Below are 53,808 nucleotides of genomic sequence, written 5' to 3' on the forward strand. Positions count from 1 at the left end.
CCTTCTTTACCGACCTTCTCCATTGCCTGAGCAATGAGCTTGCCGATTTCTTTGTCACCGGCTGAAATTGATGCGGTTGCAGCGATTTCTTCTTCAGTTTCAACTTCTTTAGCTGACTCAAGCAACTCAGCGGTTACAGCTTCAACAGCCTTTTCGATACCGCGCTTGAGGCTCAGCGGGTCAGCGCCAGCAGCAACGTTGCGCAAGCCTTCGCGGACGAGTGCCTGAGCCAAAACGGTTGCGGTGGTGGTGCCGTCACCTGCGATGTCGTCGGTCTTCTTCGCGACTTCTTTAACGAGTTCCGCGCCGATCTTCTCGTAAGGATCCTCAAGCTCGATTTCCTTAGCGATTGAAACGCCGTCATTGGTGATGGTGGGTGCGCCCCAAGCCTTTTCCAATACAACGTTACGACCGCGCGGGCCAAGGGTTACCTTGACAGCGTCTGCAAGGGTATTCAAACCCTTTTCAAGACCGCGGCGTGCTTCTTCATCAAAAGCAATCAACTTTGCCATTGGTGTTTCGCCCTCCTGGACGTAGTGTCGGTGTTCGCGTGTTCGGTGCCCGCGACGGACGGAACGTCTAACACCCTGACTTTTCTGTATCGTCAGGACGCGCGCCCCTCACCGTTCACACAAAAGTTTACTTTTGCGCGTGGTAGCTGCTATCACCTAGCACAGCGGTTAGCAGTCACACACTTCAAGTGCTAATTCCAATCTTGGCACCTGAGCCACCTCTAGCGCAAACATAGCAAGGGGTTTAGGTTCCTTTAATCGCCCACAGCGCACGAAGACCGCAGCCACTAGGGCAGTTTTTACCAAGCGCGTCGTGAAAGTTTGATGGTTTTATTCGCCAGACATCTGATCGCTATCAACGCGCAACGAAGAAAGAACGTAATCTGGTCCGAGCACCGCAATGACCGGCACCGCCTGAGTCGGGTCCTCCTGAATGTAAGGGATTTCCAGGGTGTCAGCGGCTTCGTTTGCTTCGTCCTCGTAGCCCGCAGCGTAGTAGACGATAGAACCGTTAACCGGGGTGCCCTGCCAGTTACCGACCTGGGTGATGGTGACGTTTTGAGTCGATGCCATAATCAGATTCATTGCATCTGAGGCGGCGCCGGTAATTCCACCAGAGTTATAGATTTCAAGGATAACGGGCTCCCCTGTGTCTTCGGGGGTAGGTTCGGCGGTGGGGATTTCGCTTTCTGATGCGGACGCGCTCGCCTCGGTAGTTTTGGCTGCCCCCGGTGCCGATGTCTGTGGAGAGTAAATGTACATGAATCCGCCCAAAAGCAAAGAAGCTAGACCCGCGCCAATAAGAGGTAGCAGGGTTTTTGAAGCACCGGCGAGAGGGTCCTGCGCACGGTACGCTCCGCGGCGTTTTGAACTCTCATCAACATCATCGAATTCGTCGCGGGGAAACTGCTGCATTGAGGCTACTCCTGAGGTGCAAAGGGTTCCAAAAAGAAAAGGTGTGGTTCTAGGCTACACGTTCGCAGCGGCAACATTCCTCAAGGGGGGGGGGACCGTTCCCCCAATTCATCCGTTATCGCGGTGCTCTCGCAGGCGACGAGTCAGGGCAGGCTCAACAGCGATCACACGCGGGGTGTCAATCATGGTGTTAAGTAGCTGGTAGTAGGCGATAGGGCCCAAGCTCAACTGCTGGCGGATAGCCTGCTCTTTAGCGCCGGGGTACTTCCAGCGTCTTTTCTCTAACCCAATAATGGCAGCTTCAATATCAGTCAGCGCTGAGGTTGGAATGTCAGATTCAGGTTCCCGCGTTTCATCGGTTTTTTCTTCAAGACCGTCCTCATCGGATAACGGTTGCTCCATTGCATCTATCACTTCACCGGTAGGTTCTCGTTCAGATTCCATAGAGACCGCCACACCTTCTATCTAGTAACGTATGTACCCTACCGCGAAATTTTCAACCGTGAAAGGTGGGGTGCCTATGCCCGCGCGTCCGCTCAACGAAATTATGGCTGCCGACTGGGCTCACGCATTAGCGCCCGTCGAAGAGAATATTCGTGCAATGGGCAACTTTCTACGCGAAGAGCATGCCGCCGGACGCGCCACCTTACCACCGGCGTCCGTCATTTTCAGAGCTTTTGAGCGGCCCATGAGTGAGGTGAAAGTGCTCGTTATTGGGCAAGACCCCTACCCCACCCCCGGTCACGCAATGGGGCTTTCGTTCTCGGTGCAACCCGATGTTCGCCCCGTGCCACGCTCTTTGCAGAATATCTATAAAGAACTGCACACAGATTTAGGAATCACCCCGCCTGCCCACGGTGACCTCAGCGCCTGGAGTAATCAGGGTGTCATGCTGTTAAACAGAGTGCTCTCGGTAGGTGCCGGGGACGCCGGTTCGCACCGCAATAAGGGCTGGGAAACCATCACTACCTGCGCCATCACCGCCCTCGCACAGCGCGGAACGCCGCTGGTGGGTATTCTCTGGGGCGCGGACGCGCGCAAGTGCAAGCCCTTGCTGGGCGGCTACCCCTGTGTTGAGTCGGCTCACCCTTCACCTTTGAGTGCTTCCAGGGGCTTCTTTGGCTCACGTCCTTTTTCACACACGAACGACCTGCTAATACAGCAGGGTGCCCAATCCGTGAACTGGCAGTTACCCGCCTCTGCCTAAAAAGATTCTTAGCGGTTGAAGTTCTTACGCTGGGCGCGGGCGCTGCTACCCCAGCGGGCAATGGCGTTTTCCATCAGGTAACCCCCCAGTACCACCCCACCAGCGAGGGCAAGAACTGTTGAGCCTGCGTTGATCATGCCATCTGCCCCGTAGGATTCGTTGTTATGCACACTAAAGGCATATAACCCCCTAAAGAAAGTCAAACCCGGCAGCAAAAACATAATGCCGCAGACCGAGAAAATCACTTGGGGTGCGTGAAGTTTATACGCCAAATAAGTGCTCAAACCGCCGACCGTACACGCCGCCAAAACAGCATTGACGCGGGTTACCTCTAACCCCGTCACCGTGCTAAAACCGTAGTACACAGCCTGCCCCACCAAAGACACCACAATAATCAGGGCAAGATTAGTTTTTCGTGCCTGAGTGACCCCGGCGCACGCCATGCTACCCACCGCCATGCCAACGATGCTCACCCACAGTGGCGGTGGCGTAAACACCGCTTTTTGTAGATCAATTCCGCTAGCGCCTGCATAGGTCAAAATCTCTACCGCCGTTGCGATGCCAATTGCCAGACCCAAGAAAGAAATAGCGGTGCTTACAAGTTTTCCCGCAGCGGTCAGCGGAAAGCCGTGGAGAGCGTCCTGCACACACGACACCAAAAAGAAAGTGGGCATAAAGAGCATAAGACCAGCACCCACAATGTGCGGGGCAGAAACCTCGAAGCCCAGCTGATAGAAAATCGAGGTATCATCACTGATGTAAAGAGCAATGGTGGCAAGAACAGCGGCGTTGAAAATCATCATGAAGAATCCGGGAAGACCAAACTTAGCCAACCACTGCCCCAAAAAATGAATCACAGTAAATGACACGATTGAAACCACCGCACCGCGCCAGCTACCGCCCACTCCCAGAGTGAAGCTACCGGCAATGAGCAGGTTAAAGAGCAGCACCCACAGCGGCGAGTACAGTTTAGGGGTTTCGTTGATAGAGGTCAGTCTGGCAGCTGCCTGCTTCATGGGCAGGTTAGATTCAGTGATCTCATGAATCAGCCGGTAAATATCGTTGAGCGCCGCATAATTTTCTGAGAGGGTTCGTACCACCCGCACCACCGTGTGGCTGAACCGTAAGTCCTCCTCAGTGCCACCCACGGGTGAATATACCCCTCGGTCAATATCAGAAACGTAGTTGATGATAATTGACTGGTTGGTGATACTGATTTCGACCTGGTTGAGCCCGTAGGTCGAGCAGACAGACACAATTGCCGAGTCCACGTCAATAGCGTCTGCACCGTAGTGAAACATCGTCTCAGCTAAGCGCACCGTAAAATTCAGGACTTCGCGTGCCTGTTCTTTTTCGCGCACGAAGCTTTCTTCGCGACGCTGGGCGCGCAGAGTGAACTGTTTTTGTGCCACGCGGGCAACCCCTCGCAAGGGAGCAGTGAGAGCCTGATCAGCTCGCATAAACTGCGAAATGCTCCTACGCACCGCCTTGCCTGGCGCACGACGCTTGGTCTGCTGAGGGATAACAACCGGTAGCACCGCCGTGGCTGTCGATACCGGTTCAGCCGAGGGGTAGGACGCAGGTAGCAGCTGACCGTCATCGTTTGCGGTAGGCAAGATGGCGGCTTGTCTGGTTATCTCCGCCTGACCTGTATATATAGCCGCATCAGCATTAATGAGAGGGTCAGCCGAGGGGTAGGTAGCATTAATGGTTATAGGCACCTCAGAAGCCACCTCGGCGGATTCACTGAGGGAAGGCGCGAACGGATCCCAGTTGTTCTGCGTGCTCACTATCGCACGCTACCTATCGATCCATGACCTGCGGGATAGCCTGAGTAAGGTTGTCGGTCGTCGCACTTTGTTGGGGCGCAAACCGCTGAATCAGGTACTGCATGATATAGCCGCCCAAGACCACACCTGATGCCATCGACAGAATAATCGCCAGTGCTGTCACCATGCCGGGCACACCCATCACGGAGTCTGCCTCAACCGTGAACGAATACAAGCCACGGAAGATTGAAAGACCGGGTAATAAGAAGGTCAGCGAGGGAATAGAAAATATAGCCTGCGGAGCATGAAAGCGGTGCGCCAACAAAGTACTGAGCAAGCCAATCACCAGAGCAGCAATCGCTGTGTTGCCGCGTCCGCTGCCCGCACCAAATACAGCGGTAAAGCCGTGATAGATCAGCATGGACGTGACCGTTACAAGGGCAATCCACCCCAGAGTACGTTTACGGGTCTGGGTTGTCACCGCAATAGAAAGCGAAGCCAAGGTCATAAACACAATGTTGGTGACCATCTCAGGGGTATCAAACTTACTCTGACTAATATCCAAAGGCGTGGCACCCATAAACGACAGAGCCGCAACACCGCTGGCAAGACCCACCACCAAGCCCAAAAACGACATAGCAGTAGACACAAAACGCCCCGCCGCCGTCAGGGGGAAGCCGTTGATCGCGTCCTGAACCGCAGAGACCAGCTTGAAGGTTGGCAACAGCATAATTAGACCGGCAGCAACAATGTGCGGTGCAGAGACGGGAATGCCTAACTGCGTTAAGAACGAATCGCTATCACCGAGGTAAATCGCCGCGAAGGTAATAAGACCTGCGCTTGCCGCCATGTGAAAGAAGCTGGGCATGTTAAGTTTACTGAGCATCTGATCCATAAAGTAGACGCACAAAAACAGCAAAGATGACACAAGACCGGCACGCCAGCTACCGCCAATGCCGATGGTCAGCGTACCCGCTGCCGCAATGTTGGCAATCATCACCGTCATCGGCGAATACAGTTTCTTCGCATTGTTAATGCGGTTGAGTTTGCGGTCGGCGTCCTCGCGACTCAGCCCTTTTTCGGTGATGTCGTGGATCAGCTTGTACACATCTGCCAAGGCCGCATAGTTCTCAGACCAGGAACGCACCACGCGCACCACCGTGTGGCTAAAACGCTCAAATGAGTCGCCGCGGGCGTGCCCGTTAGAATCTACCAAACCGTCAATATCAGAAACGTAGTTGATGATAACCGACTGGTTGGTAATATCAACTTCAACCTCGTCGAGCCCGTAGGCGGCGCACACCGCAACAATCGCGGAATCGACATCCATCGCGTCCGCGCCGTAATGGAACATGGTCTCAGACAAGCGCAGGGTGAAGTTCAGAACCTCGCGTGCCTCTTCTTTTTCGCGAACGTAACGTTCACGGTGCTTGCGCGAAGACATCGCAAACTGACGCTGAGAAATACGCTCTAGACCGCGCACCGGCTTAGTCAGCGACTTATCGGGCTGAACAAAAGATTTGAGAGTAGAGCGAACCTTCGAGGGCGATTTGGGCGCAGATTTTACCTGCGGAATACCCGCCGTAGCAGGTGCCACTGAGGGGTAGGACGCCTGCTGCATACCTGTGCCTGATACCAGCAAGGTGGTGGTGGCAAGGGGTATCGCTGTGGTAAGCGGGGTAGGTTCTGACTGCTGAGTGGCAGCAGGACCAAACGGGCTTATATCTTCGGTAGCAGCCGCCACCGGCATATCGTGGGCAGCACCGAAAGCATCCGGTGTATTTTCACCGGTAGAATCAGGCTTGTGGTTCAGTAAGTAATCGCGTAGACCGGGGTCTTTGACCCGCGATAGGTCAATGGCCGGCAAAGAACTGCCAAAAGCATCTAAGGACGCAGAGGGCAACTCGGCTGCCCCACCAGCAGTCTCACCGAGGTTCTCAGCACCGTGGATCTTCGCAGATCCCTCAGCCACCGAGGTTCCCGAAGAATGAGCAACGTACTCAGAATTGCTATCTACAACCGCAGCAGACTTCGCCGCAACATCACGGGCACGGGGTAGCCCAGCAGAGCTACCAAAAGCACCCTCAGAACTCAGTGAAAGAGAAACCTGCTCGAAAGCAGAAGGGTACGCTTTTTGCTGTAGCTGAGTCTTATCGGTAGATGCCATAGGTTTTTCCCTCCCTCACCAATACTGATGATTACCCCGTACAAAGAGTAAGCGGCTACGTTCTTACCCTTATTACTCTATGGAGAACGCAACCGCTTTAATGAGCTCACCACAGAGGTGAACGGGCGCATTTTAGTAGAAAGGCTGACCAGTTTTACGAACCCACAACTGACGCATAACCTTCTCAGCAAATGAGTTCCACAGCTTGTACTTAGCAGGTGAAATGGCTTGATCGTAAACGCCCACAAAATCGACTACGGTTTTAGTAAAGGAAGTCTTAAACAGACCCAAACCGTAGTAGTTGTGCTCTTTATTCTTGAGCTGGTCGCTCGGCGGGGTACCGCAGAAATCGTACTCCACGATGCCGTGGTCTTTCATCAGGTCCGTCAGAGCCGTCCACTGTACCTGGTGCGAATCGCCGTACTGCTTGCGACGTGGCTTAGAACCGCCGTCCTTGTAGGTGCCCTTGTTACCGTAATTAATGACGTAGGCGCCCACCGAAGGCTCGCCGTCTTCATAGGTGAAGTACAGGCGACCCTGACCGGCCTTTTCAAAGGTGGTCCAGAAATCCTTGTAGTACTCAAAAGAACGCAGGTTAACGTTCGCGCTACCCTGACCCACGGTATCCATCAAAGCGTACATTTTACGCATATTCTCTTCGGTCAGCTCAACACGCTCAACCTCGCAACCCTCACGCAATGAACGACGCACCGCGTTGCGTCCACGCGAACTCAGCGACTTCAGCACGTCTTCTTCAGACATGTCAGTGTTCAAGATAGCGGTGGAATCGTTGGGCTGAATATTGAAAGACTTCACCAAGCCAGTACGCGCTAAGAAAGCATTAGTCTCTTCAGACGCCACGATATCAGGCTCAATCTTAACCGCAAAGACACCCAGCTTATTCTTTGAGATGAACTCTTTGTTAGCATCCAAAACAGCGGGGATATCCTCAACGCTGTACACGTCTGGGCCCTTAATCATGTACCAGAGCTTGCCCACGCTGGGAACGCTCTTTTCTAGAACCAAGTTGTAGCTAGCAAAAGGCGCAGTTTCGCCCTCGCGAACAGTAGTGCCTTCGTACACCAAGTACAGGGGCTTCCAGCCGTGCTTAGCTTTGACGGATGCAAAAGACGCCGACTGCAATAAGTTACCGCCGTTAGGGTTAGCGGTGACATGAGCATCCCAGTTAGCAATCTCTTCAGTGGTTGCAAAGCGTGCGGTAAATTCTCGCAAGGAGCCTCAACTCTTATCTCTCAAGGCGCGAAATGCGCACAGTACGATTATCTTTCACAAGTCTAGCGATGTTGGGCGCGTCTTTACAGCTTACCCAACGTGACCTTACCCGGAAGGTCATCGGCTTATGCCATCAAACCATTGTTTCAGAGTAAAACCAACCCGCAGATTGCATATTCTGAGCAGTAAAAAGCTCCCCGCCGTTTTTCAACAGCGGGGAGCCAAAACCATGAAGGGTCAACTATTTACTCAGCGTCGTGGTCGGTTTCGAGGATCTTAACCAGGGTTTCGAGTGCTTCATCAGCACCTTCGCCCTCGGCACGCAGAACAACCTTGTCGCCGTGCTTAGCGCCGAGTGACATGAGTGAGAGGATTGACGCTGCGTCCATTGCCTCGTCTGCGGGTTCACCTTCAGCTGCGATGGTAACCTCAACGGGCAAGTCGCCTGCTGCTTCTGCGAAGATAGCTGCGGGGCGTGCGTGCAGACCAACGCGGCTTGCAATGGTGGCAATACGTTCTGCCATGATGATTCTCCTTAGGAAAATGTGCGGAAATGTTCTTCCACTTTGAGTCTAAAGCAGGTCGCACAGCTTTTCGGCGTAAAAACCGGCTTTTTGACTCAGATTACATTTGATTTTTGACCTTACAGGCCCAGCTCGTCAAGAACGGGGAGCATCTTACGCGCTGCTGCCTTAGCTTCAGCTGATGAGATCTGCGCGAGCGCTTCAACAGCGATCTGCTGAGCTTTCTCTTTAGTGACGCTCTTGAGTACCGCTGAAACAGCTGCGATGGCACCTGCGTTCATGGAGAGGGTGTCAACGCCCAGACCGACCAGAACTACAGCGAGTGCCGGATCAGCTGCTGCTTCGCCGCAGACAGATACGTACTTCTTAGTGCCAGCGGTGGTGGACGCGCGACGTGCGCCTTCAACGGTCAGCTTAATCATCTTCAGCACAGCGGGCTGCCAGGGGTTGTTCAGGTGCGCCAAATCGCCGAGCAGACGGTCAGCTGCCATGGTGTACTGGGTCAGGTCGTTGGTACCAATCGAAACGAAGTCAACTTCGCCCAAGATAGCTTCTGCGTTAACAGCTGCTGCGGGGGTTTCGACCATAACACCGCGGGTTTCAAGACCAACTTCTTTGAGCATATTCGCGAAGTTGCGGGCCTCTGAGGTGGTTGAAATCATCGGTGCCATAACCCAGATGTCAGTGTCTGAGCCCTCTGATGCCTTCTTGATCGCTTCGAGCTGGCGTGCCAGAACACCGGGTACGGTCCAGTCGGTGCGGAAGCCTCGAACTCCCAGTGCGGGGTTCTCTTCTTCTTTGGTGTTCAAGAAGGGCAGGGGCTTATCTGCACCTGCATCTAGGGTGCGAACAACAATATGCTTGCCGGGGAAAGCGTCAAAAACTGACTTGTAGGTTTCTGCCTGAGTATCTACTGAAGGCTCAGCATCGTACCCCAAGAAACCAAACTCGGTGCGCAGCAGACCAACGCCTTCTGCCTTGAGACCGGCAGCCTTCTCTGCGCTCTTGCCGTCACCGACGTTAGCATAGAGGGGAATCCGGGTGCCATCTGCCATCACGCCGGTACCGTCGAAGTCAGCCAGAGGCTTGCGGTTAGCGTACTTTTCAGCCGCTACACGGTGCTCTTCGGAAGGCTCGGTATTGACGGTGCCTTCGTTGGAGTCAACGTACACTACAGTGCCGTTAGCGATTTCAGTAACGCCCTTGGCTGCCACAATAGCCGGCAGACCAAGCCCACGAGCCAAAATAGCAGTGTGTGCCTGGGGGCCACCGTCTGAGGTAATCAGAGCGATAACCTGTTCAGGGTTCAAGGTTGCGGTATCTGCAGGTGCAAGGTCAATTGCCGCCAGGATGAAAGGCTCATCTGAGGTGGGAATGCCAGGTGCCTGCTGACCGGTCAGCTGAGCCACGATGCGAGCGCGAACGTCGTAAATATCGGTTACGCGCTCTGCCATATAACCGCCGAGAGCTGCCATCTGATCAGCAAATGAGGTTGCCGATTCCCAGATTGCGCGCTCGGGTGCTACCCCCTGATTCTCAACCAGCTTGATAGCGCCCTTGAGTAGTGCTCGGTCGGTTGCCATCTGAGAGGTTGATTTGAGAACTGCTTTACCGTCGCGAGATGCGTTTTCAGCGCGTTCCAACAAATCTGCCTTGACCGCGTCCGCAGCTGCTTTAATGCGCTCTGCCGCCTGCTCGGGGGTTTCATCCGCTGCGAGCTTGAGGTTAGCGGCGGGCTCAGCAATGGGTTCAGGCATCTGAAGGACGGGACCGATTACTCGACCTGCGTAGACGCCAACACCGTTGTACATAGTCATTCGATATTCCTTAGAAATGTTTCGGTTGTGCTAAATCCTACTAGAGAATTATGCATCTACCTTGTTCTTTGTACCAACGCTCTTGAGAGCTACATAAACCAAGCCGGTAACGAGAGTACCCGCTACAACTGCAAGGAGGAACATGGGGATGTTGGTTGCCAGACCGATAATCCACAGACCACCGTGGGGTGCCGGGGATGCAACGCCTGCACCCATGGCGATAGCACCAGCTACTGCTGAGCCTGCCATCGATGAGGGAATCACGCGTGCGGGGTCAGCAGTCGCAAAAGGAATGGCGCCCTCAGAGATGAAGGACGCGCCCAGCAGCCAGGCTGCTTTGCCGTTTTCGCGTTCGGGTGCTGAGAAGAGCTTGCCGCGCAGGGTGGTAGCCAGTGCCATACCCAGAGGAGGGGTCATACCAGCGATGATAACCGCTGCCATGATTTCGCGGGAAGCATCGGTGTTCGCTGCAAGACCTGCGGTAGCAAAGAGGTAGGCTGCCTTGTTGACAGGTCCGCCCAAGTCGAAGCCCATCATGAGGCCAAGGATAATGCCGAGCAGGATCGCTGAGCTACCGCTCATGGAGGTCAGCCACTCATTCAGTGAGGTGGTAATCCACGCGATGGGGCCGCCCAGAATCAGGAGCATGAGACCGCCCGCTACGAGGGAGGCGACCAGAGGAATAATTACAACGGGCATCATTGCGCCCAACCAGCGAGGCAGCTTGAGCTGCTGCAGGGTGTACGCGGTGAGACCAGCCAGCAGACCAGCGACGATACCGCCGATAAAGCCACCACCCACGGTGACAGCAATTGAACCGGCGATGAAGCCGGGTGCAATACCGGGACGCTGTGCCAGACCGTAGGCAATGTAAGCAGCGAGGGCAGGAACCATCAGACCCAGACCGGCACCACCAATGGTGTGCAGGGCAGCACCCAAGTAGAGGCTCAGGGGAACACCCTGAAGGTTGAAGAGGGTACGACCGCTTTCGCCGTTGATATCGAGAATCGCCGCGGGATCGACATCGCCCAGGTTGGGCATGGTAATCGCTTCAAGCATGAAGCCAATGGCGAGAATAATACCGCCAGCAGCCACGAAGGGAATCATGTACGAAACACCGGACATCATCGCCTTGTAAATGCGCTTGCCCCATGAACTTGCTTCTTCGCCGTTTTCGGACGCGTCCGCGGCACCAGTAGCTGTCACACGGCGACCATTGGGGTTATCAGCTTCAGACAAAGCAGTCTCAATGAGCTTAGTAGGCTCATCGATGCCGCGCTTGACAGGAACCTCAACGTAAGGCTTGCCCGCGAAACGTTCGCGTCCGCGCACAGGCACGTCCACTGCGAAGATCACAGCATCAGCCGCATCAATCTCAGCCTGAGTCAGCTTCTCGCCACCCGATGACCCCTGAGGCTCAACCTTGAAATCAACACCCATGTCTTCAGCAGCATAGGTCAGACCGTCCGCTGCCATGTAGGTGTGTGCAATGCCAGTGGGGCAAGCGGTGATAGCAACAATCTTGCGACGGGCAGCAGGAGCCTCTGAGGCGTTAGCAGCCGAGCCAGTAGCCACCGATGCTACACCGGTAGTAGCGGGGGCTGCTATCTGAGTAGCGGCAGCTTTCTGCTCTGCAGTGCGGTCAGTGCCGTCAGGGTTTACGTCCAAAGCGTCGTTGACCAAATCAACGATTTCCTGCTCAGTCTTCGCTTCACGCAGTGCAGACGTAAAAGACTTCTTCATCAGTGAACGAGCCATCTTCGAGAGGATCTTTAGGTGAGCTTGATCGCCATCGGCGGGTGCTGCAATGAAGAAAATCAGGTCTGCTGCACCGTCCTTCGCGCCGAAGTCAACACCGGGACGAGGACGCGCCATCGCTAGGGTCGGTTCGGTAACGGCTTCGCTGCGGCAGTGGGGAATCGCGATACCACCGGGAATACCGGTGTCAGTCTTCGATTCACGAGCTTTGGCGTCCGCGTACAGCGTATCGAAGCTGCTAGCGCGTCCGGCGTTCACAACGGATTTCACCAAGTGCTCAATCACGTCGAAACGCGTTGCACCCAGGTTCTCGTCAAGAGTGACGAGTTCCGTAGTGATAAGTGCAGACATGTGTTCCTCCTTGTAGAAGATGTCTCTTACTACTTTTGATAGTGGTGTCTTCATACAAGGCGCAGAAGACATGATAGGTGGCTTAGAGCCGGGAAAACTTTTAAAACTGAATCTCTCGCAGGGTGACAGCTTCGGGAGTGGTTGATTCTAGGGTGGGCATCTGCGTACCAGGCAAGGACGCTGCGGCGGAGCCGTGAGCCACTGCCTGCACCAAGCGTTCGCTGGCGGTTTTGCCCAGTTCGCTAGCTATCAGGAAGCCCGAGAGAGAAGAATCTCCGGCACCCACAGTTGAGCGCACTTTCACCGGAGCGTGCTGAGCGTGCCAAGCGCCTTCAGCATTTACCAGCACAGCACCTTTGCCTCCGAGGGTTGCCAAAACGTTCTCAACACCGCGTTCTACGAGTTCGCGGGCGGTGCGAGCGGTCAGTTCAGGGTTTTCTTCAAGCTCCTCAGCAGCTTCAGGGCGACCTACCAACTCTGCCAGTTCCTCGGCATTGGGCTTAATGAGGTTGGGCAGGGCAGTTGCATCTGCAAGCGTTTCGCGCAGGGCATCCCCCGAGGTATCAACAGCAATACGCGGAGCTTTGTCGCCCAACTCATCGCGCAGTGTCTGAATGACCGAGCGGTAGTAGCCGCCATCAACGCCGGGAGGCAGAGAACCTGCCAGCACCAGCCATGATGCGCCTATACCCTCTTCTACCAGGACGCGGGTCAGATGCTGCTGCTGAGCATCATCAAGGGCAGCACCGGGAGCGTTAATCTTGGTGGTTGTACCATCGGGTTCAACAATCGTGATGTTGGAACGGATCGGCTCACCAAGGGGCAGGTTGTGGCACCGCACCGACGCCTCCGCCAGCTGGTGCAGTACGGGGTCTGCATCATCGCCGGGCAGCACAGCTACGGTATCGAACCCCGATGACTGTAACGCACGAGAAATATTCACGCCTTTTCCACCGGGATCTTCAACAGCACGCTCAGCGCGAATAACAGCATCGCGCTCAAGCACACCTGAAAGCTCAACGGTGCGATCCATACTCGGGTTAGCGGTTAGTGTAACGATCATGCGATAAGTACCTCCACGTTGGATTCTTCGAGAGCACTCGCAAGCTCACCCTCGGGTTCTTTGTCTGTAATAAGAGTGTCAATATCGTCAAAAGCCGCAAAGCGCACTAGCGATTCCTGCCCAAACTTGGCAGAATCGCACAAAAGCACGACGCGGCGCGCCGATTTAACAATGGCGGTTTTGACGATTGCCTCATTAAGACCGGGGGTGCTCAACCCAAACTCGGCATCCAAACCGTTCACGCCAATGACCGCGATATCGGGGCGAATCGTTGAAAAGTGCTCGGCAGCGCGCGCGCCCACAGCAGCCCACGTCATTCTGCGCAACTGACCGCCCACCAAATCAAGCACAATGCCATCTGCCTCAGCCAGTTTCACGGCGATGTGAAGAGCATGAGTAATGATCAGACGATCAGAGCCAGATTTGAGACTGAAGTTTTCAGTGGCAATACGATCTGCCAAAATTTCAATAGTGGTACCGGCGTCCAAAACAACAGCCCCCACGTCCGAATCGCGCAAAAGATCATAAGCCTTTTGGGCAATACGCTGTTTCTCGGGGGTGTTCATGCTCTGGCGCAGGGCAATGGAGGATTCGACGGAGGTGGACTGTTCAACGGTGACCGCACCACCGTGGACGCGACGTAGCTTACCCTCAGCTTCGAGGGCGGCAAGGTCACGGCGAACCGTTTCCATGGTGACTTCGTAACGTCGTGCTAGGTCAGCACCGTTAACTCGCCGCGCCGATGATACCAACTTAGCTATTTCGGCACGGCGTTCTTCTGCAAACATTTATGTGCAACCTCTGCTCATGAGATTTAACCGATTGGTTCTTGTAGGTTGATTTTATGTGGGTTTTTGTGGTGCCGTCAATGCGATAGTGTCATATTAAGCGGGTTTTCCGTGTGCGTTTTTTGCTTTTCATGTGGTTTTTACGGACGCTTTGCGCAGCGTTTGATAAAAACCGCTAGCAAAAGGCCGAGGGCGACACCCAGCGTATTCGCTAGAATATCTAGCCATGAGCTGGTGCGATCGGGCATAAAAAATTGTGTGCTTTCAATAGCGCAGGTCAGCAGAAAACCCCACACAAGAATCCAAGAACGCAACTGTGGGCGCACCAGCCAAACCAACAAAAAACCAAACGGTGTAAACATGACAACGTTTGAAAGCCATTCCAAAACGACGTAGGTGAACCACAGCGGCAACCAGCCTTCGGTGTGACCGCGCTGCATCAGTGCATCCACAAACCCGCCGGCTGTATTGTCATCAACGTGACTGGGCCACAGCACGATGAAGCCCAACACCAGTAGATAAAGCACAAAAACAGCGCGCGGTGCAAGCTGGGTCACCGAACGCGATGGTGAGAGAGATTGTTTCATGGGCGCGGCAGCATCGATTCGTTCTCGGTTGCCCAAGCGAATAATCCCGAGATAGAAATTTCAAGCGGGGTAGCGTTGGGGACTGGTTCCACCCACTCGAAGCCTTGGGCGGCACTGAGCGCCCGGCGAATAACAGAACCGTGTGACACCACAATGACGCGGCGCCCCGGATAATCACGCACAATCTGACGCAGAACCGTCACGGTGCGGTTGAAAAGATTCTCTTCAGATTCAACTCCAGCAAAATCTTGGTAGACAGTACGGCTCTGTTCAAAGGTGAGCTGAACGCCCTCGGCATCCCCGTAAGCACGCTCTACTAATTGGGGATAGGTGCGCTCCAGCTCCAGCCCCAGGTAGGTGCCAATGACACGAGCCGTTTCAGCAGCGCGCGAGAAAGGGGATGACACCAGCACCTCAAAGCTGAACCCTTCATCTGCCAGTTTTTGACCGGTTGCATGCGCCTGTTCGATACCTGCAGCATTGAGCGGAATATCAACCTGCCCCTGCATTTTCTTTGTCTTGTTCCAGTCTGTTTGACCGTGACGGATCAGGAGCAATGACCCGCTGAGCTCTTGCGAAGTGGGTTGTTCTGGCAGGACGCTGGGCACAGGTGGCACCTTTCGGAGGAAGGGGTTGAAGGGTTCAGGTATAGAGAAAAGGGAGGTCTTATTGCTCAAGTAATGCGAGGTTAAACTCAAGCACACTGGCATTTTCGGGAATGGGGTGTTCTTCACCGGTCAGATGCCCCATAACTTTAGAAATCCACATGCCGTGGCTGACTACCACAATGTTTTTTCCTGCGTGTTTACCGGTAATTGCGTTTAGTGCCTCGATACCCCGGTCAATGAACTCAGTTTCAGGTTCTACCCCGGCAAAGAGAGTTTCAAAGTGTAGCCAGTTTTCGCGATCAACAATTTCGCCCTCGGCATCACCAAAGAATCTTTCTTTTAACCCATCTACCTGCTCCAGCAGGGGAAGTTCCAGAGCATCGGCAATAATCTGCCCGGTTTCGTGGGCGCGAGAAAGTGGTGAAGTGATGATTCCGTCCCACGCAAAATCGGGCTGAGTTTGCTGACGCATCAGTGCGAACTCGCTGAGGTTCGTGGCAGCAAGAGCAGCCTGCTCGCGTCCGGTAGCGTTCAGGGGAATATCAACCTGCCCCTGAAAGCGGCGGTCAATGTTCCAGTCAGTCTGACCGTGGCGAATAAGAACGAGAGTGGAAGCAGAATTTTTGGGCATAGGCTCTATTATCCCACGCCCGGCGTGAGAGCATAGAAGTATGTTTGAAACTTCTCTCTCATCTGATTGGTACCCTACCTGCGCTGTCTTTGACTGCGATGGTGTTCTTCTCGACTCTGAATCTACCTGGCTCACAGCCCAAGCAGAACTGTTTGAGCGCTACGGTGCAACGTTTACTCAGGCTGATGAGGACGCACTCATGGGTGCAGCTGCCCTCGATTTCGCTCGCGTACTGGCAGCCAACACCACCCCTCATGGTGCTTCTGCCGATGACGCGGCAGCCCACGAGAAACACATTATTGAGGTGGTTCTTAAGGTCGAAGAGAACATGATTGAGCGCGGTATGGAACGCATACCTGGTGCTCTTGACACCATTAAGAAACTCAGCAAGGTAATGCCCGTAGCGGTTGCCTCTAATTCTTCAGCTGACCTGCTGACTCGCAAGATGCAGGCTTTTGGCTTCGCTCCCTATCTCACCACCTGGGTAGGCGCTGATGACGTTGCCAGCCCCAAACCTGCCCCCGATATGTACGCCGAAGCGATCAAGCGTTTGGGCGGGGACTCCCAGCAGACACTGACCGTTGAAGATTCAGTCACCGGTGCCCGCGCAGCCCAGGAATCAGGCGCTAACACCCTAATTTTTACCGGTCACGGCGACACCGGCGCGCCCGGTCAGGGTCGCTTCGATTCCTACACAGACCCAGATTTTCTCGCGACCCTCAACCGCTGGGTTAAAGCGGCACGCAAGGCGTAATAGCTGTGAGTTCCCAGCAACCTCATACGCCCCAACCGCCGCGTAAGTACGGTCTGCGCTTTGAAGAACTCAGCGCAGAAGACCGCGAGTTCTTTCGCCCCTTTTGGGAGGAGCCTGCTCCCCACCCCAACTTCGTTGTTGAAGAACAGCGGTTGGTGAACGCGCGCGTGCGCATGGCAACGGGTCTTAGCTTCACCCTCCTCATGGTGAGCGCACTGGTCACAGCACTGCTAGCGCTGTCAGGCTTTTTCTTTACCGCAGGGGCAACCGCTATTGCCGTAGGTATAAGCCTTTTTCTCATCATTGCGGTACGCCGCAGACTGTTCAAAAGCCTGAGGTTGCCCGGCGCTCCCCCACCGGCAAAAAATGCTAAAGCCCGGTGGTTCTGGCTACCGCATCTGCTCGTTATCGCGTCGGTGTTTAGCCTGATTACCAGCTTCGCTCTCGTGCCCACCGTCTTTGCAGATCCCAACCCGCTCGTGACGCGCGCCTGGGGTATCTTCTTTGCCGAGTTGGGTATGTTTGGCTTACTCATTGCGGCTCTAGCGTACGGTCTAATTGCATTAGCAGCTTTTTCACCTCACGATGATGACGAGCGCATCATGCGGCCCACTGATTTTGCCGAGCAGCTCTTAGAACGCGACCTGCGCAAAAGTGAAGGCGACGACTTCTACGATTCTGACTGGATCACCGGCAAAAAACGCTAAACCCCATCTTAAAAACTCAAAGGGTGCCCTCTCTACAGAGAGGGCACCCTTTGGTATTACCCGGTGACGTACACAGTCACCAGAGTAAGAAAGCCACTTATCGACGCATAACCTTGCGGGCTAGCAGGTTACCCACCAGCTGCACCATCTGAACCAACACGATAATCACGGCAACAACCGTCCACGTAATCATGTCATTGAAACGCTGGTAGCCATCGACCAGGGCAACCTGCCCCAAGCCGCCGCCACCGATGTAACCTGCCATCGCTGACATATCAACAACACCAATGACTAAGAAGGTGTAACCCAAAATCAGCGGACCCAAAGCCTCAGGAATCATCACGGTAAAGAGAATCCGCAATTTTGAAGCACCCATAGCGCGGGCAGCCTCAATAACGCCCGGGTCAATAGACACCATATTCTGCTCAACAATGCGAGCAATAGCGAAAACCGCCCCCACACACATTGCAAAGATTGCCGCGTTAGTGCCCAGACGTGAGCCCACAATAGCGGAGGTCGCCGGTCCCAAAGCCGCCAGCAAAATAATGAAGGGAATAGGACGCACCACGTTCACAATAAAGTTCAGCACAATATTGACGGGGCGGTTAGCCAAAATATTGCCCTGACGAGTCGTGTACAGCAGAGCACCCATAATCAGACCAATGACACCGGCAATGAGCATGGTCGCCGCAACCATGTACAGGGTATCAAGTAGCCCCGGAATCAGCTTATTGGGAATGAAAGTTTCCCACTTAATATCTGACAGTGACATTAGCGAACCACCTGTACTCGGGTTACGGTTTGAAGCTCAGCAACAACAGCGTCGATTGACGTGATATCGCCTAGCAATTCGAGAGTGAGAGTGCCGTAGGTTTTGCCCTGGAGGGTTTCGAGGCCGCCCTGCACAATATTGAAATGGACGCGGCGCTCCGCCAAACGTGAAAGCACCTGCCCCAGCCGCTCATTGCCCTCAGTGATTTCAAGGTTAACCAGGTAACCACGGTGGCGGTGCTTCAGATCAGCAGCTTCTTCACCGGTGGGCGCAGTCTTGACGGTGGTACCCACAAAACGCTGGGCAGTAGCAGTCTGCGGAGCCGAGAACACCTCATAGACGTTACCGGTTTCGACCACGCGTCCTTTTTCCATCACGGCAACACGGTCGGCAATGGTTGAGACAACGTCCATCTCGTGGGTAATGACCACAATGGTAATGCCCAGTTCATGATTGACGCGCTTGAGCAACTGCAACACCTCGTGGGTAGTCTCAGGGTCAAGCGCTGATGTGGACTCATCTGCAAGAAGCAAGGAGGGCGATGTTGCCAGCGCACGGGCGATACCCACACGCTGCTTCTGACCGCCCGAAAGCTGATCGGGGTAATTCTTTGCTTTATCAGCAAGACCAACAAACTCAAGCATCTCAGCAACGCGAGCAGTGCGCTTAGCTTTGTCCCAACCCGCGATCTTCAGGGGGAACTCAACATTTGCAGCAACCGTACGAGAATTCATCAGGTTGAATTGCTGAAAAATCATGCCGATGTTGGTGCGGGCATCGCGCAATTGTGATTCGCGCTTACCCGAAATCTCAAAACCATCAACAAACAGGTGACCGCTAGTGGTTTCTTCCAGCCCGTTAATCAAGCGCACCAGAGTAGACTTACCGGCACCGGAATAACCGATAATCGCAAAAATTTCGCCGCGGTTAATAGTCAGCGACACATCATTGACAGCGATAACCTCGGTCTTACCACTCTTAAAAACCTTTGAGACATTCTTCAGCTCAACCATCGCCGTAGCGTCAGCGGTGCTGTGGGAAACTTCGCTCAATTTCTTACCTTGCCTTTATACAAAATTGCGGGCGCACCCGCGCAAGCCTACCTGCTGATTCAGGCAATAGCCAAAACGCAAGAAGCGGTAACCCGCGCCCCGCTCCCTGGGTAGAGATGGGGGCGCTGTTACCGCTTACTGGCGCACAATTACTTAGGAGTTACGCAGATCTTCTTCGAGCTCAGCCAAGGAAGCGCGCAGTTCTTCAATGTCGGTGGTAACCTCAACTGCGGTGCCACCGGAAACTTCCTGAACAGCGTCCTGAACCTTCTGGCTGTGGAAGATTTCTACCAGCTTCTTGTAAGTTTCGTTGTCCTGATCGCCATCGCGTGAAACGAAAGCATTGACGTACTTACGTGCTGAAGGGTTAGCAGGATCATCCATTGCCAGTGCCTCGTTGGGGTCAAGACCCGCATCGAGAATAAAGTCGTTGTTCACAACCGAACCTGCTACTGACCCCATGGAACGCACAGTCTGGGTAGCATCGACAGCAGAAATCTTCACCTTGGACTTCTTGGTATCAACATCATCAACGGTGGGAGCATCAGTTTCTGAGGTGAACTCAACCAAACCGTTAGCTTCAAGAAGTAGCAGAGCACGACCGCTGTTTGAAGGATCATTGGGGATAGCAATTTCGCTGCCCTCGGGGATCGCTTCAACAGAATCGTACTGTGATGAGAACAGAGCCATGGGGTAGATCACGGTGGGACCAACCAGCTGCAGGTTGTCATCGTTCTCTACGTTGTACTTTGAGAGGTAATCAAGATGCTGGAACCAGTTGAGGTCGATATCGCCGCTCTTGAGGGCTGGGTTGGGCTTGTTGTAGTCAGCCAGGTCAATGATCTCAACGGAGATGCCCTCTTCTTTGGCTGCTTCGGTGAAAGCCTCGTGTTCCTGGCTGGCGCCGGTTACACCAATTTTGATGGTTTCGCCTTCTGATGAGTTTGAACCGCATGCGGCGAGACCGAATGCGAGGGGAACAAGAGCCAAAGAGGCAACAAATTTCTTCACGGCTATGAATCTTTCTGCTGAATAAAATGCAAGGGACGCCGTTGCGGCGTGCTGTATTAATTAGACCACGCAGCAGAATGCTTCACGATTTTTCGTGCCTAAATGGGGGCGAAAATCACGTGTTGGGTGCAATATGAAGTCATACTGTCACAGTATGTAATATTCGTTCACGTTAGCGACGTCAAAAACAAGCTCTATTGGGCGGTCAGCAGAACCTATTTAATGTGCCTGCGATTCAACCGCAGCCTGGCTTTCCAACTGACGAGCCCACTTCTCGACGCGACCCCGAATACCATCAAAGTGCGCGGTCATTAGATTGACAGCAGCAACTGCATCCCTGCATTTGACTGCCTCAAACAGGGCGGTATGCGCATCAGCCAGTTCGCACAAATCTTTACCGGCAACGGGAGCAACCCCGTCGAGCGACACAGAAATATTGTTGTACACCTGCCAAAAAACATCGAGCAGACCCGAAAGTAGCTCGTTACCCAGCGGAGCAAAGAGGGCAGCGTGAAACTGCTGATCCCACACCGCAATAGAACTGCCACCCCGGCTAGCTGCCTCAATACCCTCAGCAGCAACCCGCACGAGTTCTAACTCATCATCTGAAATGGTAGCTACAACAAAAGGAATCAAACCCGTTTCAAGCGCTTGACGCACATCTACCAGCTCAAGCGCCTCACGCCCATTATCAAAAAGCGAAAGACGCCCGCGAAAGGTGAGAGCACGCACCATAGGAGTCAGCGCGTCGTTACTCACGAAGGTGCCAAAGCCGTGCTGCACCTCGACGATACCCACCGCGTCCAACGCCTTGATTGCTTCACGAATAGAGTTTCGTCCAGCGCCCAGTTCTTCCATCAGCTCATGTTCGGGGGGCAGAGGTGAACCCGCCGTGAGTTTGCGCTGCAAAATAGCATCAACAATCTGTTGCTGCAGAAGTTTCTGCCGTTCACGGGCTGTGGGTTTTGTAGCACCGGTGCCTTTAGCCACCAACGCAATCACCTCTAAATCTTTCACTAAGAATGAAAAGCCATCTTATTTTTACACACCGCTCTTGGCGCTTTGCACCAAAGTTTTTATAGAGCGACACACTGCCACACACTTGTGCTTTGTTATTTAAGTTACTAACGTGAAGTTTATCAGGTAGGACGTCCTACCTCCCGCCGGGGCGAGCCCCTGGTCTTCTTTCATATGAGTCACAAAGGAGAGACTTCCATGAACACCCCCATCACCTCGGCATTCAACCGCCGCGGCTTCTTCAAGGTCGCTGGCTCAGCCAGCGCAGCACTCGCATTCGCAGCAGGCGTTTCAGCGTGTGGCAACAACAACTCATCATCAGGTTCAACCGCTGAAGCAGGCGCAGACGCAGTCAACAAAGACGGCGTCATCAACGCAGGTATTGCTTACGACGTATCAACCTCATTCGACCCCGCAGTTGCATCAGGCGCAGGTCCCATGGCAGCAAACCTGCACATCTTTGAAGGTTTGACCGGTCTTGACCCCGCAACCCGCGAGCGTTACAACGCTCTGGCAGCAAGCGACCCCGAAATGGTCGATGACACCACCTACCGCGTAGTATTGCGCGATGGCGCGAAGTTCCATGACGGTTCACCCGTGACCGCTAACGACGTTGTATCAACCTTCAATCGCTTCTCAGCTCCCGAGTCACTGTTCGCACAGTTCCTCTACTTCCTGGATTCAACCACCGCAGTAGATGAGAAGACCGTTGAGTTCAAGCTCAACCAGGCGTTCCCCCTCTTTGCTGACCGCATTTCACTGGTGCAGATTACCCCCGCATCAGCAGCTGACAACCTCGAAGCCTTCGGCGCTAACCCCATCGGTTCAGGCCCCTACAAGTTTGTCTCAGCAACCAAGGGCGCAGAGATCAAGTTCGAGCGTTTCGAAGACTACAACGGTCCCCGTCCTGCTCTTGCAAAGACCATGAACTGGTCAATCCTTGCAGATGCAGCAGCTCGCGTGACCGCTATGCAGTCAAAGCGTGTTCAGGCTATCGAGTCAGTACCCTACGACAACGTTAAGGTTCTTGAGAACTCAGGCGTCAACGTTGAATCAGTACAGTCTTTCGGTCTGCTGTTCCTCATGTTCAACTGCGAAAAGGCTCCCTTCGATAAGAAGGAAGTACGTCAGGCACTGTTCTACGGCATTGACATGGACAAGGTCATCACCAACGCTCTGCTCGGTAACGCAACCGCAGCAACCTCCTTCCTGCACAAGGAACACAAGGACTACGTTGAGGCTTCCACTGTCTACACCTACGACAAGGCTAAGGCTCAGCAGTTGCTCAAGGACGCCGGTGCTGAAGGTATCTCATTCACCATTCACACCACCGACCACGACTGGGTCAAGCAGTGCTCACAGCTGGTTCAGGAATCACTGAAGGACCTCGGTCTGAACGTCACCATCTCCGATCAGGCATCAGCTGCTCTGTACTCAGACTTCGTTGACTCAGGCAACTACGACGTTGTACTGGCACCCGGTGACCCCTCAGTATTCGGTAATGACGCCGATTTGCTGCTCTCATGGTGGTACCGCGGTACAACCTGGCCTGAGAAGCGCTTCCGCTGGTCAAACACTGACGAGTACAAGCAGGTTCAGGAGCTCATGAACTCAGCTGTTATGGCTGAAGATCCCAAGGAAGACTGGAAGAAGGCTATCGACATCATCGCCGAGAACGCGCCTTTGTACCCCCTCTTCCACCGCAAACTCCCCACTGCTTGGGACGGCTCAACCCTCAACGGTTTCAAGCCACTACCCACCACCGGTCTGTCATTCCAGAACGTTGGTTCAACGCAGGCGTAATCCTGCGCGCAAGTTCGCGTTTTTCGGTTCTTGAGACTCTACATTCCACACATACTTGTTGATTCTCAACCATCGTGAATCGTGCACAGAAGGTTGCGGCAGGTTACCTTTATCGGTTGATCTGCCGCAACCTTCTTTTTCACCGCAACACCCCTATCTAGCGTTAGGTCTAGGGAGACCCCGTTGTCTAACTTTCTTCGACTTCTCGGAAGGCGCCTTCTTGCCCTTCCTGTCATGCTCTTGGGCGTGACCATTCTCGTCTTCGTTATTTTGCAATTTACCCCCGGTGATCCGGCGACCATCGCTCTTGGCGAAGGTGCCTCGGAAGAGGCGAAGGCAGCCTACAACCGCGAGATGGGCTATGACCGTCCCCTCGTCGTTCAGTACTTTGCCTTCCTTGCACGCTTGGTTCGCTTCGATTTGGGCATGACCACCCCCCCGGCTCAGCCCGTGATCGACCAGATCAAGATGGCATTCCCCATGACTTTGCAGCTCACCTTCTTGGGCGTTGTCATCGCTGCGGTAGCATCTCTTATTCTGGGCGTCGTCGCGGCGCTCTACCGCGATCGCTGGCCTGATCAGATCATCCGCGTTTTCTCCATGGCATCCATCGCAACCCCCTCATTCTGGCTGGGTATTCTATTGATCCAGTACTTCTCCCTTGAATTGGGATGGTTCCCCTCCGGTGGTTCTTCAGCCCCCGGCGCTGGTTTTGGTCCCTGGATCAACCACATGTTCCTTCCTGCTCTTGCGTTGGCGGTGCCGGTGAGTGCGTCCTTGATTCGTACCGTTCGTACCTCAATGGTCGAAGAGCTCGATAAGGACTACGTTCGCACCGCTATCGGTAACGGTGTGCCCCGCAAACAGGTTATTACCAAGAATGTTCTCAAAAACGCTCTCATCACCCCCGTTACTGTTCTGGGTCTGCGCATCGGTTACCTCATGGGTGGCGCGGTCGTTATCGAAATGATCTTCTCACTCAACGGCATGGGTAACCTCATCTTCAACGGTATTACCGGTAACGACATCAACCTCGTTCAGGGCGTAGTTATTACCATCGCGGTTGCCTTCGTTCTGGTGAACATCGTCGTTGACCTTCTGTACATGCTCATCAACCCGCGTATTAGGACGGTGTAACCTACCATGCGATCAGGTTTAGCTGACCGCCTTTCGCAGCCGGGAATCCGGTTCAAGGCGCTCCCCCTGGGCTCAAAAATTGCCCTTACTTTCTTGGCACTCATTATTCTGATGGCAGCGTTTGCACCGTTTGTTGCACCGCACGACCCGCTGGCATCAACCGGTGCCCCCATTTCAGCACCCGATGGTGAATACCTCTTCGGTACTGACCGTCAGGGTCGTGACGTTCTCTCGCGTCTGGTCTTTGGTGCCCGCGCGTCCTTGCAGGTTGGTTTGGGCGCTGTTGCTCTGGCACTTGCTTTGGGCGGTATTCTCGGTGCTATTGCGGCAACCGGTTCAAAGGTTATCTCCGAAATCGTGATGCGCCTGATGGATATCCTCATGGCGTTCCCCGGTATCGCTCTGGCAGCTGTTCTGCTGGCTTCACTCGGTAACTCCGTGGGTACCATCATCGTTACCATCGCTATTGTTTACACCCCGCAGCTGGCACGCGTTGTGCGTGCGCAGGTGCTAGCGGCATGGGACGAAGACTACGTCCGCGCTGAACGCGTCATGGGTGCAGCACGCCCCTACATTTTGCTCAAGCACGTTGTTCGTAACACCATCGCTCCCGTTCTCGTGTTCGCAACCGTTATGGTTGCAGATGCGATTATCTTGGAAGCATCACTGTCATTCCTCTCAGCAGGTGTTCGCCCGCCGAGCCCCTCATGGGGTAACGTCATCGCTGACGGACGCGCGCTCGTACTTGCCGGTGGCTGGTGGGCAACCACTTTCGCTGGTTTGGTCATCCTGCTGACCGTGCTTGCGCTGAATGTTCTCTCTGAGGGTATGACCGACGCCATGGTTAACCCCAAGCTGCGTCGCAAGGTCAAGATCGATGAAGAGAACAACACCGGTGGTCGTACCTCAGGTGCTCTCACCGCTGCTCCTTCAGCTGCTGATGATAAGTCATACGGTGAAGCTGTTGGTACCGATGCTCTTTCAGATACTCCGCGCAAGATTACCGCTGAAGAAATCTCAGCCGGTGCGTTGATCAGCGAAAAGGGCTATCAGGATCGTCTGGCTTCAAAGAACCTCGAAGGTGTTTTGACTCAGCTCAAGGACGCTGAGAGCCGCCGTGGCGACCGTCTGATTGCGAACCCAGAAGCTCGCGTCATTCTTGAGGTCAAAGACCTCTCAATTTTCTTCCCCGAACGTTTCGGCGACACCCCTGTTGTTGACCGCGTCTCCTTCACCGTTCATGAGGGTCAGACTATGGGTCTTGTGGGCGAATCGGGTTCAGGTAAGTCAATTACTTCACTGGCAATCATTGGTTTGCTCGATAAGAAGGCAAAGATTACCGGTTCGGTGATGTTCGAGGGTCAGGAGCTGGTTGGTGCCTCAGAGGATCAGTACCAGAAACTTCGCGGTGCTGTGATCTCTATGGTTTACCAGGATGCGTTGAGCTCGCTCAACCCCTCCATGCTGATTAAGGATCAGATGTTGCAGCTGACCCGCCGCGGTGGACGCAAGACTCCCGAGGAACTGCTCACCCTGGTAAAGCTTGATGCAGAACGCACTCTGAACTCTTACCCGCACGAACTCTCCGGTGGTCAGCGTCAGCGCGTGCTGATTGCTATGGCACTTTCACGCTCACCCAAGCTCGTGATTGCCGATGAGCCCACCACTGCGCTCGACGTGACCGTTCAGAAAGAAGTTATTGCTCTGTTGAACGAGCTGCGCGAGCAGTTGGGCTTCGCCATGATCTTCGTGTCGCACGACTTGGCTCTGGTGGCTCAGGTAGCTCACCGCATCTCGGTGATGTACGCGGGTCAGGTTGTAGAGTCTGGCGCTACCAGCCAGTTGCTGATGAACCCCAAGCACGAGTACACCCGTGGTCTGTTGGGCTCAGTTCTTTCAATTGAGTCAGGTTCTAAGCGTCTCTACCAGATTCCCGGCACCGTGCCTTCCCCCGGCGACTTCGCCAAGGGTGACCGGTTCGCTCCGCGCTCACTGCGCGAGGGTGCTGACCCCAACCAGCAGCTCGTCTTTGTGCCGGTTGAAGGCGAAGAAGACCACTACTGGGCATCGCACCTTGAAACCACCTCGACCAAGCAGGGAGCTTAAGGCAATGACTGAATCAGTAAACGGCTCAGTAGCAGCAAGCAGCGAGGCAGGGGAAAACATGCTCAACACCCAGGGTCGCGAGGCAGTAGCCCGAGTTTCAGAGCCCATTATTGAGCTCAAAGACATCAAGGTCTATCACCGTTCACGTACCGGCGGTATCTTCAAGCCGAACATCGTGAAAGCCGTTGATGGTGTATCACTGTCGATTCGCCGCGGTGAGACCATCGGTATCGTGGGTGAATCTGGTTGCGGTAAGTCAACCTTGGCATCGGTTGTTGTTGGTTTGCAGAAGCCAACCGACGGTCAGATGACTTTCAAGGGACGCGACGCGCTCAAGCGCAACGCTGCTTTCCGCAAGGAATTTGGTTCTGATATTTCAATCATCTTCCAGGATCCGGCAACCGCGCTTAACCCGCGTATGACCATTCAGGATATTCTCAAAGATCCCCTAGATGTTCACGGTATTGGCGATAAGTCAGGACGCGACCGTCGCGTGCGCGAGCTGCTCAACCTCGTTGGTTTGCCGCAGTCAGCAGCGGACGCGATGCCCTCACAGATCTCAGGTGGTCAGCGTCAGCGCGTGGCAATTGCTCGTGCGTTGGCTTTGGAACCCAAGATTATTGTGGCTGATGAGCCCACCAGTGCTCTCGACGTATCAGTTCGCGCGCAGGTTCTGAACCTGCTCAGCGACCTGAAAGAAGAGCTCTTCTTGGGTATGGTCTTTATTTCTCACGATATTCAAACCGTTCGCTACGTCTCTGACCGCATCTGCGTGATGAACAAGGGCAAGATTGTTGAGCAGGGTTCTGCTGAGCAGGTTTTCGATCACCCCACCCAGGATTACACTCGCAAGCTCTTGGGCGCAGCGCCCACCCTCTTGCACGTCTAATTCCGCTTTTGATGCGCCGGTGCATCCACTGATTCACCACTGCCACAGTGGGTGCGCCGCTTTCACCACACTTTTTATATCTTTGTAAAATAAAGGAGTTTTTTATACCATGGCAAATCCCAAGTTTTCGGGCGTTATTCCCCCGGTACTTACCCCCCGTACCGCTGATGGTCAGCTCGATGTTGAGTCACTGAAAAAATCAGTTGCGCACCTGATTGAAGGCGGCGTCAACGGTCTGTTCGTTCTCGGTTCTTCCGGTGAAGTTCCCTACCTGACCAACGCAGAGCGTGAAACTGCGCTCAAGACCGTGATTGAGGCTAACGAGGGTCGTGTGCCCGTCATCGTAGGTACCAACGATCAGACCACCGCGCGCGTCATTGATGAGGCAAAGCGCCTGCTGGCTATTGGCGGCGATGCTATCGTTATCACCAGCCAGTACTACGCGCTGGATAACCCCATCGAAGAAGAGCGTCACTTCCGCGAAGTAGCTGCAGCTGTTGATGTACCTGTCTTTGTCTACGACGTACCCGTTCGTACCAAGCAGAAGCTCAGCGTTCCCCTGCTGACCAAACTGGCTCGCGAGGGCGTTATTGTGGGTGTGAAGGATTCATCGGGCGATGATGTTTCATTCCGACTGCTGGCTCAGGCTACCCGCGACATCGAAGGCTTCTCGCTATTCACCGGTCACGAAGTTGTATGCGACGGCGCGATGCTCTCCGGCGCTCACGGTATTGTTCCGGGTCTCGGCAACGTCGACCCCGCAGGCTACAAGCGTCTGTACGACGCTGCTGTTGCGGGTGACTGGGACGCAGCGCGTAAAGAGCAGGACCGCCTGGCTGACCTGTTCAACATCGTCTTTGTAGAAACCCCCACTGTCTCAGGTGGCGCAGCGGGTCTCGGTGCTTTCAAAACCGCTCTTGAGATCATCGGTGTTCTCGAATCCAACACCATGTCAACCCCCATGGAGACCTTGGGCGACAGCGAACGCGAGCGTATTCGCGGCATCGTTGAGGCAGCAGGTCTGCTCTAAATACCATCGGTTACATCATGTGTCGGTGAGTCTTGTTCGTTCTCTAACGGTCTAAGACTCACCGACACTGCCATTTTCAAGAGAAAAGGTTTTTCAATGACTCAACAATTTGCTGTGGGCATTGACTTGGGCGGCACTAAAACAGCTTTCGGCGTGGTGGACGCTAACGGTCAGGTATACGAGAGACACGAGATTCCTACCATCGCTGATATTGGTGGTGAAGAACTGGCTCGTAATACTGCCCGCGGTGCTCTGACTGTTATTGAGCAGGTAACAGCGCGCGGTGGCGAAGTGACCGGTATTGGCATCGGTTCTGCCGGTGTGATTGGCGCTGAGGGCGAAGTAATCACTGCCGCAAATGTTATTACAGACTGGAGCGGTGTACCACTGGCGCATATTATCAGCGAAGAGACCGGTTTACCCACCTACGCTGTCAATGACGTTCACGCCCACGCTCTGGGTGAATCGTGGGCTGGCGCAGCAGCTGAAGCACCTAGTAGCTTGCTCGTAGCCTTCGGCACCGGAGTTGGTGGAGGTTACATCAGCCAGGGTGAGCCGCTCAAAGGCGCCCACTTTCTCGCTGGCCATGTAGGGCACTTCTCTTCCCCGCTCGCGCTGGATATTCCCTGCCCCTGTGGCGGCACCGGTCACCTTGAAGCCGTAGCAGCCGGACCCGCCATTCACCGCCGCTACCTGGCAACCGGTGGCGACGCATCCTCACCCGATACTAAAGACGTTGCCGCCCGCGCCCGAGCCGGTGAGCAAAAAGCAATTGACGCCATTGAGTTTGCCGCCCGCGCCGCAGGTATTGCCCTGGGAGACTTGGTGAATATCTTGAACCCGCACGTACTTGTACTCTCAGGCGGTATGGTAAATCTGGGAGATTTGTGGCTGCCCATCGTTGAAAAAGAGTTCAGGGCAGCAGCTTTGGGGCAGGCAAAAGAAACTCCCCTCGTAGCTGCACAGCTTGGTTCCGATGCGCCGATTATTGGTGCAGCAACCCTTATTCCTAATTTTCTTGAGAGGTAAAACCCATGTTCACTCGCTCAGAACTCATTGAAAAACTAGCCGGGCAGCTCATTGTTTCGTGCCAGGCTTACCCCGGTGAACCGATGCGAGACCCCCGCACCACTGGTCAGGTAGCAGCATCAGCTGTTATGGGTGGTGCTGCCGCTGTTCGTGTGCAGGGTCTAGCCGATGTTCAGTTCACCCGTACCGCTGTTGAGGTGCCCGTCATTGGTCTGTGGAAAGACGGTCACGACGGCATTTTCATCACCCCCACTCTCCACCACGCCCTGGCGGTAGCGAACGCAGGTGCTCACGTGGTCGCGCTCGACGGCACTACCCGCGAGCGTCCGGACGGGTTGAGCTTGGCTGAGGTTGTTGCCGGAGTGCATGAGAACTCCAACGCCCTGGTCATGGCTGACTGTGATTCGTTGGAAGCAGCTTTGGCAGCTGCCGAAGCGGGTGCTGATTTCATCGGTACCACGCTGGCTGGCTACACCGATACCCGCCCCAAGACCGACGGCCCGGACCTTGATTTGCTCTCTGCCATCGCGTCCGCCGAAACCGGTATTCCACTGATTGCTGAGGGACGTATTCATACCCCGGCACAGGCACATCAGGCGCTGGAGGCTGGTGCCCACGCGGTAGTGGTTGGTACCGCTATCACCCACCCGATTTCTATTACCGGTTGGTTTAAGAACGCTCTGTCTAAGTAATGTTCACCCCGCCCGCAGCATGGATGTTGCGGGCGGTTTTTATTTTTCTTTGATGACCTATTGAGATAAAGAGAAAGGTGTATTTAATGTCGAATCTATCTGTTCCTGTAGCGGTGGGAGCTTACGCTGCCATGCCCACTGATGTTGCTGAGCAAGAAGAATTTTATGCGCAGCTTGCGCAGATTGCTGGGGCAACTGCCCTGGAGATTCCTTTTCATAAGACCGGTCTGAACGTTGAGACCGGCTGGCTGGCGCAACAGATGCGCGGGCGATTCACGCAGTCGATCATCACGCTGATTCCGGGCACTATGGCTCGGGTGAGTGAAACCGGTGTCTTTGGTTTGGCATCAACAGACGAGGGAGGACGCACCGCCGGGCTTGATTTTGTGCGTCAAGCTCGCGAAGTCGCTGAGGAGATTAATCAGACGACCGGTGCGCAGTCAGTGAGCGCACTGCATATTCATTCGGCACCCTCAGTGAAGGCTGATAAGCAGGCTTTCGCCAAGTCTTTGGAAGAACTGCTAAGTGAAGATCCCTGGTCGACCCGTTTAGTGATTGAGCACTGCGACGCCTACTCCCCCGAGATTGCCGGCGAGAAGCGTTTCTTGTCGTTGGATGCTGAGATCGCTGCCGCGCAACAAGCCGGACTAGGTATCACTGTGAACTGGGGACGCTCAGCAGTGGAGGCTCAAGACGGTGAGCGTCCGAGCGAGCACCTGCGCGCACTCGTTGATACCGGTGTGCTTGAGGGGCTCATGTTCTCGGGTGCCGGGCACAAGGCAAATCAGTACGGTGGGGAATGGGCAGATGCCCACCTACCCCTGACTGCTGATGAGCCGACGTCTTTGATGGATGCCGCCGAAATAGCTCGCTGCCTAGAGATTGTTGCGGACGCACCGCGCTACGTGGGTGCAAAAATTCAGGCGCCGAAAACCGCCAGCGTAGACCAGCGCATTGCGATGATTAGCAACATTACACAGCTGCTTAAGTAAGCAAGTAAACAGAGAGACCCCAGAAGGTAAGACATAGAACATCACGCTCCATGGAATCTTACCTTCTGGGGTCTTTTGACCGGTATTCGCCGGTGTTGCCTGGTGACCAGCAGCTTGAACTCAGTGCTAGAGCACCGCCGTCCGGAGCCCCTCAATCATCGACCTCCACAGTTTCGTGGAGGCTTCAGCCAGGGGCATCATGCCATCGGCCCCATGGTACATACCTTCAATGATGCAGGTTTCTACCTCCACTTCGCTTGCGCGGAGGTTCTCCACATACGCCACGTCCTCGGGGTAGAAGAGATCCAGAGTACCGGTGCCCAGCCAAGTGGCAGGCAAGCCGGTGAGGTCAGTGCGGCGTCCGGGTGCAGCATACTCGGGCAACTCAGCAGCACCTGCTGCCCCACCCAGATAAATGCCCCACGCACGCTCATTGGATTCAGGCGACCAAATAAAACGCGCCCGTCCCTCGTGATCCTGCTGGGTACCGGTGCGATCATCCAGCATGGGGTAAATCAGTGCCTGATAAGCAACAGGCACACCTTCATCGACAGCCCGCTGAACGACAGAGGCAGCAATACCCGCACCAGCGCTTGCACCAGCCAGCGCAATCTTCTGGGAATCAATACCGTAGTGCTCGCTGTGGTCTATCAACCAGCGCAGAGCCTGCACACCATCGTCAATATCAGCAGGGAAAGCGAACTCCCCGCCCAGACGGTACTCCACATTCAGCACTGGAACACCCAGCTCAAAAGCCAGGCGGGAACAGTACATCTGATCTGCCTCAGCAGAGCCCGCCAAATGCCCGCCACCGTGAAACCACACCACGGCACCGCGTCCGGAACGCTGCCTGGGCACGTTCAAGAATGAGACGAGTTCACCGGCACTCCCCTCTGCACCTGTTGTGACCTCGTGAACATCAAGCAGCCCATCGTAACGGGTCAACGGAAAATGTTTTTTCCAATTGTAGGTCTGCACGTACAGCGAAAGTTTATTGTGCTTGGGCAGGTAGAGAATGGGATGGCGCAAGGAGGGTGCAACTGCCTCTACATCGGCAGAACGCATCAAAGCGTACCGACCGAGATAGACCGCCGCACCACCAACCGCTAGAGCACTTATACCAGCGAGAGCTTTCATTGCCACTACGCTTTGAGAGTCTCGGGGCGCTGCCAGTTAGGCATGTTATCGCGCGCGTAGTTGTAGTACTCGGTGTTCTTCAGCTCTGATGCGGCTTCTTCATCAACCACGATGGTTGCGTTCGGGTGCATCTGCAAGATGGACGCGGGGCAGAAAGTACCGATGGGACCTTCTACCAGACCGGCAACTGCCTTCGCCTTGTTTTTGCCAATAGCGACCAGCAAAACCTTGCGTGCCTCCATGATGGTGCCGATACCCTGGGTCAGGCAGTGAACGGGCACCTTGGATTCATCACCGTCGAAAAAACGAGCGTTGTCTTTGACGGTCTTGGGAGCCAAAGTCTTGATGCGGGTGCGTGATACCAAAGATGAACCGGGTTCGTTGAAGCCGATGTGACCGTTGGAACCGATACCGAGCAGCTGAATATCAACACCGCCCGATTCCTTGATGTCTCGTTCGTAGTCTGCACATTCGGCGGCGATGTCCTCTGCCATGCCGTTGGGTACGCGCACGTTGTCGGGTGAGAGACCAACGCGCTCTACAACTTCGCGGCGGATTACGCTGTGGTAAGACTCAGGGTGGTCAAGGTCCATACCTACGTACTCGTCAAGGGCAAATGCTTTGATGTTGGTGAGATCCAAACCTTCGCTGGTGAGCTGGGCGAGGTGCTTGTAGGTACTTTCGGGAGATGAGCCGGTGGCTACGCCCAGTACTGCATTGGGCTTCGCGCTGATTTCTTTAGCCATGAGTGAGGCTGCATAGCGACCGACTTCGTTGTCTGAGGGCATGATGATAATTTCCATACTTCAACTATAAGTCACGACACACAAGAAATACGTACCAATTTTTACAAAAATCTATGATTTACTAAATTTAACGAAACCAATTACAGGTCTATGCATACCAATGAATACTACTCAGAATCCTAAGCAGCCGCTGTATAAAGAACTCGCTGAATTGCTGCGTACCTCTTATATTTCTACGGCAGCAGAACACGCCCCACTGCCCACCGAGCGTTCCCTTCAAGAAAAATTCGGGGTAAGCCGTGATACGGTGCGCCGTGCCCTCAACTACCTGACCCTGCGCGGTGACATTTATACCCGTGCTGGCTCTGGCAGTTACGTTGCCGCGCGTCTCAACATCCACAAGACTCCCCGGCTGACCTCTTTCACCGAAGATATGTGCGAGCGCGGTCATGAGCCAGCTTCGGCAACTTTGGAATGTGCTTTGGTGGAGGCTCCGGACGCGGTGGCTCGGCATTTGCGTCTGCCGCCGGGGGCTCAGGTGTATAAGGTGGTGCGTTTGCGTACTGCTGATGGTCTGCCGATGGCGTATGAAACGGCTTATTTGTTGCGGGCTCCTTTTGCGCAGCAGGCTCCGCACACTACCGGTTCGTTGGATGAGCAGCTGACTCGCGCAGGGTATCGTATTGTTTCAGCGACCCAGCGTATTAGCGCTCACTCGTTGAGTGCTACTGAAGCTATGGTTTTGGAGCAGCCGTTGAGCGCTCCTGCGTTGGCTGTGCATCGGGTGGGTTTCACTGGTGAGGGTACACCGGTTGAAGCGACGACAACTCTGTACCGTGCAGACCGTTATGATTTTGAAGTCAAGGTTGAAAGAGAAGGCATATAGGCATGTCAGAGCAGCTTTATTCTAATGTAGTGATGCATTCTGCTGGGTCAGATGTTGCTCGGGGCTGGGTTCATCTGCGCGATGGGTCTGAGGTGGCCCGTGGTGAGGGTGATGTCCCACAGATAGCCGATGTTGCTACCCTTGACGGTTCTGATCTCACGTTGGCGCCGCGTTTTACTGATATTCATAATCACGGTGGTGGTGGCATTTCTTTTGAGGATGCTCCCGCTATCGGTGCTGCCCTCGATGTGCATGTTGCTGCCGGTACCGGTCAGCTGGTTGCGTCCTTGGTGACTAACCCGGTGCAGGATATCGCTGTAACGGTGGGTGCTCTGCGCGAGGTGATTGAGAGGCAGAAGAGTCATGAGCGTCAGCTGGTGGGTATTCATTTGGAGGGTCCTTACCTCTCTCCCGCGCACAAGGGCGCTCACAATCCTCATTTTTTGGTTTCTCCTACCCCTGCCCAGGCAGCCCAGCTGATTGAGGCGGGGGGAGGGTATCTCAAGCAAATCACCATTGCCCCTGAAACAGATAGCGATTTAGCGGCTATTCGGTATTTCGTGGAGCACGGGGTTGCTGTGGCAGTGGGGCACACCGACGCTGACTACGCCCTGGCGAAGGCTGCTTTCGAAGCTGGCGCGTCTATTCTCACACATACTTTCAACGCTATGCGCCCGCTCTTGCACCGCGAACCAGGACCGGTAGCTGCCGCTTTGGATTCTGAGCATGTAACCCTTGAACTGATTTGCGACGGCGTACACGTTCATGCACCGACCATGCGAGCGCTGTGGGCGATGGCACCCGGACGCGTTGCGCTGGTGACGGACGCGATGGCGGCTGCCGGTTGTCAGGACGGTCATTACATGCTGGGTTCGCTCGATGTTGATGTGGTTGATTCGGTGGCAAGGCTCTCTGAGGGTGGGGCGATTGCAGGCAGCACGCTGACTCTGGCGCGTGCGGTGGAAACCGCTGTTTCTGTGGGAATCTCCCTGCCTGAGGCGATTGAGGCAGCTGCTACTGTTCCTGCCCGCGCGTTGGGCTTTGACCAGCCCGCCGGCGGTAACCTTCTCGATCGGCAGGGAAAGTTGGTAGCAACTTTCGCGGACTAGAACACTTCAATGCCCCGTTATACAAAAGCCGGTAGTCCCGAACTTGAGGGGCTACCGGCTTTGTACGTTTTTACTTCTTGTCTTCGAGTTTCTGGCGCACCAGACGACGCTGGGTTTTGCCCAGCATGGTGCGGGGGAAGTCCTCGTCAAAGGCAATAAAGCGGCGCGGCACCTTGTAGCGGGTGACGCGCGATCGCATGTGCTCTTTGAGTTCCTCGGGGTCAAGGGCATAGCCCTCAGAGAGAATAATTGCCGCTACGACTTCTTCGCCGCCACCGGGGGCGGGTAGACCCACTACAGCCGCGTCCGACACAGAATCATGCTGCTTGAGGGCTGTCTCAACCTCGGTGGGTGAGACGTTGAAGCCACCGGTGATAATTACTTCTTTAATGCGATCTACAACGTAGAGGAATCCTGCATCGTCCATCGTCACAATATCGCCGGTACGCAACCAGCCATCAGCGGTGATGCTCTTACGGGTTTCTTCTTCGAGCTTCCAGTATCCTCTAAAAGCCTGCGGCCCCTTGACTAGCAGTTCACCGGCAACGCCCAGTGGCAAGTCTTCGAGAGTATCAGGGTCAACAATGCGCAGGTCAGTGGAGGGGAAGGGCAGACCGATAGATCCTGCACGGCGTTTTTTGCTTAGGGGATTACAGCTTACAATGGGGCTGCACTCGGTTAGACCGTAGCCTTCTACCAAGAAGCCACCGGTGTACGATTCCCACTCTTCCACTAGCTCGGGCGGCAGGTTCATCGCGCCTGAAACACCGTAGTTAATGCCGTTGAGCAAATCTGTCTTGTTTTCAGCTTTCGCTTGATCCAGGAGTTTACGGTACACGGGAGGTACTGCGGGCAAAATGGTGGGGGTGGTCTTTTTCAGTGCTTTAAGAATCAGGTTGATATCGACAGTGGGAAAGAGCACCAGACGCGCCTGAATCAGCACAGAAATAGTTAGACCCAGGGTCAGACCGTAGGCGTGAAAAAGCGGCAGCACCCCGTAAATCACATTATTGCCCTGAGGTTGAATCCAGGCTTCACCCATGCGAGCGTTCGACTCAAGGTTGCGGTGGGTGAGAATAACCCCCTTGGGTTTGCCGGTAGTGCCCGAGGTGTACTGCAAAATCGCAATATCGTGGGCGGTGGGACGGTGGTGATGCGGGTCGATCTGCTCATTTTTTAGCAACTGTTTCCAGCTGATAATCCCGCGAGCGTGGACGCTGCCCTCAAGTTTTTCGCGAGATTCGCGCAGGCGTTTGACGGGCAGTTTCAGGGCGGTGCGCATGAGGGTGGGCATTGCCTCAATGAGGTTCGCCGAGATGATGGTGGTGGGTCGAACATCGCCGGGAAGATCCAGCACGTTCTGTAGTGCTTTGTCCCAGACAATAGCTACCTTCGCGCCGTGGTCTTCAAACATATGGCGTAGCTCTGCAGAGGTATAGAGGGGGTTGTGTTCAACAACGACGGCGCCCAAACGGAAGGCAGCGTAGAAAGCTACAACGTGTTGGGGACAGTTAGGCAAGATAATAGCGACGCGGTCACCGGCTTGAACACCGGCACGACGCAGTCCCTCTGCCACGCGACGAATATCGTCGCCGAGCTGACGGTAGGTGGTGGTTGCACCGAAAAAGTCGAGAGCCACAGCGTCAGGGGCGTCGCGCACTGCCTGTTCCATGAGGTGACTGAGGGATGTGTCGGAGAGGGGAACATCGCGGGTTACACCGGGGTTATAGCCCTGAATCCACGGACGCGATGCGAGGGGAAAATCTTGAGATGTATCGTTCTGCTGAGACTGCATGAGGTAAATTGTGCCATGTTTTACCGGCGGGGTCTTGCCGTGTCAGGTACTAAGGAGCGGTTAGTTTTCGGGGTCGGCGCAGTGTTATTTTGCGCCGCTCACTGCCATACTGGGGGTATGGCTCAGAAAAAACAGACCGATATTACTGATCAGGAGTTCCGCGAACTTATGCGGGAAATCATTCGGCGGTTTATCTATGCGACGCTGATACTTGCTGTGTTCGGTGTGCTGGTCACCGTAGCAATGACGTGGTGGCAGGGGTAGCTCGATGAATGTTGATCCGCAGATGCCCTCCCCCGATTTTCGCGATATGGTGGCGGGTAAACCCTACCGTCCCGATGACTACTGCTCGGCAATCACCTTGCGCGCCGAGAATCTGGTGCAGCAGTACACCCAGTACTACCGTGCCCGAGATGAGCAAGGCATGAGCACCACACTTGAAGAACTTTTGGGTTCAGTCGGTGAAGGCACCACTTTTCGCCCGCACATGGATTTTGACTACGGCATCAACACTTTTGTGGGATCCCACTGTTTCTTCAACTACGGTGCGGTCATTCTCGATGTAGCCCCCGTATACATTGGCGATTATTTTATGGCGGGACCGGGCGTTCAGATTCTTACACCCACGCATCCGCTCAACCCTGCTGATCGTCAAGCCTACTGGGAGGCAGGTTTGCCCATCACCATCGGCAACAACGTATGGGCTGGCGGTGGCGCTATTTTCTGCCCCGGTGTCACCGTTGGCAATAACTGCGTCATTGGCGCAGGTAGTGTGGTCACCAAAGACATACCGGCGAACTCGGTAGCTGTGGGAAACCCCGCCCGCCTTATCAAGACCGTTACCGAGAGTGACCGCCCAGATTACCCCCACCCGTTCAGCGTCCACTCGCTGACCCTGGCAGAAACAGGAGCCAACAACGATGAGCGATAGCAAACGCCATGATGAAACCTACGTGTGGGACGACGTCTTTGACGATGATCGCACCGGCACCCTTGATACCGATGATGAGCCCACGCGCGTTCTGCACTATGAAGAACCTGCCACTCAGCCCATCAGTTCAACGGCCACACGCCCTATCACTGCCCCTCAACCGACAGTTGAAGCTACCGCCTCCTACCCGGTAGTTCACGAGGTAGAAAACTGCGGTCAGAAGGAGGATGAAGCTGAACTCTTCGCTGAGCAACCCCTACCCGCCGTCAGAGCGCAACGTGGCATTAGGCTGTTCCCCGCCTTTTTAGGTTTTCTCACCGGTTGCGCCGCACTCTTGGGGTTGCGCTGGCTGTACGACATGTTACTGCACCTCACCGCCTCAACCCAGTACATCGGAGTAGCAGCCACCCTTGAACGCGGCTTAGCAGCCGATAATACTGATCAGGCAGTGTGGGTATGGTGGGGCGTCAGCCTTGCCCTGTGGGCATTGAGTTTCAGCGTGGGCGGCTACACAGCGGCTCGACTCACCCGCTTCTCCCGTTTCAAGCAGGGGCTCGCAGTATGGCTCTGGCTGGTGCTGACCATCGCTCTTTCAACCCTTCTGAGTTTCGTTGCGGGTACGCACTTTGCGCGTCCGATGCCCTTTGCCGTGCAAGGATTAGCGGACTCCACCGCGTCCGTCAATGCGCTGGCGATACTAGCGCTTTCGGCATCAGCCCTCATTGGTTCTTTGCTGGGGGCAAGCGCGGGTCTGCGCTATCACAAAAACTTTGAACGGACGCGCGGATTTTAATAAAGTGAGGTAACTAACCAAAGTAACCCGCGGCTACCGTCCAAAGGCTGCCCCCAGCAGTATTCGCCCGGTCTAAAGCCACAAACGGTAGTATTAATCTATAGTGTGGCGAAGCAACACCCGATAGTGTACACAACGCTTGTACACGGTGTATCTCAATGGCACCGTAAACTAATAAGTAAGTAATGTGTACGTATTTTTCTGTCAATGGTTGAGTACGAAATTCATAGGGGGATGTTTTGAGTATTACCAAAGTTGCAATTGTTGATGACCATGAGGTTGTTCGCGAAGGTCTGCGGGCCGTTGCGGTGGGACGCGAAGATGTAGAGCTTGTAGCTGCTGCACCCACCGTCATTGATTTACTGATTGCTTTGGGTCGTAACCCCCGTGACCCTGCGAATGCTGACCTCGGCAAGATTAAGCGCGAGTGCGATGTTGTTCTCCTTGATCTTTCACTGCAAGATAATTCTCGCCCCGGCAACAACGTTGAGCTCTTGCAGCAGGCAGGCATCAAGGTGCTGATTTTCAGCATCGGGGAGAACCCTACCCTCATTCGCGAAGCACTGAAGCAAGGTGCCCTCGGTCTAGTTCGCAAGTCGGAGCCTCTCGACCACGCCCTGCAAGAAGCACGCAACATTGCAGATGGTAAAGCTGTGGTGACCAAAGAACTCGCTGCTGCTATCGACTCTGACCACGAGTTCTCTAAGGCCAGCCTCTCCCCGCGTGAGCAGGAGACCCTGCGCCTGTACGCATCGGGTTTCGCGCAGGTTCAGGTGGCACGCCGTATGGGCATTAAGCAGTCCGCTGTTAAGACCAATATCGACCGCATCCGTGAGAAGTACGCGCGTGTGGGGCGCCCCGCGCCGACCAAAATCGACCTTCGCATTCGAGCTATTGAAGACGGACTCGTTGATAGCATGGAAGACGTTAATTCAGCAGAACGCTACCTCTAAGACCCGCAGCCTCCGCGGAGGGCGCAACCACCTGCAAAGAGTAAATTATTGGCTACTAATACCGATGTCACCAAGGATCTTGCCCGCTCTCTGAGTCTGACGTCTACCCGAGACACCTTCACGCGCCCGCGCCCGGTGAGTTCGCAGGGTGGTAACGGGCAGAGCTTCGTGGGGTCCATTACTTTCGCCCTGTTCTGCCGTTTAGAGCTTTTTTATGCTGTGCTCGGCGTTGTTATTGTGGTGCAGATGGTGGCAGACCCTGGCACCTACAGTAGCTGGTACAACCTTATTGGTCTGCTGGTCATCATCCATTCTTCGGCACTGACCTACTTCAGCTTGCGCAAAGAATATCTTCCTGCGCTCATCTACCCGGCAGCGGCGATTGCTCTGCTGGGGCTTATAGTGTGGCCTCTAGCGCTAGAACCCGGTGATTCACCCTATTCGTGGATGTGGACTCTGCCCCTCTACGGTGTACTGACACCGCTCATTCTTTTATCGGCACGCGGTATTATTCTCAGCATCGTGTGCTTTACGGCTATTTTTAGTGCCTCGCTGATAGGTGCGCACTCTGCCACTAATACCGAGATACACACGAGTTTAGTGCTCATCTACATTGCCTACGTGGCCGGTTCGTGTACGTTACTCGCAGGTTTTGTGGGAACAGTAATTGATGCCGCCCACAACGCTGACACGCTCTACACCGAGACCCTAGGCGCCCACCTGCGCGTCTACCGTACCCGCGATATTTCTAAGCAGCTGCAGGAGTTCGACAAGCTCGTTCACGATAACGTAATGGCAACCCTGCTGGACGCCTCACGTCAGCAAGGCCTAGTTGCTGAGCGGACGCGCAAACTGGCTCAGCGTGCATTGTCGGTTCTCGATCAGGAAACCGCGAAAACCAGATTCGAGCTGCCCACCACTTTTCAGACGCTTACTGAACAAGTGGCAGAGGGCATCTCACCGTGGAACAATCGTCTGCGTTTCAACGATTCTCAGGCACCGCACAACTACCCTGCCGCTGACTCTGAGTCTGTCCTGCCAGCACCTGCGGCGCGTGCCTTCGTCCATGCCGTCACTGAAGCTGTCTCAAACAGCGCCCGTCACTCCGGTAGCCGTACCACCCAAATCAGTATTCGCACGGAATACCGCCGTCCCCTGCGTTCCAGCCGCTCAGCAGAATCCCGTTCGTTTATTATCTGTACTATCTCTGACCGAGGAACCGGTTTTTCGCTCAAAGACATCGATATCAGGCGCATGGGCGTGCGCGTTTCAATGATGCACTCCATGCGAGAAGTCGGTGGTGAAGTCTACATTGATTCCTCCCCCGCTAAAGGCACCAAAGTAACCGTGCAGTGGCCGGGTGAGAAATAATGGCAATTCGATTTAGTTTTTTGCGTAACCAGTACCTGAACTACGCTATTTGTTTTTGCATTATCATGGTGGGACTTTCTATGTTGGTCTGGCAGATTGCCCACCCCACCTACACCAGCAACTCGATGGGTAAGATGCTCCTTGCGTTCATCACCTTCGCGGTAGCTCTCGGTCTGACCTTCTTAGAGCTTGATAAAACAAGACTGCCCGAGGTCTATTCGCCCATCATTACCCTGCTCTCCATGTACAGCGTACAGGGGCTACTTGAGGTACTGCCTCACTCTCTACCGCGCGGCACGGTCTTGCTGGTTATTCTGCCCTTTCAGCTCATCAGCATTATTCTGATCCTGCGTCAGCGATCATTTGTAGGGTGGATTGTTTTTCTTTTCATGCTGCTGCTGGTTGCCCAGTGGTACCAGTCTTTTGAACGAACCCTTGCCGAGTTTCTTTCCATCTTTTTGGTGCCTGCCCTACTGCTCGCGGTTGCTCAAGGCATGAATTCCTTAGCCGCTGCCGCTACCCAGCAGACAGAGCAATCCACCAGCTTGTTGCGCTCAGCTGAGCACAATCACGCTGAAGAAGAAGGTCTGGGTAACGTTGCCTCCCAACGTGTAGCTGAGGTTCGTACGCTCACCGAGAGTATGCTCAGTCGCATTGCTTTCGACCCCTCACCTATCAGCCTCGAAGAAGCAGAACAGTTCAAACTCGCTGAGGCCCAGTTGCGCGACACCATTCGCGGTAGGCACATCGCCAACCGCGCAATTCTGGATGCAACGTGGGCAGCCCGCCAGCGCGGCATCCGCGTCGATATTCTCGACGAACTCGGAGAAACCATGCCTCGGCGCATCTCCGATTCGCTCACCACGAGCGTCCTTGAAGTCCTCAAAAACACGGACGGCGGCACCGTCACCATTCGAGCTTTCCCTGCCGATGACGCGATTGCCGCTATGGTGGTCTACGACGGTGGTGACGATGAAGACAACGCCATCGCCTACGAAATTGACCGCGAAACCGGCGCTGTTGAAATTTTCTAGGGATCTGTCAGCATAAGTGTGTCTAATGGGCACAACACGTACCCTTAGCAGTATCTGGCACAATAGATATATTCAGAAAAAACACGAGTCGGGGGACTCTTTGTGTTGTTCTAGCGACGTTGGGGGACTGAGCTAGAACCCAATTTTCTGAGTAAAGATAATCGCCACCTCTTCATCAGCAGCTGTTACCCTAATGGCAGCCCACGCAACGGCTAAGAAAAACTTGGGGAAGTTTCCCTTAGCCGGTTGAGGTAGCACATCTTCTTTTTGAGGGCTCTCACCAGTGGTGAGGGCCCTCATTTAGTGCCCAGAAGTTTTTCATACGCACCGCATCGAGTGCGTTTTTCAGCGGCGGTCTACGGTAGGAGATGCACGGCGGGCGGAGGCACGTTATTACGTCTGCCTGTTATCACCAGCACCTTGTAACCGGGGGTTAGGCAGTGTGGGAGCCTACATATCCAGAAGCAGTGCAGGTTCTTCGAGAATTGCTGCAACGTCTGCCATGAAGCGCGCTGAGAGATCCCCATCAACAGCACGGTGGTCAAAGGAACCACCGAGGGTGGTAACCCAGCGGGGAATAACCTCACCATCTACTACCCATGGCTTTTGCTTGATGGTGCCGAAGGCGAGAATACCAACCTCACCCGGGTTCAAAATCGGTGTACCCGTATCAATGCCAAGCACGCCGATGTTGGTGATTGTGAAGGTTCCCCCCGACATGTCCGCAGGTTGGGTTTTGCCCTCGCGAGCAGTCACTGTCAGATCGTTTAGAGCCACCGCTAACTCGCGCAAGGAGAGGTTTTGGGCGTCCTTAATGTTGGGCACCAGCAAACCGCGCGGTGTTGCCGCAGCGATACCTAAGTTCATGAAATGCTTGACCAGAATCTCAGAGTCAGTCCAGGTAGCATTCACCTGCGGGGTGCGAGCCGCCGCGTATATAACAGCCTTGGCAAGAATTAAGAGCGGGGTCACCTTCACGCCCTGGTACTTGGGCGAGGCTTTGAGTCGCTTGACGAACTCCATCGTGCGGGTAGCATCGACATCGACAAAGATAGAAATGTGCGGAGCAGTGAATGCTGACTGCGACATAGCGCGGGCTGTTGCCTTGCGAACACCGCGTACCTTAATGCGCTCGATGCGGTCATCGCCCACGGTTTGAGCCGACCAGAAATCGCCATTGCTTGCTGTCGATGTATCTTCGGCAATGTGCGCCACATAGTTGAGCAGATCCTGCTTGGTCACCTGACCGTTATTACCTGTGGGTGTCACATGCGCTAAATCTACGCCCAAGTCTTGGGCTGCCTTACGCACCGGCGGTTTCGCCAAGGTCTGGCGGCGAGGTACAGGCTGGGTAGTTTTTTCTGGTGCCGGTGCAGACTGGACTGAGGGGCGACGCAGCAGTGCTTCTTTGCCGTCCTCCACCAGTTTGCTGGCGCGTCCTTGCAGATCTTGCCAGCTACTAATACCGGCTAACAGACCGCGTTTTTCTTCTGCCCCTGCCGGCTTTTTCTCAGCTACCGGCTGGGGTGCGCCATCGTACTCAGGGCGCGCTTGCTCAGCAGGCACCTGACGTTTGCGTGTACGACGCTTGACGGGGTCAGCTTTCGGCCCTGATCCGACCAGCGCTTCTACGCCGGGTTCTGCCGGAGTTGCCACCGGTACACCGCGGTCTGTCGCGCTATCGGCAATAGAAATAATGGGGGCACCCACCGCCACCGTACTACCTTCGGTTGCCATGAGAGCCTCAACAACCCCGGCATAGGGCGAGGGGAGTTCAACCACTGACTTAGCAGTTTCGATCTCTACCAATACATCGTTAACCGCAACGGCGTCGCCCTCAGCGACCTTCCACGACAGAATGTCAGCTTCGGTTAGACCTTCGCCCACATCGGGCAATGTGAAAATTTGTGACATGATGCCTTGCCTTAGTAGGTGAACGAACGTTCAATGGCTTCAAGAATACGGTCGATGCCCGGCACGTATTCTTCTTCAACACGGGCTGAAGGGTAGGGCATATGGAACCCTCCCACACGCAACACGGGAGATTCCAGCGAGTAGAAGCACCGCTCGGTGATGCGCGCTGATAGCTCACCGCCAATGCCGCCGAAGGTCGGTGCCTCGTGGGTAATAACCAAGCGTCCGGTCTTGTTCACTGATGCTGCCACGGTTTCAACATCCAGCGGGGAGATACTGCGCAGGTCAATCACTTCAACGCTACGACCGTCTTCAGCAGCGGCTTCAGCGGCAGCCAAAGCAACAGGCACTAGAGGGCCATAGGTTGCAATGGTCAAATCCGTTCCCGCCCTGCGTACCTCAGCAGTGAAGGGGTCAAAGGTGGTATCTGCAAAATTCACCTCGCCCTTTTGCCAGTAACGACGCTTGGGTTCAAAATACAGCACCGGGTCTGGGCAGGTGATTGCCTTACGCAGCATCCAGTAAGCATCGTGAGGTGAGGAGGGGGTAATCACGCGCAATCCCGGCGTATGGGCAAACAGCGCCTCGGGGGATTCCGAGTGGTGCTCAATTGAACCAATAGCGCCGCCGAAAGGAACGCGGATGGTCACCGGAACCTCGTAGTTCTTGCCGGTGCGTCCGTGCATCTTCGAGAGTTGCGAGGTGATCTGGTTGAAAGCAGGAAAGATAAAGCCATCAAACTGAATCTCAGCAACCGGGCGGTAGCCGCGCAGGGCAAGACCTAGCGAGGTACCCACAATTCCTGCCTCGCCCAGCGGGGAATCCATAACACGCTGGGTGCCGAACTGGGTGCTGAGCCCCTCGGTTACGCGGAAAACACCACCCAAAGCGCCCACGTCCTCACCCATCACAACCACCTTACGGTTGCTACTCATCTCATCGACCAGGGCGCGGTTAATAGCTTTAGCCATCGAGAGGGTCTCTACCGCAGGTTCTTGGTTCATTTCTTCGGTCATCATGTGGGTTAGTCCTCAAAACCGTCTTGGTAGGTGCGGTACCACTGGGCTTCTTCTTGCACCTGGCTGTGCGACTGTGCGTAGACGCGGTCGAAGAAGTCTTCAAAACTGGGGCTCTGCAAACTCAGAGCGGCTTCGCGCACCGAGCTGCCGTACTCTTTTATTTCGTGAGCGAGCGCTTCAAAGAACTCATCGGTAGTGCCCAGGGCTCGCAGGTACTTTTCAAGGCGGACGAGGGGTTCAACGGTAGTGCGTTCGGTGAGCTCGGCATCAGTACGGTATTTAGTGGGATCATCGGCGGTGGTGTGGGCACCAAGTCGATAGGTTTCAGCTTCAATCAGCACAGGGCCTTCCCCCGCACGGATTTTCTCCAGTGCATAGCGGGTGGCTGCAATAACGGCAAGAATATCGTTGCCGTCTACGCGGATTCCCTCGAAGCCGTAACCCGCTGCGCGAGTGGCGATAGGTACACGCGATTGAGTTTCGAAGGGAACTGAGATTGCCCAGCGGTTATTCTGCACGAAGAAAAGAACCGGGGCGTTGTACGAAGCAGCGAAAACCATCGACTCGTGAATCTCACCCTCGGTGGAAGAGCCATCACCAAAGTAGGTGATAACAGCAGGCTTCTCCCCCGCTACCGGCTCGGTAGCTTGTCCCTGCCCGGTCTGCAATTCACCGGTTTCTTCAGCGATGGTTGCATCGAAGTTCAGACCCATCGCGTAACCGGTAGCGTGAAGCACCTGGGCTGCGAGCACCAGGGTGTAAGGGTGGAAGTTATGCTTCTTGGGATCCCACCCGCAAGTATCAATACCACGAAACAGCGCCAGCAACTGACCGGGTTTAATCCCGCGACCCAAAGCAATACCGTGTTCACGGTAAGAGGGGAAAATGTAGTCGCTTTCAGCAGTTGCGAAAGTCGAACCCAGCTGCGCTGCCTCTTGCCCCCGACTCGAAACCCACAGCAGTAACTGACCCTGACGTTGCAAGGCAGTAGCCTCTTCATCAAAACGGCGGGTCAGCGCCATCGAACGGTACAGCCCCTCCAAAGTTTCTCGATCTATATCAGCAACATAGCCGCTGAAAACCTCATGCTCCTGAACCTGCGCCTCGGGCGTCAAAAGTTGAATCAGCGGCGGAATACCCCAGGGGTTTGCGTCCTGATGAGCGTGTGTTATTGGCATATAACCCTCCATATTTTACAGCTCGGTGGGGTGTGTCTTACGCGCATCCCATCAAGACCTTTCTTAAAAAAATTAGACCATTTTTTCAAAAATAGCGATTTGTAAAGCATCACGTAGCGCAATACACAGCAGATACTCAGGACGCGCCCCCACTACGAGCAAGATAGCGATCGCAACTCACCGGGACTTTAGCCCCGCTCAGCCGACAAAAGCTCAGCGGCTACCTTTAGCAAGCGCGTATTAGCAGCGTCCTCCCCAATGCTCACCCGCACCCCCTCAGTACCAAAAGCTCGCACGCTCAAAGCCTGCGCCTCAGCAGCGGCAGCAAACGCGGAGGTGCGCTCACCCAGGGGTAACCACACAAAATTAGCGAATGTCTCAGCAACGGTGTACCCCATCTCACGCAGGGCGGTGACCACGCGCGTCCGCTCAACCACCAGGTGTGCTACCCGCTCCATTACCTGATCTTTGTGCTCGATGGAAGCCACCGCAGCTGACTCTGCCAGTGTTGAGACAGCAAAAGGAGTTGCCCCCACCCGCAGATGCTGGGTGATCTCGGGGTGAGAAACCGAATACCCCACCCGTAAACCTGCCAGCCCCTGAGCTTTAGAGAAGGTTCGCAGTACCACCACGTTCGGGTAGTCACGGTAGACGTCCAGACCATTGACCGGGCCTTCAACGCCCTCATCGAGCGGGGTCGCCTGACAGAACTCAAAATACGCTTCGTCCACGACCACCACAATATTGCCGGGCACTTTTTCTAAAAATCCGCGCAACTGTGACTCGGTCACCGCTGGACCGGTGGGGTTATTAGGGGTACAGACCAAAATGATGCGGGTTTTTTCAGTGATAGCTGCCGCCATCGCATCCAGATCATGTGCGCCCTCTGCAGTATTGGGCACCTGCACGCTACGAGCCCCGGCAAGACCCACCACGATGGGGTACGCCTCAAAGGAACGCCACGCATAAATGACTTCGTCCTGGCTACCGTCCTCGTTACTGCCCGCGAAAGTCGTGAGAATCTGCTGTAAAGCACCCAGGCTACCGGCACCGGTCACAATATCGTCAGCATCAACCGCAAGCTCATCAGCGAGCGCCTGACGCAGACAGGTAGAGAGTGGATCGGGGTAGCGGTGGGTCTGGTCAAAATCTGCCAGTACCTCTCGCACAGCGGGCACGGCTCCCCACGGGTTCTCATTAGAAGACAGCTTGAATCGTTCTAACCCCTCTACCTCAGCCGGTGGTTTGCCGGCTGCATACTTGGGCAGGGAGGAAAAAACGGGGCGAGGGGCGGGGCGCATGTTGTTCTCAGTCATACTTTTGATTATAGGTTTGTGAGCAGTGTAATCATTCACTGTGCGCCTATTACAGCCGGTTCGCGGCGCCCCTCATGCAACTCACTGTCTGCAAACTGGTGCTGGTGTAGGGGCTCAAAGTGGTGTGCCCAGTGCCCTTGTTCAGCTACTGCACCCGTCGCTGGTGCGGACGCGCCAACCGGCTCAGGCACGGCTATCTGCCCCCGTGCGTCTAGGTTGAACTCTCTCACCCAGTCAGCGGGAACGCGATCAGGGGGCTGGTTATTGACGATGTCCGCGGCGATGCGCGGAACATGATATTTCACGGTTTCTTGCACGGTATCAGGCTCTAAGTGGCGCAAGGTCTCAGGGGCTGCACCGTCTAGGGCTTTGCTAGTGCCCATTGCTAAGTTGTAGTAGGTTTCGGCGGTTTCCAGAATGTCACGTGAGTTCTGGAGTTTTTTCTTAGTGTTCGCCTTGTCCTCAGCCTTTTCAGCCGAGGTGTGCCACTGGCGTTTCTGGTTTTCATCAACAATCCATTCTTGCTGCTCACTCGCCGCATCAAGCCCCTTTGACTGGGCAACCTCCATGCTTGTTTGGTACATCATGGGTGCAGTTTGAGACACGGTGCGGGCGGCTAGTCGCAGAGGGGTAGTGCTCTGAGGCATCCTTGAACCCGAGGTCATGGTTGTCGATGAAACAGCCACGGGAGCGCCCACAAAGGCTACATCAGCACTGTAATTCTCTGTCAGCAGTGAGCTTTCAGGGTTTTTGAGGGCGTGGACGTAGCCATCGAGATAATGCCCGTGAAAAGGATTGATCGACCAAGGATTCTCGGTAGTGTTCGCGTAGTAAATACGGTCATCACCATCATCAGTGTGCTCGGCTGTATTAGCCTGAAACACCGGCACAATATCGTCGATACCGCGCACCTCAGTGTACTGCACCCCCGGTACCTTGGGCTTCTCACCGTTGGGGGCGCCGAAGCTCACCACCTGTTTCATGTTGTACTTACTGCGTAGATAAGGGTTGGCGGCGCTGTTGAAAGAAGCCATGCCGCCCTGGCTGTGCCCCACCATCATCAGCGGGATGCTGGAATCTACCCCCGCGTCCGTCAGTGCTTGATCAATGAGCTGGGTAATAGCTGTGGAGTCTTCGTAGGTGGTGCCGCAATCCATCTGCGTCATCTCTAAGGCACCCTCGTACCCGAGAATATCGCCCTTGCCCAGCTCGGCGATATCAGTGCCGGGTATGTACACTACCGCCGAGATATTGCCGTTTTCATCTATCACTTTCTGCACGGCGATTCTGCCATAGCCCACCAGCGTACCGGCGTCCTGGGTCACTGTATCGAGATTTTCAGCTTCATCACCTACAGCTTTCAAGTTCCTCACAAGAACACCTATATCGTTCACATCATTGGAGAGTTTTCGCCCGGAACCGCTGGCAAAGACCTGCGTGCTGTGATGGTTTAAAGGCATAAACACCCCACCGGCTGCAAAGATTCGGTAGAACACGTCATCAATCTCGTCTACCAAATAGCCCATCGCGGTCAACCGATCAAAGAGATTACGCAGGGCAAAGGCTCTACCGCCATAGACAATATCTAAGAATGTTGAGGCGCCAAAGAGCGTGATCGAGGTCAGATAGCCGATAGAGCTAAATGCCACCGCGTAAGGGGTTTTGCTCGTAGCGGCAATATTTGAGAGATCCCACAGTGCCTTAGCCTTCAAGAACGTGAATTGACCAGCATGCTGTTTGAAGTATTCGGCGCTCAACCCCACAGAAATATCGGCGGCAACACGAACATCCTGACGGTTGAAATCATGCCCCAGCACCCCGTTGAAGATTGTCAGCGCCGCATTCTCAGCCGCTTCATAATTCTCCTGAACCCGAGCTAAAGAACGAGCCCTCATGTGAATCAACAGATTCTCAGCGGCAATGCCAGCGGCGCATGATCCTACGAGTTTCAGTGCCTGAGCGCCAGCACCCGATGAATCCAGACCAGCTAGAAGCGCAAGCCTGATCGATACGTCGGTGAGCGAAGCGGCAATATTGCCATATTCATCAGCTGAACGCGACATTTTGGCGCTCGATTCAGCAAGTTTTTCAGTATCAACAGCGATTCTTGTGAACACCAGATGGCTCCTTCTAACGGATAAGCTGCTGAGCAGCGTCAATCAGCGGGTTATTCAGTAAAAGGTAAAGGGCTGACTCGGCAGCGCCCACCGTGGCATCGGCAAACACCTCCAGTACGTCTTCAACGGAGTCGTGAGACGCTGCGGCACTGATGGCGGCATCCACGCCAGCACCTGCTTGCCTGATATCTATTGCCAGAGCTTCTAGCTGATGGGCAATAACGTCACCGGCTGCCATAATGTGTTCTGCTGCCGTCTCAAGAGTGCCACGCGCGTCCTGGTTGCGCTGCAAATGCCCCCGAACCAGATCGTTGTAAAGGTCGCTGGTGCGTGATTCCCAGCTAATATTCTGGCTGGTAGCAATGCGGTGCGCGCTGGTGTACAGGGCTTCTTGCTGGGCTACGGTTTCTGCGCTTAGCGTGGTGGCGTACTCGCGCACCATCTGCGCTAAAGAGCTCACGTGCTGGACCACCGGCGCTGTAGCTGCCGAGCCCACACCGCGAGCAGTCGCCGCTACCAGTGCGTCCTGAAAGAGTGTCATGAGGTGGCTCTTTTCTTTCATTTATGATCTCTTGTGTTCCTCGGTGATACTTGGCGGGCGCAGCAGTTCACCAGTGGTACCTTTACGGTAAGAAATTGCGCGCATCCTGCCAAGGGTGAAGCCTCAATCTGTGGATAAGTAGGGGGCAACAAAAGTTATCCACAGGATTTTTGTACCAAGTTTGCGCTATCCACAGGTGGCAGGTTCAAGGATGCGGCCTGCTTCATGCCAAAATAGGAGTATGTCTGAAAACAGCACCTTCTTACCCTCTGGCCGCCACTCACTTGCCGATGCGAACATCGCACTGGGCGCTCTCGATGGTCGTTACAAATCTGCCACCGCACCCCTGACTGACTACCTGTCTGAGGCCGCCCTTAACCGCGACCGCATTCACGTTGAAGTCGAATGGTTTATTTACCTGTGCAACCACCAGGTTCTGCCCGGTCTTGAACCACTGACCAGCGAACAGGAGGCTGGTTTGCGTGCTATTGTGACCGATTTCAAGGCTGATTCCGTCAAGGAACTGGCTGAGATTGAAGCCGTGACCGTTCACGATGTGAAGGCGGTTGAGTACTATATCGGCAACCGTCTTGAAGGTTTGAACCTAGCGCATCTGAAGCCGCTGGTTCACTTCGGTTGCACCTCAGAAGACATCAACAACCTCTCCTACGCCTTGGGTGTCAAGGACGCGGTGACTCAGGTGTGGTTACCCGCGGCTCGTTCGCTGGTTAATCAGATCATGAAGCTCGCTGAAGAAGCACGCGACGTGCCCATGCTTTCTCGTACCCACGGTCAGCCTGCAACCCCCTCAACCCTGGGTAAGGAACTGGCTGTTTTCGCCTACCGTTTGAACCGTCAGATTCGCAACGTTGAGCGCACCGAGTACCTGGGTAAGATCAACGGCGCAACCGGCACCTACTCAGCGCACGTTGTGGCTGTACCCGGTGCCGACTGGCAGAAAGTGTCGGAGGAGTTCGTAACCGGTCTGGGCTTGGATTGGAACCCGCTGACCACTCAGATTGAGAACCACGACTGGCAGGCTGAACTCTACTCATCCATTGCTCACTTCAACTCGGTATTGCACAACCTGTGCACCGATGTGTGGAGCTACATTTCCATTGGTTTCTTCCGTCAGATTCCCGTGGCCGGTGCAACCGGTTCTTCAACCATGCCGCACAAGGTGAACCCCATCCGTTTTGAAAATGCTGAGGCTAACCTTGAAATTTCTAACTCACTGTTGAACACCTTGGGTGCAACCCTGGTGCAGTCCCGCTGGCAGCGCGATTTGACTGACTCCTCGTCACAGCGCAACATTGGTGTGGCTTTCGGTCACTCGGTACTTGCTATCTCCAATGTAGTCAAGGGCTTGGAACGCCTTGATATTGCTACCGACGTTATCTCTGATGACTTGGATGCCAACTGGGAGGTTCTGGCTGAGGCTATTCAGATGGTGATGCGTGCTGAGGCTATTGCCGGTGTTGAGGGCATGGAAAACCCCTACGAGCGTTTGAAAGAACTTACCCGCGGTCACCGCGTTGACGCGGCACGACTCAAAAAATTCGTTGGCGAGCTTGGTCTTTCTCAAGACGCCGAGAAGCGACTGAGCGAGCTGACCCCGCATACCTACACCGGTATTGCAGCGCAGCTACTGGAATACGCTACCGAGCGTTACGCCCAGTAGGTTCTGCTCTCACAGCACCAGTTGCCGTGTAAATTTTCAGTATAGAGCCGCCGGTACTCCCCCCCCCATTTGTGGGTGGGAGAGTGCCGGCGGTTTTTAGTGGGGTGTACATGTGCTCTTGCTGAGGGGCTAATCTGCGGTGAAGAATCGTGGGTGCTCTAAAATAGAGAGCATGACTGAGCACCCTACTTCACCCGATGATTCTGTAGCTGACACTCCCCGCCCCGTCCCTGAGACACCCGCAACCGGTGAGTCGGATCAGGAAGTGCGTGAGCCGCTAGCGGTGCGTCGTATTCGTAAGATACGGGCGCAGTCACCGCAGGCTACGCCCGCCCAAGTGATTGAGCGCTTGGGTAAGGTGTTCACCCGCGATTTTACGCTGGTGGGCGGGGCTGAGGCTGGTGCCACCGAATTCACCCCTAACGCGGTGGGTCGGCTGACCCGTAACCCTAAGGTAGCTACTGCTACTCGTGCAGCTTCGCACCTGGGTGCCGCCGGTCAGAAGATTGCCAACGTCAATCAGGCAACACGGCAAGGTGTGGGTACGGCAGCTCAGGTGGGGTCTGCTCAAGCGGTCAAAGCCTACGTTCACGGAGTGGCGCTCCTGTACGGTTTGAACCCTTCTAGCAGTGATGAAGCTGCCTCTCAGGTGTTGGGGCGCGATGTTCATGAGCTACTGGCCTCTCTTGATGAGGCGATGGCTCAGGCGAATGTTCCCGGTAGCAACAAAACTAATATTTTTGGGGCTGCTGGCGTTATTGCTTCTCGCAACCCTAAGACTTTCTTACTGGTGAAAGCCGGTGAGCAGCTGGCGCGTACCGGTTCTGCTATTGCTACCAGTGCCCGGGTACGCCGAGAATTTACCGGCCAGCTCATTGAACAGGTCAGGCACAATTTAGGTGAGCCGCCCGCTTTCTTCCCCGCAGGTTTAGAGCCGCTAGAGGGTTCTGCGGACGCGTCCACCTCTTCACAGCCTGCGGTTAAGTCGCCGGTGATTCATGAGCCGGACTCCCCTGATGAAGCCTCAGAGATTGCTGCTCCTGAACCGGTGCATGCTCAGCAGGTAGATGCACCTGCCCCCGTTACTGCAGACCCGGAATTTGACCCAAAAACCGCCACGGGTACCCACGCGACCGGCGCTCGTTTTGCCGCCCGAGCCTTTATGAAAGCATCCGGCAGGTTTAAGAAGAACTAGGGACGCGGTTTTCTCGCCTACACCGAAAGTGCCTGCTGCACACGCAATAAGGCGAGGCTTATTCAAAAGTAGGCGCACACCCTCGCCCCACCGTTTAGTAGAACTTTGGGACGCTGACCCTCAAAGAGCAGCAACAGACGGGGTCTACACCACCGAAGAAAAACGGGGCTCTGCTACCGTTTACTGTCACCTCAGTAAACCACCGCGAAATCACCCGCAAAACAAGCACCGCCGACTTCGTCTTTATCGACACCCCACCAGGAAACAGTCAAGTCCTTGAGGCAGCTGCTGACGATTAAGTTGGGATGAGGCTCGGCATCAGAAGTTGAGGATTTATGCGAGTGAGCGGGGGGACGATTGCTAAGGTGGCGGGCGGGTTTATCGATGGTCTGTAGTGTTGCACATGTGGAAAGTTGTTTGAGGCTTATTCATAAGGGGGTTAGGACACAAACCCCCACCAACTAGACAACGACCCCACCAGAAGGCAACCATGAGGATAAACCATCACAAATACTCTCAAAGCCAAACCAGAAAAGACCATCGCCCCACAAGCCCCACAACAGACCTAACCCACCAGCAATTCACCACCCTACTCGATACACTCCATACCCACCTCGCCTAGAGAAAACCCAACAAAAACCCAGAAAACTCACCCTAACCCAAGCTCTCACCCTGACACTGATCTACCACCGACAACGACCTCACCGTCAACTCTTAGCAGAGTTCTTCAACGTCTCTCAGCCAACAGTTTCAAGGACTATCAACAGAAGAGAAAAAGCACTGGTGAAGATTCATGAGGCTGCTAATCCAGCCACTGAAACAAGCACTAGATGCACCAGGTTCACTGGTAAGCCACGGAACACTCGTTCCCGCTTGGAATTGGCGTATCCCTTGCGAAAAAATAAACTTCTCAGGTAAACACAAACGAGCTGGCTTCAATCACCAGATCATCTGTACCCTCGATGGAAAGCTTCTTGCTATCACTGACCCGGTGCCTGGGGCTAGGCATGATGCTTATGCTTTCAAAGCTCACGGAGCTGGGGTGAAGTGTCCCAGGTTTTGTTCCGTTTGAGTAGATGGGAAAATCTGGAACATGCCGAAGAAATTTGATCAGGATGCCAAGGATCGGGTGGTCCGCCTTGTTGAGGACCGCATCCTGGCGGAGGGGATC

50 protein-coding genes (1 of these 50 running past the window's edge) are annotated in these 53,808 nt (G+C 54.7%); 22 read left to right on the top strand and 28 right to left on the bottom strand.

Translation table 11 applies throughout. The annotated features are described in order from the left end of the window. The 3 genes from groL to JTP09_RS08490 form a co-directional block, all read right to left on the bottom strand. Positions 1-512 carry the start of a chaperonin GroEL gene (gene groL, locus JTP09_RS08480; protein WP_204878011.1) on the bottom strand. The gene continues 1,117 nt to the left of window position 1, outside the view, so only the first 512 of its 1,629 coding nucleotides appear in the window; its start codon is at positions 510-512; its stop codon lies beyond the left edge, outside the window. A 330-nt stretch (positions 513-842) separates the two neighbouring features. Beyond that, the gene (locus tag JTP09_RS08485; RefSeq protein WP_204878012.1) at positions 843-1,427 is read right to left on the bottom strand and encodes a LytR C-terminal domain-containing protein; all 585 of its coding nucleotides are present in this window, start codon (positions 1,425-1,427) and stop codon (positions 843-845) included. Between the two features lie 108 nt (positions 1,428-1,535). Further along, positions 1,536-1,871, bottom strand: coding sequence for a DUF3263 domain-containing protein (locus tag JTP09_RS08490; protein WP_204878013.1), 336 nt, complete (start codon positions 1,869-1,871; stop codon positions 1,536-1,538). Between the two features lie 76 nt (positions 1,872-1,947). Here JTP09_RS08490 and JTP09_RS08495 point away from each other — a divergent pair, with 76 nt between their 5' ends. After that, positions 1,948-2,634: a uracil-DNA glycosylase gene (locus JTP09_RS08495; protein ID WP_204878014.1), complete on the top strand. Its 687-nt coding sequence runs from the start codon at positions 1,948-1,950 to the stop codon at positions 2,632-2,634. Positions 2,635-2,642: 8 nt separating this feature from the next. On the opposite strand, the gene JTP09_RS08500 is transcribed toward JTP09_RS08495, so the two are convergent. The 11 genes from JTP09_RS08500 to JTP09_RS08550 all read right to left on the bottom strand — a co-directional run bounded on the left by JTP09_RS08500 (position 2,643) and on the right by JTP09_RS08550 (position 15,930). Continuing rightward, on the bottom strand, positions 2,643-4,424 hold the full coding sequence (locus tag JTP09_RS08500) for a threonine/serine exporter family protein (RefSeq protein WP_204878015.1): 1,782 nt from the start codon (positions 4,422-4,424) through the stop codon (positions 2,643-2,645). 13 nt (positions 4,425-4,437) lie between these two features. After that, complete coding sequence (locus JTP09_RS08505) at positions 4,438-6,570, bottom strand: threonine/serine exporter ThrE family protein (protein ID WP_204878016.1); 2,133 nt, start codon at positions 6,568-6,570, stop codon at positions 4,438-4,440. 132 nt (positions 6,571-6,702) lie between these two features. Next, on the bottom strand, positions 6,703-7,803 hold the full coding sequence (locus tag JTP09_RS08510; RefSeq protein WP_204878017.1) for a peptidoglycan bridge formation glycyltransferase FemA/FemB family protein: 1,101 nt from the start codon (positions 7,801-7,803) through the stop codon (positions 6,703-6,705). A 245-nt stretch (positions 7,804-8,048) separates the two neighbouring features. Continuing rightward, positions 8,049-8,327: an HPr family phosphocarrier protein gene (locus JTP09_RS08515; RefSeq protein WP_204878018.1), complete on the bottom strand. Its 279-nt coding sequence runs from the start codon at positions 8,325-8,327 to the stop codon at positions 8,049-8,051. A 119-nt stretch (positions 8,328-8,446) separates the two neighbouring features. Further along, on the bottom strand, positions 8,447-10,144 hold the full coding sequence (gene ptsP / locus JTP09_RS08520; protein ID WP_204878019.1) for a phosphoenolpyruvate--protein phosphotransferase: 1,698 nt from the start codon (positions 10,142-10,144) through the stop codon (positions 8,447-8,449). 48 nt (positions 10,145-10,192) lie between these two features. After that, the gene (locus JTP09_RS08525) at positions 10,193-12,253 is read right to left on the bottom strand and encodes a fructose-specific PTS transporter subunit EIIC (protein WP_204878020.1); all 2,061 of its coding nucleotides are present in this window, start codon (positions 12,251-12,253) and stop codon (positions 10,193-10,195) included. A 100-nt stretch (positions 12,254-12,353) separates the two neighbouring features. Continuing rightward, positions 12,354-13,316: a 1-phosphofructokinase family hexose kinase gene (locus JTP09_RS08530; protein ID WP_204878021.1), complete on the bottom strand. Its 963-nt coding sequence runs from the start codon at positions 13,314-13,316 to the stop codon at positions 12,354-12,356. Further along, on the bottom strand, positions 13,313-14,104 hold the full coding sequence (locus tag JTP09_RS08535; RefSeq protein WP_204878022.1) for a DeoR/GlpR family DNA-binding transcription regulator: 792 nt from the start codon (positions 14,102-14,104) through the stop codon (positions 13,313-13,315). The genes JTP09_RS08530 and JTP09_RS08535 overlap by 4 nt, the downstream gene beginning before the upstream one ends. A gap of 140 nt (positions 14,105-14,244) precedes the next feature. After that, positions 14,245-14,691: a VanZ family protein gene (locus JTP09_RS08540; protein ID WP_204878023.1), complete on the bottom strand. Its 447-nt coding sequence runs from the start codon at positions 14,689-14,691 to the stop codon at positions 14,245-14,247. Continuing rightward, complete coding sequence (locus JTP09_RS08545; RefSeq protein ID WP_204878024.1) at positions 14,688-15,299, bottom strand: histidine phosphatase family protein; 612 nt, start codon at positions 15,297-15,299, stop codon at positions 14,688-14,690. The genes JTP09_RS08540 and JTP09_RS08545 overlap by 4 nt, the downstream gene beginning before the upstream one ends. A gap of 58 nt (positions 15,300-15,357) precedes the next feature. Beyond that, positions 15,358-15,930, bottom strand: a complete 573-nt coding sequence (locus tag JTP09_RS08550; protein WP_204878025.1) for a histidine phosphatase family protein — start codon at positions 15,928-15,930, stop codon at positions 15,358-15,360. A gap of 40 nt (positions 15,931-15,970) precedes the next feature. On the opposite strand from JTP09_RS08550, the gene JTP09_RS08555 reads away from it, so the two are divergent. Together JTP09_RS08555 and JTP09_RS08560 are read left to right on the top strand one after the other, a co-directional pair. After that, entirely contained in the window at positions 15,971-16,684 is a 714-nt protein-coding gene (locus tag JTP09_RS08555) for an HAD family phosphatase (protein ID WP_204878026.1), read from the top strand. A gap of 5 nt (positions 16,685-16,689) precedes the next feature. After that, positions 16,690-17,391 (top strand): hypothetical protein, encoded by a 702-nt coding sequence (locus JTP09_RS08560; protein ID WP_204878027.1) that lies wholly within the window; start codon positions 16,690-16,692, stop codon positions 17,389-17,391. Between the two features lie 97 nt (positions 17,392-17,488). Here JTP09_RS08560 and JTP09_RS08565 read toward each other — a convergent pair whose 3' ends face one another. The 4 genes from JTP09_RS08565 to JTP09_RS08580 form a co-directional block, all read right to left on the bottom strand. After that, a complete protein-coding gene (locus tag JTP09_RS08565) occupies positions 17,489-18,163 on the bottom strand; it encodes a methionine ABC transporter permease (protein ID WP_204878028.1) in 675 nt (224 codons plus the stop codon). Further along, positions 18,163-19,176: a methionine ABC transporter ATP-binding protein gene (locus JTP09_RS08570; protein WP_204878077.1), complete on the bottom strand. Its 1,014-nt coding sequence runs from the start codon at positions 19,174-19,176 to the stop codon at positions 18,163-18,165. The genes JTP09_RS08565 and JTP09_RS08570 overlap by 1 nt, the downstream gene beginning before the upstream one ends. Positions 19,177-19,368: 192 nt before the next feature. Beyond that, complete coding sequence (locus JTP09_RS08575; RefSeq protein ID WP_204878029.1) at positions 19,369-20,226, bottom strand: MetQ/NlpA family ABC transporter substrate-binding protein; 858 nt, start codon at positions 20,224-20,226, stop codon at positions 19,369-19,371. 219 nt (positions 20,227-20,445) lie between these two features. After that, positions 20,446-21,228, bottom strand: a complete 783-nt coding sequence (locus JTP09_RS08580; RefSeq protein ID WP_204878030.1) for an FCD domain-containing protein — start codon at positions 21,226-21,228, stop codon at positions 20,446-20,448. Between the two features lie 213 nt (positions 21,229-21,441). Between JTP09_RS08580 and JTP09_RS08585 the strand changes: the two genes are divergently transcribed. From JTP09_RS08585 to JTP09_RS08620, 8 genes are all read left to right on the top strand, one after another. Next, the gene (locus tag JTP09_RS08585) at positions 21,442-23,046 is read left to right on the top strand and encodes an ABC transporter substrate-binding protein (protein WP_239479086.1); all 1,605 of its coding nucleotides are present in this window, start codon (positions 21,442-21,444) and stop codon (positions 23,044-23,046) included. A 183-nt stretch (positions 23,047-23,229) separates the two neighbouring features. Then, positions 23,230-24,183 carry an ABC transporter permease gene (locus JTP09_RS08590; protein ID WP_239479087.1) on the top strand — a complete coding sequence of 318 codons (954 nt, stop codon included), beginning with the start codon at positions 23,230-23,232 and terminating at the stop codon, positions 24,181-24,183. 6 nt (positions 24,184-24,189) lie between these two features. Then, a complete protein-coding gene (locus JTP09_RS08595; RefSeq protein ID WP_204878032.1) occupies positions 24,190-26,289 on the top strand; it encodes a dipeptide/oligopeptide/nickel ABC transporter permease/ATP-binding protein in 2,100 nt (699 codons plus the stop codon). A 58-nt stretch (positions 26,290-26,347) separates the two neighbouring features. Beyond that, entirely contained in the window at positions 26,348-27,178 is an 831-nt protein-coding gene (locus JTP09_RS08600) for an ATP-binding cassette domain-containing protein (RefSeq protein WP_204878079.1), read from the top strand. Positions 27,179-27,287: 109 nt separating this feature from the next. Beyond that, positions 27,288-28,208 carry a dihydrodipicolinate synthase family protein gene (locus JTP09_RS08605; RefSeq protein WP_204878033.1) on the top strand — a complete coding sequence of 307 codons (921 nt, stop codon included), beginning with the start codon at positions 27,288-27,290 and terminating at the stop codon, positions 28,206-28,208. A gap of 96 nt (positions 28,209-28,304) precedes the next feature. Continuing rightward, on the top strand, positions 28,305-29,237 hold the full coding sequence (locus JTP09_RS08610) for an ROK family protein (RefSeq protein ID WP_204878034.1): 933 nt from the start codon (positions 28,305-28,307) through the stop codon (positions 29,235-29,237). A gap of 5 nt (positions 29,238-29,242) precedes the next feature. Next, positions 29,243-29,929 carry an N-acetylmannosamine-6-phosphate 2-epimerase gene (locus JTP09_RS08615; protein ID WP_204878035.1) on the top strand — a complete coding sequence of 229 codons (687 nt, stop codon included), beginning with the start codon at positions 29,243-29,245 and terminating at the stop codon, positions 29,927-29,929. 86 nt (positions 29,930-30,015) lie between these two features. Beyond that, a complete protein-coding gene (locus JTP09_RS08620) occupies positions 30,016-30,921 on the top strand; it encodes a DUF4862 family protein (protein ID WP_204878036.1) in 906 nt (301 codons plus the stop codon). 126 nt (positions 30,922-31,047) lie between these two features. Here JTP09_RS08620 and JTP09_RS08625 read toward each other — a convergent pair whose 3' ends face one another. Next, the gene (locus JTP09_RS08625) at positions 31,048-32,058 is read right to left on the bottom strand and encodes an alpha/beta hydrolase fold domain-containing protein (RefSeq protein ID WP_204878037.1); all 1,011 of its coding nucleotides are present in this window, start codon (positions 32,056-32,058) and stop codon (positions 31,048-31,050) included. A 5-nt stretch (positions 32,059-32,063) separates the two neighbouring features. Then, positions 32,064-32,861 (bottom strand): glucosamine-6-phosphate deaminase, encoded by a 798-nt coding sequence (gene nagB / locus JTP09_RS08630; protein WP_204878038.1) that lies wholly within the window; start codon positions 32,859-32,861, stop codon positions 32,064-32,066. Positions 32,862-32,964: 103 nt separating this feature from the next. On the opposite strand from nagB, the gene JTP09_RS08635 reads away from it, so the two are divergent. Beyond that, the gene (locus JTP09_RS08635; protein ID WP_204878039.1) at positions 32,965-33,690 is read left to right on the top strand and encodes a GntR family transcriptional regulator; all 726 of its coding nucleotides are present in this window, start codon (positions 32,965-32,967) and stop codon (positions 33,688-33,690) included. A gap of 2 nt (positions 33,691-33,692) precedes the next feature. After that, positions 33,693-34,799: an N-acetylglucosamine-6-phosphate deacetylase gene (nagA, locus tag JTP09_RS08640; protein WP_204878040.1), complete on the top strand. Its 1,107-nt coding sequence runs from the start codon at positions 33,693-33,695 to the stop codon at positions 34,797-34,799. A gap of 70 nt (positions 34,800-34,869) precedes the next feature. On the opposite strand, the gene JTP09_RS08645 is transcribed toward nagA, so the two are convergent. Continuing rightward, positions 34,870-36,594 carry a long-chain-fatty-acid--CoA ligase gene (locus JTP09_RS08645; RefSeq protein ID WP_204878041.1) on the bottom strand — a complete coding sequence of 575 codons (1,725 nt, stop codon included), beginning with the start codon at positions 36,592-36,594 and terminating at the stop codon, positions 34,870-34,872. 117 nt (positions 36,595-36,711) lie between these two features. Between JTP09_RS08645 and JTP09_RS08650 the strand changes: the two genes are divergently transcribed. The 6 genes from JTP09_RS08650 (at position 36,712) to JTP09_RS08675 (ending at position 41,676) form a co-directional block, all read left to right on the top strand. Then, on the top strand, positions 36,712-36,858 hold the full coding sequence (locus JTP09_RS08650; RefSeq protein ID WP_204878042.1) for a hypothetical protein: 147 nt from the start codon (positions 36,712-36,714) through the stop codon (positions 36,856-36,858). 4 nt (positions 36,859-36,862) lie between these two features. Continuing rightward, positions 36,863-37,525 (top strand): sugar O-acetyltransferase, encoded by a 663-nt coding sequence (locus tag JTP09_RS10240; protein ID WP_204878043.1) that lies wholly within the window; start codon positions 36,863-36,865, stop codon positions 37,523-37,525. Next, positions 37,515-38,318 (top strand): hypothetical protein, encoded by an 804-nt coding sequence (locus JTP09_RS08660; RefSeq protein ID WP_204878044.1) that lies wholly within the window; start codon positions 37,515-37,517, stop codon positions 38,316-38,318. The genes JTP09_RS10240 and JTP09_RS08660 overlap by 11 nt, the downstream gene beginning before the upstream one ends. Positions 38,319-38,557: 239 nt before the next feature. Beyond that, positions 38,558-39,271 (top strand): response regulator transcription factor, encoded by a 714-nt coding sequence (locus JTP09_RS08665; RefSeq protein WP_204878045.1) that lies wholly within the window; start codon positions 38,558-38,560, stop codon positions 39,269-39,271. A gap of 48 nt (positions 39,272-39,319) precedes the next feature. Continuing rightward, complete coding sequence (locus JTP09_RS08670; RefSeq protein WP_204878046.1) at positions 39,320-40,642, top strand: sensor histidine kinase; 1,323 nt, start codon at positions 39,320-39,322, stop codon at positions 40,640-40,642. After that, positions 40,642-41,676: a hypothetical protein gene (locus tag JTP09_RS08675; RefSeq protein ID WP_204878047.1), complete on the top strand. Its 1,035-nt coding sequence runs from the start codon at positions 40,642-40,644 to the stop codon at positions 41,674-41,676. Before JTP09_RS08670 ends, JTP09_RS08675 begins: the two co-directional genes overlap by 1 nt. A 450-nt stretch (positions 41,677-42,126) precedes the next feature. On the opposite strand, the gene JTP09_RS08680 is transcribed toward JTP09_RS08675, so the two are convergent. The 6 genes from JTP09_RS08680 to JTP09_RS08705 all read right to left on the bottom strand — a co-directional run bounded on the left by JTP09_RS08680 (position 42,127) and on the right by JTP09_RS08705 (position 49,761). Beyond that, complete coding sequence (locus JTP09_RS08680) at positions 42,127-43,590, bottom strand: dihydrolipoamide acetyltransferase family protein (protein WP_204878048.1); 1,464 nt, start codon at positions 43,588-43,590, stop codon at positions 42,127-42,129. A gap of 11 nt (positions 43,591-43,601) precedes the next feature. Then, positions 43,602-44,609 (bottom strand): alpha-ketoacid dehydrogenase subunit beta, encoded by a 1,008-nt coding sequence (locus JTP09_RS08685; RefSeq protein ID WP_370592544.1) that lies wholly within the window; start codon positions 44,607-44,609, stop codon positions 43,602-43,604. A gap of 5 nt (positions 44,610-44,614) precedes the next feature. Further along, positions 44,615-45,787, bottom strand: coding sequence for a thiamine pyrophosphate-dependent dehydrogenase E1 component subunit alpha (locus JTP09_RS08690; RefSeq protein WP_204878049.1), 1,173 nt, complete (start codon positions 45,785-45,787; stop codon positions 44,615-44,617). A 188-nt stretch (positions 45,788-45,975) separates the two neighbouring features. Continuing rightward, a complete protein-coding gene (locus tag JTP09_RS08695) occupies positions 45,976-47,103 on the bottom strand; it encodes a histidinol-phosphate transaminase (RefSeq protein WP_204878050.1) in 1,128 nt (375 codons plus the stop codon). A gap of 35 nt (positions 47,104-47,138) precedes the next feature. After that, positions 47,139-49,220, bottom strand: a complete 2,082-nt coding sequence (locus tag JTP09_RS08700) for a hypothetical protein (protein ID WP_204878051.1) — start codon at positions 49,218-49,220, stop codon at positions 47,139-47,141. A gap of 13 nt (positions 49,221-49,233) precedes the next feature. Next, positions 49,234-49,761, bottom strand: a complete 528-nt coding sequence (locus JTP09_RS08705; protein ID WP_204878052.1) for a hypothetical protein — start codon at positions 49,759-49,761, stop codon at positions 49,234-49,236. Between the two features lie 241 nt (positions 49,762-50,002). On the opposite strand from JTP09_RS08705, the gene purB reads away from it, so the two are divergent. The 3 genes from purB (at position 50,003) to JTP09_RS10375 (ending at position 53,555) form a co-directional block, all read left to right on the top strand. Continuing rightward, positions 50,003-51,442 (top strand): adenylosuccinate lyase, encoded by a 1,440-nt coding sequence (gene purB, locus JTP09_RS08710; protein ID WP_204878053.1) that lies wholly within the window; start codon positions 50,003-50,005, stop codon positions 51,440-51,442. Positions 51,443-51,614: 172 nt separating this feature from the next. Further along, on the top strand, positions 51,615-52,637 hold the full coding sequence (locus JTP09_RS08715) for a hypothetical protein (protein WP_204878054.1): 1,023 nt from the start codon (positions 51,615-51,617) through the stop codon (positions 52,635-52,637). Between the two features lie 579 nt (positions 52,638-53,216). Then, positions 53,217-53,555 (top strand): transposase family protein, encoded by a 339-nt coding sequence (locus tag JTP09_RS10375; RefSeq protein WP_370592548.1) that lies wholly within the window; start codon positions 53,217-53,219, stop codon positions 53,553-53,555. On the opposite strand, the gene JTP09_RS08725 is transcribed toward JTP09_RS10375, so the two are convergent. Beyond that, positions 53,548-53,808: hypothetical protein (locus tag JTP09_RS08725; protein ID WP_204878055.1), on the bottom strand; the 261-nt coding region annotated here is incomplete at its 5' end. The genes JTP09_RS10375 and JTP09_RS08725 overlap by 8 nt on opposite strands.

Source organism: Rothia sp. ZJ1223 (assembly GCF_016900985.1).
Taxonomy (GTDB): Bacteria; Actinomycetota; Actinomycetes; order Actinomycetales; family Micrococcaceae; genus Rothia.

Bases quoted from the DNA above. Each gene is read 5' to 3' on its own strand.
- JTP09_RS08485 (WP_204878012.1), bottom strand. From the start codon at position 1,427: ATGCAGCAGTTTCCCCGCGACGAATTCGATGATGTTGATGAGAGTTCA.
- JTP09_RS08490 (WP_204878013.1), bottom strand. From the start codon at position 1,871: ATGGAATCTGAACGAGAACCTACCGGTGAAGTGATAGATGCAATGGAG.
- JTP09_RS08495 (WP_204878014.1), top strand. From the start codon at position 1,948: ATGCCCGCGCGTCCGCTCAACGAAATTATGGCTGCCGACTGGGCTCAC.
- JTP09_RS08505 (WP_204878016.1), bottom strand. From the start codon at position 6,570: ATGGCATCTACCGATAAGACTCAGCTACAGCAAAAAGCGTACCCTTCT.
- JTP09_RS08515 (WP_204878018.1), bottom strand. From the start codon at position 8,327: ATGGCAGAACGTATTGCCACCATTGCAAGCCGCGTTGGTCTGCACGCA.
- ptsP (WP_204878019.1), bottom strand. From the start codon at position 10,144: ATGACTATGTACAACGGTGTTGGCGTCTACGCAGGTCGAGTAATCGGT.
- JTP09_RS08525 (WP_204878020.1), bottom strand. From the start codon at position 12,253: ATGTCTGCACTTATCACTACGGAACTCGTCACTCTTGACGAGAACCTG.
- JTP09_RS08530 (WP_204878021.1), bottom strand. From the start codon at position 13,316: ATGATCGTTACACTAACCGCTAACCCGAGTATGGATCGCACCGTTGAG.
- JTP09_RS08535 (WP_204878022.1), bottom strand. From the start codon at position 14,104: ATGTTTGCAGAAGAACGCCGTGCCGAAATAGCTAAGTTGGTATCATCG.
- JTP09_RS08540 (WP_204878023.1), bottom strand. From the start codon at position 14,691: ATGAAACAATCTCTCTCACCATCGCGTTCGGTGACCCAGCTTGCACCG.
- JTP09_RS08550 (WP_204878025.1), bottom strand. From the start codon at position 15,930: ATGCCCAAAAATTCTGCTTCCACTCTCGTTCTTATTCGCCACGGTCAG.
- JTP09_RS08555 (WP_204878026.1), top strand. From the start codon at position 15,971: ATGTTTGAAACTTCTCTCTCATCTGATTGGTACCCTACCTGCGCTGTC.
- JTP09_RS08565 (WP_204878028.1), bottom strand. From the start codon at position 18,163: ATGTCACTGTCAGATATTAAGTGGGAAACTTTCATTCCCAATAAGCTG.
- JTP09_RS08570 (WP_204878077.1), bottom strand. From the start codon at position 19,176: ATGGTTGAGCTGAAGAATGTCTCAAAGGTTTTTAAGAGTGGTAAGACC.
- JTP09_RS08585 (WP_239479086.1), top strand. From the start codon at position 21,442: ATGAACACCCCCATCACCTCGGCATTCAACCGCCGCGGCTTCTTCAAG.
- JTP09_RS08595 (WP_204878032.1), top strand. From the start codon at position 24,190: ATGCGATCAGGTTTAGCTGACCGCCTTTCGCAGCCGGGAATCCGGTTC.
- JTP09_RS08600 (WP_204878079.1), top strand. From the start codon at position 26,348: ATGCTCAACACCCAGGGTCGCGAGGCAGTAGCCCGAGTTTCAGAGCCC.
- JTP09_RS08605 (WP_204878033.1), top strand. From the start codon at position 27,288: ATGGCAAATCCCAAGTTTTCGGGCGTTATTCCCCCGGTACTTACCCCC.
- JTP09_RS08610 (WP_204878034.1), top strand. From the start codon at position 28,305: ATGACTCAACAATTTGCTGTGGGCATTGACTTGGGCGGCACTAAAACA.
- JTP09_RS08615 (WP_204878035.1), top strand. From the start codon at position 29,243: ATGTTCACTCGCTCAGAACTCATTGAAAAACTAGCCGGGCAGCTCATT.
- JTP09_RS08620 (WP_204878036.1), top strand. From the start codon at position 30,016: ATGTCGAATCTATCTGTTCCTGTAGCGGTGGGAGCTTACGCTGCCATG.
- JTP09_RS08625 (WP_204878037.1), bottom strand. From the start codon at position 32,058: ATGAAAGCTCTCGCTGGTATAAGTGCTCTAGCGGTTGGTGGTGCGGCG.
- nagB (WP_204878038.1), bottom strand. From the start codon at position 32,861: ATGGAAATTATCATCATGCCCTCAGACAACGAAGTCGGTCGCTATGCA.
- JTP09_RS08635 (WP_204878039.1), top strand. From the start codon at position 32,965: ATGAATACTACTCAGAATCCTAAGCAGCCGCTGTATAAAGAACTCGCT.
- nagA (WP_204878040.1), top strand. From the start codon at position 33,693: ATGTCAGAGCAGCTTTATTCTAATGTAGTGATGCATTCTGCTGGGTCA.
- JTP09_RS08645 (WP_204878041.1), bottom strand. From the start codon at position 36,594: ATGCAGTCTCAGCAGAACGATACATCTCAAGATTTTCCCCTCGCATCG.
- JTP09_RS08650 (WP_204878042.1), top strand. From the start codon at position 36,712: ATGGCTCAGAAAAAACAGACCGATATTACTGATCAGGAGTTCCGCGAA.
- JTP09_RS10240 (WP_204878043.1), top strand. From the start codon at position 36,863: ATGAATGTTGATCCGCAGATGCCCTCCCCCGATTTTCGCGATATGGTG.
- JTP09_RS08660 (WP_204878044.1), top strand. From the start codon at position 37,515: ATGAGCGATAGCAAACGCCATGATGAAACCTACGTGTGGGACGACGTC.
- JTP09_RS08675 (WP_204878047.1), top strand. From the start codon at position 40,642: ATGGCAATTCGATTTAGTTTTTTGCGTAACCAGTACCTGAACTACGCT.
- JTP09_RS08680 (WP_204878048.1), bottom strand. From the start codon at position 43,590: ATGTCACAAATTTTCACATTGCCCGATGTGGGCGAAGGTCTAACCGAA.
- JTP09_RS08685 (WP_370592544.1), bottom strand. From the start codon at position 44,609: ATGATGACCGAAGAAATGAACCAAGAACCTGCGGTAGAGACCCTCTCG.
- JTP09_RS08690 (WP_204878049.1), bottom strand. From the start codon at position 45,787: ATGCCAATAACACACGCTCATCAGGACGCAAACCCCTGGGGTATTCCG.
- JTP09_RS08695 (WP_204878050.1), bottom strand. From the start codon at position 47,103: ATGACTGAGAACAACATGCGCCCCGCCCCTCGCCCCGTTTTTTCCTCC.
- JTP09_RS08705 (WP_204878052.1), bottom strand. From the start codon at position 49,761: ATGACACTCTTTCAGGACGCACTGGTAGCGGCGACTGCTCGCGGTGTG.
- purB (WP_204878053.1), top strand. From the start codon at position 50,003: ATGTCTGAAAACAGCACCTTCTTACCCTCTGGCCGCCACTCACTTGCC.
- JTP09_RS08715 (WP_204878054.1), top strand. From the start codon at position 51,615: ATGACTGAGCACCCTACTTCACCCGATGATTCTGTAGCTGACACTCCC.